The organism is Halomonas sp. CnH100-B, from assembly GCF_024124605.1.
Lineage (GTDB): Bacteria > Pseudomonadota > Gammaproteobacteria > Pseudomonadales > Halomonadaceae > Vreelandella.
Genome location: NZ_JAMXRX010000002.1, coordinates 515,443 through 572,305, shown reverse-complemented (window position 1 = coordinate 572,305; position 56,863 = coordinate 515,443). Strand labels below are relative to the sequence as shown.

General features: G+C 57.9%; 52 protein-coding genes and 5 tRNA genes (2 of these 57 running past the window's edge). 32 read left to right on the top strand and 25 right to left on the bottom strand.

Annotated elements, in window-relative coordinates:
- Nucleotides 1–373, top strand: the end of a protein-coding gene (locus NH398_RS06285; RefSeq protein WP_159341688.1) for a zinc ABC transporter substrate-binding protein. Its footprint begins 545 nt before the window's first position; 373 of the gene's 918 nt are visible here — the last part of the coding sequence; its start codon lies off the left edge, out of view; its stop codon occupies nt 371–373.
- Between the two features lie 3 nt (nt 374–376).
- Here the strand turns inward: NH398_RS06285 and NH398_RS06280 are convergent, their stop codons facing one another.
- A complete protein-coding gene (locus tag NH398_RS06280) occupies nt 377–1,036 on the bottom strand; it encodes a phosphoglycolate phosphatase (RefSeq protein WP_253017394.1) in 660 nt (219 codons plus the stop codon).
- Between the two features lie 144 nt (nt 1,037–1,180).
- Here NH398_RS06280 and NH398_RS06275 point away from each other — a divergent pair, with 144 nt between their 5' ends.
- On the top strand, nt 1,181–2,479 hold the full coding sequence (locus NH398_RS06275) for an NAD(P)/FAD-dependent oxidoreductase (protein ID WP_253017257.1): 1,299 nt from the start codon (nt 1,181–1,183) through the stop codon (nt 2,477–2,479).
- Nucleotides 2,480–2,537: 58 nt separating this feature from the next.
- Here the strand turns inward: NH398_RS06275 and rpe are convergent, their stop codons facing one another.
- Nucleotides 2,538–3,236, bottom strand: a complete 699-nt coding sequence (gene rpe / locus NH398_RS06270; protein ID WP_253017255.1) for a ribulose-phosphate 3-epimerase — start codon at nt 3,234–3,236, stop codon at nt 2,538–2,540.
- Nucleotides 3,237–3,479: 243 nt separating this feature from the next.
- Between rpe and cysP the strand changes: the two genes are divergently transcribed.
- From cysP to NH398_RS06245, 5 genes are all read left to right on the top strand, one after another.
- Nucleotides 3,480–4,517 (top strand): thiosulfate ABC transporter substrate-binding protein CysP, encoded by a 1,038-nt coding sequence (gene cysP / locus NH398_RS06265; RefSeq protein ID WP_290441413.1) that lies wholly within the window; start codon nt 3,480–3,482, stop codon nt 4,515–4,517.
- A gap of 9 nt (nt 4,518–4,526) precedes the next feature.
- Nucleotides 4,527–5,381, top strand: coding sequence for a sulfate ABC transporter permease subunit CysT (gene cysT, locus NH398_RS06260; RefSeq protein WP_159341683.1), 855 nt, complete (start codon nt 4,527–4,529; stop codon nt 5,379–5,381).
- Nucleotides 5,381–6,208, top strand: a complete 828-nt coding sequence (cysW, locus tag NH398_RS06255) for a sulfate ABC transporter permease subunit CysW (protein ID WP_159341682.1) — start codon at nt 5,381–5,383, stop codon at nt 6,206–6,208. The genes cysT and cysW overlap by 1 nt, the downstream gene beginning before the upstream one ends.
- Nucleotides 6,205–7,299, top strand: coding sequence for a TOBE-like domain-containing protein (locus NH398_RS06250; protein ID WP_253017253.1), 1,095 nt, complete (start codon nt 6,205–6,207; stop codon nt 7,297–7,299). Before cysW ends, NH398_RS06250 begins: the two co-directional genes overlap by 4 nt.
- 110 nt (nt 7,300–7,409) lie before the next feature.
- Complete coding sequence (locus NH398_RS06245; protein WP_253017251.1) at nt 7,410–8,003, top strand: YajG family lipoprotein; 594 nt, start codon at nt 7,410–7,412, stop codon at nt 8,001–8,003.
- A gap of 20 nt (nt 8,004–8,023) precedes the next feature.
- Here the strand turns inward: NH398_RS06245 and NH398_RS06240 are convergent, their stop codons facing one another.
- From NH398_RS06240 to NH398_RS06230, 3 genes are all read right to left on the bottom strand, one after another.
- A complete protein-coding gene (locus NH398_RS06240; protein WP_253017249.1) occupies nt 8,024–8,656 on the bottom strand; it encodes a thiopurine S-methyltransferase in 633 nt (210 codons plus the stop codon).
- 31 nt (nt 8,657–8,687) lie between these two features.
- Nucleotides 8,688–9,323, bottom strand: a complete 636-nt coding sequence (locus NH398_RS06235) for a TIGR04211 family SH3 domain-containing protein (protein ID WP_159341678.1) — start codon at nt 9,321–9,323, stop codon at nt 8,688–8,690.
- Nucleotides 9,324–9,407: 84 nt separating this feature from the next.
- Nucleotides 9,408–9,737 (bottom strand): DUF1820 family protein, encoded by a 330-nt coding sequence (locus NH398_RS06230; RefSeq protein ID WP_009100748.1) that lies wholly within the window; start codon nt 9,735–9,737, stop codon nt 9,408–9,410.
- A 208-nt stretch (nt 9,738–9,945) separates the two neighbouring features.
- Between NH398_RS06230 and NH398_RS06225 the strand changes: the two genes are divergently transcribed.
- The 3 genes from NH398_RS06225 to NH398_RS06215 are packed head-to-tail and all read left to right on the top strand — an operon-like array spanning nt 9,946 to nt 14,012.
- A complete protein-coding gene (locus tag NH398_RS06225) occupies nt 9,946–11,169 on the top strand; it encodes a carboxylate--amine ligase (protein ID WP_159341677.1) in 1,224 nt (407 codons plus the stop codon).
- Nucleotides 11,170–11,199: 30 nt separating this feature from the next.
- Nucleotides 11,200–13,224, top strand: a complete 2,025-nt coding sequence (locus NH398_RS06220) for a hypothetical protein (protein WP_253017248.1) — start codon at nt 11,200–11,202, stop codon at nt 13,222–13,224.
- Nucleotides 13,225–13,259: 35 nt separating this feature from the next.
- Nucleotides 13,260–14,012 carry a TlyA family RNA methyltransferase gene (locus tag NH398_RS06215; protein WP_253017247.1) on the top strand — a complete coding sequence of 251 codons (753 nt, stop codon included), beginning with the start codon at nt 13,260–13,262 and terminating at the stop codon, nt 14,010–14,012.
- 3 nt (nt 14,013–14,015) lie between these two features.
- On the opposite strand, the gene mscK is transcribed toward NH398_RS06215, so the two are convergent.
- Nucleotides 14,016–17,351, bottom strand: coding sequence for a mechanosensitive channel MscK (mscK, locus tag NH398_RS06210; RefSeq protein WP_366070167.1), 3,336 nt, complete (start codon nt 17,349–17,351; stop codon nt 14,016–14,018).
- 179 nt (nt 17,352–17,530) lie between these two features.
- Between mscK and NH398_RS06205 the strand changes: the two genes are divergently transcribed.
- The 4 genes from NH398_RS06205 (at nt 17,531) to NH398_RS06190 (ending at nt 19,648) form a co-directional block, all read left to right on the top strand.
- Complete coding sequence (locus NH398_RS06205; RefSeq protein WP_159341673.1) at nt 17,531–18,562, top strand: phospholipase A; 1,032 nt, start codon at nt 17,531–17,533, stop codon at nt 18,560–18,562.
- Between the two features lie 75 nt (nt 18,563–18,637).
- The gene (locus NH398_RS06200; RefSeq protein ID WP_159341672.1) at nt 18,638–18,970 is read left to right on the top strand and encodes a DUF883 family protein; all 333 of its coding nucleotides are present in this window, start codon (nt 18,638–18,640) and stop codon (nt 18,968–18,970) included.
- The gene (locus NH398_RS06195) at nt 18,970–19,362 is read left to right on the top strand and encodes a phage holin family protein (protein WP_253017246.1); all 393 of its coding nucleotides are present in this window, start codon (nt 18,970–18,972) and stop codon (nt 19,360–19,362) included. Before NH398_RS06200 ends, NH398_RS06195 begins: the two co-directional genes overlap by 1 nt.
- The gene (locus NH398_RS06190) at nt 19,349–19,648 is read left to right on the top strand and encodes a YqjK family protein (RefSeq protein WP_253017245.1); all 300 of its coding nucleotides are present in this window, start codon (nt 19,349–19,351) and stop codon (nt 19,646–19,648) included. Before NH398_RS06195 ends, NH398_RS06190 begins: the two co-directional genes overlap by 14 nt.
- A gap of 84 nt (nt 19,649–19,732) precedes the next feature.
- On the opposite strand, the gene NH398_RS06185 is transcribed toward NH398_RS06190, so the two are convergent.
- On the bottom strand, nt 19,733–20,917 hold the full coding sequence (locus NH398_RS06185; RefSeq protein ID WP_253017244.1) for an NAD(P)/FAD-dependent oxidoreductase: 1,185 nt from the start codon (nt 20,915–20,917) through the stop codon (nt 19,733–19,735).
- A 185-nt stretch (nt 20,918–21,102) separates the two neighbouring features.
- Here NH398_RS06185 and NH398_RS06180 point away from each other — a divergent pair, with 185 nt between their 5' ends.
- Together NH398_RS06180 and NH398_RS06175 are read left to right on the top strand one after the other, a co-directional pair.
- The gene (locus tag NH398_RS06180) at nt 21,103–22,167 is read left to right on the top strand and encodes an efflux RND transporter periplasmic adaptor subunit (protein WP_253017243.1); all 1,065 of its coding nucleotides are present in this window, start codon (nt 21,103–21,105) and stop codon (nt 22,165–22,167) included.
- Nucleotides 22,167–25,307, top strand: coding sequence for an efflux RND transporter permease subunit (locus tag NH398_RS06175; RefSeq protein ID WP_253017242.1), 3,141 nt, complete (start codon nt 22,167–22,169; stop codon nt 25,305–25,307). The genes NH398_RS06180 and NH398_RS06175 overlap by 1 nt, the downstream gene beginning before the upstream one ends.
- Nucleotides 25,308–25,378: 71 nt before the next feature.
- On the opposite strand, the gene NH398_RS06170 is transcribed toward NH398_RS06175, so the two are convergent.
- A complete protein-coding gene (locus tag NH398_RS06170) occupies nt 25,379–25,792 on the bottom strand; it encodes a DUF3617 family protein (protein ID WP_253017241.1) in 414 nt (137 codons plus the stop codon).
- Nucleotides 25,793–25,954: 162 nt separating this feature from the next.
- Here NH398_RS06170 and NH398_RS06165 point away from each other — a divergent pair, with 162 nt between their 5' ends.
- A complete protein-coding gene (locus tag NH398_RS06165; RefSeq protein WP_159341666.1) occupies nt 25,955–26,164 on the top strand; it encodes a CPXCG motif-containing cysteine-rich protein in 210 nt (69 codons plus the stop codon).
- Nucleotides 26,165–26,182: 18 nt separating this feature from the next.
- Here the strand turns inward: NH398_RS06165 and NH398_RS06160 are convergent, their stop codons facing one another.
- The 4 genes from NH398_RS06160 to NH398_RS06145 form a co-directional block, all read right to left on the bottom strand.
- Nucleotides 26,183–27,025 carry an ABC transporter permease subunit gene (locus NH398_RS06160; protein ID WP_253017240.1) on the bottom strand — a complete coding sequence of 281 codons (843 nt, stop codon included), beginning with the start codon at nt 27,023–27,025 and terminating at the stop codon, nt 26,183–26,185.
- A complete protein-coding gene (locus NH398_RS06155) occupies nt 27,022–27,933 on the bottom strand; it encodes an ABC transporter permease subunit (RefSeq protein WP_253017239.1) in 912 nt (303 codons plus the stop codon). Before NH398_RS06155 ends, NH398_RS06160 begins: the two co-directional genes overlap by 4 nt.
- Nucleotides 27,934–27,964: 31 nt before the next feature.
- Entirely contained in the window at nt 27,965–29,146 is a 1,182-nt protein-coding gene (gene potA / locus NH398_RS06150) for a polyamine ABC transporter ATP-binding protein (protein ID WP_159341663.1), read from the bottom strand.
- A 95-nt stretch (nt 29,147–29,241) separates the two neighbouring features.
- Nucleotides 29,242–30,345 (bottom strand): polyamine ABC transporter substrate-binding protein, encoded by a 1,104-nt coding sequence (locus NH398_RS06145; protein WP_159341662.1) that lies wholly within the window; start codon nt 30,343–30,345, stop codon nt 29,242–29,244.
- A 353-nt stretch (nt 30,346–30,698) separates the two neighbouring features.
- Between NH398_RS06145 and ahpC the strand changes: the two genes are divergently transcribed.
- Both ahpC and ahpF read left to right on the top strand, forming a co-directional pair.
- Nucleotides 30,699–31,262, top strand: coding sequence for an alkyl hydroperoxide reductase subunit C (gene ahpC, locus NH398_RS06140; protein ID WP_159341661.1), 564 nt, complete (start codon nt 30,699–30,701; stop codon nt 31,260–31,262).
- A 179-nt stretch (nt 31,263–31,441) separates the two neighbouring features.
- Entirely contained in the window at nt 31,442–32,998 is a 1,557-nt protein-coding gene (gene ahpF / locus NH398_RS06135) for an alkyl hydroperoxide reductase subunit F (RefSeq protein ID WP_159341660.1), read from the top strand.
- Between the two features lie 100 nt (nt 32,999–33,098).
- On the opposite strand, the gene moeB is transcribed toward ahpF, so the two are convergent.
- From moeB to hemA, 5 genes are read right to left on the bottom strand one after another with little or no spacing between them, the layout of a single operon-like run.
- On the bottom strand, nt 33,099–33,854 hold the full coding sequence (moeB, locus tag NH398_RS06130; protein ID WP_253017238.1) for a molybdopterin-synthase adenylyltransferase MoeB: 756 nt from the start codon (nt 33,852–33,854) through the stop codon (nt 33,099–33,101).
- 4 nt (nt 33,855–33,858) lie between these two features.
- Entirely contained in the window at nt 33,859–34,359 is a 501-nt protein-coding gene (locus tag NH398_RS06125) for an Lrp/AsnC ligand binding domain-containing protein (RefSeq protein ID WP_044628221.1), read from the bottom strand.
- Nucleotides 34,360–34,389: 30 nt separating this feature from the next.
- Complete coding sequence (gene prmC, locus NH398_RS06120) at nt 34,390–35,238, bottom strand: peptide chain release factor N(5)-glutamine methyltransferase (protein ID WP_253017236.1); 849 nt, start codon at nt 35,236–35,238, stop codon at nt 34,390–34,392.
- Nucleotides 35,238–36,326, bottom strand: a complete 1,089-nt coding sequence (gene prfA / locus NH398_RS06115) for a peptide chain release factor 1 (protein WP_253017234.1) — start codon at nt 36,324–36,326, stop codon at nt 35,238–35,240. Before prfA ends, prmC begins: the two co-directional genes overlap by 1 nt.
- A complete protein-coding gene (hemA, locus tag NH398_RS06110; protein WP_253017232.1) occupies nt 36,323–37,633 on the bottom strand; it encodes a glutamyl-tRNA reductase in 1,311 nt (436 codons plus the stop codon). Before hemA ends, prfA begins: the two co-directional genes overlap by 4 nt.
- A gap of 228 nt (nt 37,634–37,861) precedes the next feature.
- Here hemA and NH398_RS06105 point away from each other — a divergent pair, with 228 nt between their 5' ends.
- From NH398_RS06105 to NH398_RS06065, 9 genes are all read left to right on the top strand, one after another.
- Nucleotides 37,862–39,655: a tetratricopeptide repeat protein gene (locus NH398_RS06105; RefSeq protein WP_253017231.1), complete on the top strand. Its 1,794-nt coding sequence runs from the start codon at nt 37,862–37,864 to the stop codon at nt 39,653–39,655.
- A gap of 75 nt (nt 39,656–39,730) precedes the next feature.
- Nucleotides 39,731–40,375 (top strand): lipoprotein insertase outer membrane protein LolB, encoded by a 645-nt coding sequence (gene lolB / locus NH398_RS06100; RefSeq protein ID WP_253017229.1) that lies wholly within the window; start codon nt 39,731–39,733, stop codon nt 40,373–40,375.
- A gap of 59 nt (nt 40,376–40,434) precedes the next feature.
- A complete protein-coding gene (gene ispE, locus NH398_RS06095; protein WP_253017227.1) occupies nt 40,435–41,295 on the top strand; it encodes a 4-(cytidine 5'-diphospho)-2-C-methyl-D-erythritol kinase in 861 nt (286 codons plus the stop codon).
- Between the two features lie 30 nt (nt 41,296–41,325).
- Nucleotides 41,326–41,400, top strand: a tRNA-Gln gene (locus NH398_RS06090).
- A gap of 59 nt (nt 41,401–41,459) precedes the next feature.
- Nucleotides 41,460–42,401: a ribose-phosphate pyrophosphokinase gene (locus NH398_RS06085; RefSeq protein WP_026001771.1), complete on the top strand. Its 942-nt coding sequence runs from the start codon at nt 41,460–41,462 to the stop codon at nt 42,399–42,401.
- Between the two features lie 96 nt (nt 42,402–42,497).
- Nucleotides 42,498–43,139 (top strand): 50S ribosomal protein L25/general stress protein Ctc, encoded by a 642-nt coding sequence (locus NH398_RS06080; RefSeq protein ID WP_159341652.1) that lies wholly within the window; start codon nt 42,498–42,500, stop codon nt 43,137–43,139.
- Between the two features lie 200 nt (nt 43,140–43,339).
- Entirely contained in the window at nt 43,340–43,921 is a 582-nt protein-coding gene (gene pth, locus NH398_RS06075) for an aminoacyl-tRNA hydrolase (protein ID WP_159341651.1), read from the top strand.
- A 104-nt stretch (nt 43,922–44,025) separates the two neighbouring features.
- Nucleotides 44,026–45,117 (top strand): redox-regulated ATPase YchF, encoded by a 1,092-nt coding sequence (gene ychF / locus NH398_RS06070; protein WP_159341650.1) that lies wholly within the window; start codon nt 44,026–44,028, stop codon nt 45,115–45,117.
- 64 nt (nt 45,118–45,181) lie between these two features.
- Nucleotides 45,182–45,258, top strand: a tRNA-Met gene (locus NH398_RS06065).
- Nucleotides 45,259–45,336: 78 nt separating this feature from the next.
- Here NH398_RS06065 and NH398_RS06060 read toward each other — a convergent pair.
- Nucleotides 45,337–46,641 (bottom strand): M18 family aminopeptidase, encoded by a 1,305-nt coding sequence (locus NH398_RS06060; protein WP_253017225.1) that lies wholly within the window; start codon nt 46,639–46,641, stop codon nt 45,337–45,339.
- Between the two features lie 138 nt (nt 46,642–46,779).
- Here NH398_RS06060 and NH398_RS06055 point away from each other — a divergent pair, with 138 nt between their 5' ends.
- Nucleotides 46,780–48,873: a carboxy terminal-processing peptidase gene (locus NH398_RS06055; protein WP_159341648.1), complete on the top strand. Its 2,094-nt coding sequence runs from the start codon at nt 46,780–46,782 to the stop codon at nt 48,871–48,873.
- 84 nt (nt 48,874–48,957) lie between these two features.
- Here the strand turns inward: NH398_RS06055 and NH398_RS06050 are convergent, their stop codons facing one another.
- From NH398_RS06050 to NH398_RS06020, 7 genes are all read right to left on the bottom strand, one after another.
- Nucleotides 48,958–49,320, bottom strand: a complete 363-nt coding sequence (locus NH398_RS06050) for a metalloregulator ArsR/SmtB family transcription factor (RefSeq protein WP_305947625.1) — start codon at nt 49,318–49,320, stop codon at nt 48,958–48,960.
- Between the two features lie 283 nt (nt 49,321–49,603).
- Entirely contained in the window at nt 49,604–50,635 is a 1,032-nt protein-coding gene (locus NH398_RS06045; RefSeq protein WP_253017223.1) for a hypothetical protein, read from the bottom strand.
- A 21-nt stretch (nt 50,636–50,656) separates the two neighbouring features.
- Complete coding sequence (locus tag NH398_RS06040) at nt 50,657–51,601, bottom strand: DUF4435 domain-containing protein (protein WP_253017221.1); 945 nt, start codon at nt 51,599–51,601, stop codon at nt 50,657–50,659.
- The gene (locus NH398_RS06035) at nt 51,601–52,995 is read right to left on the bottom strand and encodes an AAA family ATPase (protein ID WP_253017219.1); all 1,395 of its coding nucleotides are present in this window, start codon (nt 52,993–52,995) and stop codon (nt 51,601–51,603) included. The genes NH398_RS06040 and NH398_RS06035 overlap by 1 nt, the downstream gene beginning before the upstream one ends.
- A gap of 751 nt (nt 52,996–53,746) precedes the next feature.
- Nucleotides 53,747–53,822, bottom strand: a tRNA-Asn gene (locus NH398_RS06030).
- A gap of 32 nt (nt 53,823–53,854) precedes the next feature.
- Nucleotides 53,855–53,930: transfer RNA gene (locus NH398_RS06025), tRNA-Asn, on the bottom strand.
- Between the two features lie 88 nt (nt 53,931–54,018).
- Nucleotides 54,019–54,094, bottom strand: a tRNA-Asn gene (locus NH398_RS06020).
- Nucleotides 54,095–54,281: 187 nt separating this feature from the next.
- On the opposite strand from NH398_RS06020, the gene miaB reads away from it, so the two are divergent.
- From miaB to ybeY, 3 genes are all read left to right on the top strand, one after another.
- Entirely contained in the window at nt 54,282–55,625 is a 1,344-nt protein-coding gene (gene miaB / locus NH398_RS06015) for a tRNA (N6-isopentenyl adenosine(37)-C2)-methylthiotransferase MiaB (protein ID WP_159341646.1), read from the top strand.
- An 86-nt stretch (nt 55,626–55,711) separates the two neighbouring features.
- Complete coding sequence (locus NH398_RS06010; RefSeq protein WP_159341645.1) at nt 55,712–56,809, top strand: PhoH family protein; 1,098 nt, start codon at nt 55,712–55,714, stop codon at nt 56,807–56,809.
- Nucleotides 56,806–56,863, top strand: the beginning of a protein-coding gene (ybeY, locus tag NH398_RS06005) for an rRNA maturation RNase YbeY (RefSeq protein WP_253017217.1). 404 nt of this gene lie beyond the right edge of the window; only the first 58 of its 462 coding nucleotides appear in the window; it begins with the start codon at nt 56,806–56,808; its stop codon lies off the right edge, out of view. Before NH398_RS06010 ends, ybeY begins: the two co-directional genes overlap by 4 nt.

Below are 56,863 nucleotides of genomic sequence, written 5' to 3'. Positions count from 1 at the left end.
GGAAGGGATTCCTCAAACCAACCGCCTGCTCACCACGAGCGAAGCGGCACTGAGCTATTTCGCCCACGCTTATGGGTTTGAATTCGCTGCCATTTGGGGCATGAATAGCGAAACGATGGGCAGTGCGGATGCCATGGCTGCCATGAGCAAACGGCTCGCCGACAAGCGACCGCCCGCTCTCTTCTATGAGAGCACGACGCCCTATATCCACATGGATGCTCTGGCCCGTGAGACCGGCCTGACACTGGCAGGCCCGCTTTACGTGGATACGTTGAGCGAACCCGACGGCCCCGCTTATAACTACCCTGCCATGCTGCGCTACAACGCAGAGCTGCTGCACGAGGCCCTAGGGGGTGCCAGGGCCGGGGAGTAGCCGCTAGCTTACCAGCTCACGAAGCGAGGCCACGAGCAGGTCCGGGTGGCTCTGCTCGATGGGGTCGCCGTGGTTATAGCCATACGGCAGCGCCACGGTGGTGAAGCCCGCCGCCTTGCCCGCTGCGATATCGTGACGGGAATCCCCCACCATCACGCTCGCCGAAGGGGTAATGTCCAGCGTCTGGGCAACGTGCAGAAGCGGCAGCGGGCTGGGCTTTTTCTCGGCCAGCGAGTCGCCACCCACCGTCGACGTGAACAGCGAAAGCACGCCAAAGTGGCTTAAAATAGGCGCGATGAACCGCTCGGGTTTGTTGGTAATCAAGGCCAGCACAAAACCCGCTTCATGCAGCGCATGAAGCGCTTCAAAGGCACCGGGATAGGGTTGGGTTAACGCATTGGGGGCGGCCCCGTAATGGCGCATGAACGCGTCATAGGCGCTCTGCTGCAGCGCTGCCTCGGGAGGAGCACTAAGCGCCCAGGTCAGCGCTCGCTCCACCAGCACCTGCGCCCCATTGCCCACCCAGTCGCGCACCTGCGCTTCACTCGGTTGAGCCAGGCCAACCTCTTGCAGCGCCCGCTGTACGCCAACGGCCAAATCCGGCACCGAGTCGATTAACGTACCGTCTAAATCAAAGGCAATTAACCGCTTTCCTTGCAACATGGTATGCACGAGCTGGCCTCACTGATGCGTCTAAGCTACTGGTTCACGATAATGTCGATTAATTCAGTCATCTTACCCGCTTAGACCTTCGTCATACACTGCAGAAAGTTCTATGCTGTGGCTATATTTGCCAAGGAGAGAGTAATGGCCATTCCCCGAATTGTGATTGTGGGCGGCGGTGCGGGCGGGCTAGCCCTAGCCACCCGTCTTGGACATACGCTAGGTAAAAAAAAGCGCGCTGAGATTGTCCTGCTTGACCGCAACGCCACCCACGTATGGAAGCCGCTGCTGCACGAACTGGCCACCGGGGTGCTCAACTCCAGCATGGATGAAGTGGATTATCGTGGGCACTCCTCGGCCCACTACTACCGCTACCAGCGCGGTTCCCTCAACGGTCTTGATCGGGAACAGAAGGTCATTCACTTGGCCCCCATCGAAGACGAGGATGGCGTGGAGGTCCTGCCCGCCCGCCAGCTCACCTACGACTACTTGGTGCTGGCGCTGGGCAGCGTTTCCAACGACTTTGGCACCCAAGGGGTTGCAGAGCACTGCCACTTCATCGACTCCCCCCAGCAGGCCAAAGCCTTCCAGCGGGATATGATCAATACCTTCCTGCGCTATACCGACCCCAACCTGCGCCAGCACACCCAGCTCACCATTGGGATTGTCGGCGGCGGTGCGACGGGGGTGGAGCTTTCGGCGGAATTGTTAGACGCCTCGCGCCTGCTCAATGCCTATGGCGTCACGGCGGTGGATCACCAAACGATCAGCGTACACTTGATTGAAGCGGCTCCACGACTGCTGCCCAGTTTATCCGAACGTATCAGCCAGACCGTTCAACAGGAGTTGGAGAGCATGGGGGTCACCGTGCATGTCGGCACGGCGATTCAAGAAGCCCAGGAGTATCAGCTGGTCACAGGCGACGGAGAGGTGATTGAAACCGATCTCAACGTATGGGCCGCAGGCATTAAAGCGCCGCCGTTTCTTACTGAGCTGGGCTTAAGCACCAACAAGCGCAACCAGATCAACGTCAAGCAGACGCTGCAGAGCGTAGACGACCCGCATATTTTTGCGATGGGCGACTGCGCTTGCTGCCCCCAAGGCGATGAGGCCACGGTACCGCCTCGCGCTCAGGCCGCGCATCAGCAGGCCAAGCTATTGGCGAAGAACCTTGAGCGATGCCTGACCAAAAAGCCGTTGCAAGACTTCATCTACCACGACCACGGCTCGCTGGTATCGCTGGCCCGCTACGATGCGGTCGGGAACTTGATGCGCAGCTCGGCATCGCGGGGGCTGTTTTTGGAGGGCTGGTTGGCGCGCCAAGCCTACGCATCGCTCTACCGTATGCATCAACTCTCTATTCACGGTGCGCCAAAAACCGGGCTTGCCTGGCTGGTGGATAAATTGAACCGCTACCTCAAACCACGCATGAAACTTCACTAAGGACATGCAAAGGGCGGGGATCAGCCCGCCCCTCTTATGTCTTAGCGCGCCTTCCGTCTCAGCGAACCTTAGCGAGCGCCGCGCGCATCTGCTGAATCACGCTGTCGTAGCCGTGCGGGTCGCTTGCCTGATGGGCGTTAAAGATCGCTGAACCCGCTACAAAGGTATCGGCACCGGCGGCGGCGATATCCGCGATATTATCGACTTTGACGCCCCCATCGATCTCCAAGCGAATGGGCAAGCCCGAAGCGTCGATACGTGCCCGTGCCTCACGCAGCTTGTCCAGCGTACCGGGAATGAACGACTGGCCGCCAAAGCCGGGGTTGACGCTCATCAGCAACACCATATCGACTTTGTCCATCACATAATCAAGATACGAAAGCGGCGTTGCCGGGTTAAACACCAACCCCGCCTTACAACCACCGTCACGGATCAGCTGCAACGAGCGGTCGATATGCTCGGAGGCTTCTGGGTGGAAGGTGATGTAGCTGGCACCCGCCTCAATGAAATCGCTGATCATGCGATCCACCGGTTTCACCATCAGGTGCACATCGATCGGCGCCGTCACGCCATGATCGCGCAGCGCCTTACATACCATCGGCCCAATGGTCAGATTCGGTACGTAGTGGTTATCCATCACATCGAAATGCACCACATCGGCACCGGCCGCCAGCACGTTGTCGACCTCCTCGCCCAGCCGCGCAAAATTAGCGGAAAGTATCGACGGGGCAATCAAAAAATCCTGTGCAGCGCTCATGAAAGGGTCCTCGAGTAGGCGGAACGGGGAGAAAGAAACGGAGATAATCACGAGCGGGCCATCTTACCAGAGCCAACTCAGAAGCCCTATGCCCAGGGCCTCCCCGAGAAGTCCCCATCGCTTGTCTCGATATGCCCAGACATATTTCCAAATAGAATATAAAACACGATTGTAATTCCCCAATCCTAGGTTTAACCTTATCGGCATCGCGATGACATCGCCCTCAGCCTTAAGGAGTCTGCAATGACATTATCCTCTGCATTCCGTACCGGCCTTCGCCGCAGTCTATTGGCCGCTGCCGTGGGCACCGCCGTTTCTGGCATGACCTTCTCCAGCGCCGCTGTCGCTCAAGAGCGCGAGCTGCTGAACTCCTCTTACGACATCGCCCGCGAGCTATTCGCCGCGATCAACCCTGAGTTTCAGGCGTGGTGGGAAGAAGAGCATGGCGAAGAGATCGCTATCAGCCAGTCCCACGGTGGCTCCTCTGCCCAAGCGCGCGCCATCATGCAGGGCCTGCGTGCGGACGTAGTGACGTTTAACCAGGTTACCGATGTGCAGGTACTCGCCGATGCTGGCTTGGTGGCGAAAGATTGGCAGGATGCGTTTGAGAACAACGCGTCGCCCTACTACTCCACCACCGCGTTCCTAGTGCGTAAAGGCAACCCGAAAGGCATCGAGAGCTGGGACGACCTCGTCAAAGAGGACGTGCAGATGGTCTTCCCTAACCCGAAAACCTCCGGTAACGGTCGCTATACCTATCTTGCCGCCTGGGGCTTCGCCGAGAACGAGTTCGACGGCGATGAAGAGCAGATTCAAGACTTCATGCGCACGTTCCTGGGCAACGTGGCGGTGTTCGACACCGGCGGTCGCGGCGCGACCACCAGCTTTATCGAGCGCGGCATTGGTGACGTGCTGATCAGCTTCGAATCCGAAGTGAACAACATCCGCAGCGAATATGGCAGCGATGACTACGAAGTGGTCGTCCCGCCGGTAAGCATTCTGGCCGAGTTCCCGGTGGCCGTAGTGGGTGAGAACGCCGAGCGCAACGGCAACAGCGATTTAGCCCAAAGCTACTTGGAGTACCTCTACACCGAAGAGGCCCAGCGCCAATTGGCAGGCTTTAACTACCGCGTCCATAACGAGACGGTGGTCGAAGAGTTTGCCGACCAGTTCCCCGACACCGAGCTGTTCGAAGTCGAAAACGTGTTCGGTAGCTGGGAAGAAGCGATGGAGACCCACTTCGAAGGCGGGGCTCTACTCGATCAACTGCAACGTCGTTAACGGTATCCCATGAGCCAGTTAGCATTTTGGCGATCCGGCAGCACGCGCGTGCTGCCGGGTTTTGGTCTGTCGATGGGCATCAGCGTGCTGTTCATCTCGCTAGTATTGCTACTACCAATGACGGGCCTGTTTGGTCAGCTTTCCGAACTGAGCTTGGCCGAGTACCTTGCGATCATTACCGAGGGCCGCGTGGTCGCCAGTTACATGGTCACCATCGGCGCAGCGGCGGTGGCCGCGCTGGTGAATGCGGTGTTTGGCCTGCTACTGGCCTGGGTACTCGTGCGCTATGAGTTTCCTGGCAAGCGCCTGCTTGATGCCTTGATGGACCTCCCCTTCGCCCTGCCCACTGCCGTGGCTGGCATCACCCTGGCCACGCTCTATGCGGGTAATGGCTGGGTAGGCAGTATCATCGAGCCAATGGGGCTTCAGATCGCCTATACCTGGGTAGGGATTGCGCTGGCGATGGCTTTCACCAGTATTCCCTTCGTGGTGCGCACGGTGCAGCCGGTGCTGGAAGATTTGCCTGCCGAGGTGGACGAAGCCGCGATGTCCCTGGGCGCCACCGATGGCGTGGCGTTTCGTCGAGTGATTATGCCGCACCTTTGGCCAGCCCTAGTGACCGGTACCGGGCTTGCCTTCGTACGCTCACTAGGTGAGTTCGGCGCGATTATTTTTATCGCTGGCAACATGCCCTACGAAACCGAAATTACCGCGCTGATGATCTTCGTCAAACTGCAGGAGTATGACTACGCGGGGGCGTCTGCCATTGCCTCGGTGGTGCTGTTTGTCTCTCTGGCACTGCTGCTCGCTATCAATATTTGGCAGGGCCGCTTTGTGCGTCGTCTGCATGGAGGGAAAGGATAATGCGCCGGATTGGTGATGCGCCTTTAGTGCGGCGCTTATTGATTGGCGCGGCCCTACTGCTGTCTGCGCTATTTCTGCTGCTGCCGCTGGTGGCTATTTTTGCTCAGGCGTTCTCCCAAGGTGTGGCGGTGTTTTGGGAGAACGTGAGCAATACCTTCACCCTGCACGCCATTGGTCTCACGCTGGTCATCGCGTTAATGACCATCCCCATCTGCTTGGTGTTTGGCGTCGCGCTGGCGTGGCTGGTGACGCGCTTTAGCTTCCCAGGGCGGCGCATTCTGCAAACGCTGATTGATATTCCGTTTGCCGTTTCTCCCGTCGTGGCGGGCTTGATCTATCTACTGCTGTATGGCCGCAACGGCTGGATTGGCAGTTGGCTCGACACTCACGATATTCAGCTAATGTTCGCGTGGCCGGGCATTCTGATGGTCACCATCTTCGTCACCTGCCCGTTTGTGGCGCGTGAATTAATCCCGCTTATGCAGGCCCAAGGCTCACGGGAAGAAGAGGCCGCCGTAACGCTGGGCGCTTCCGGCTGGACGACGTTTTGGCGGGTCACACTACCCAACATCCGCTGGGCACTGCTCTACGGCATCATCCTCACCAACGCCCGCGCGGTGGGTGAATTTGGCGCGGTCTCGGTTGTCTCAGGGGCCATTCGTGGGCAAACCAATACGCTACCGCTGCATCTAGAGCAGCTCTATCAGGATTACAACGCCGTGGGCGCGTTCGCGAGCGCCGCCCTGCTGGCCCTGATTGCCCTGTTAACGCTTGCGGCCAAGGCAGGCCTGGAATGGCGCGCATCGCGCCGGGAGGCATTCTCATGAGTATCCGCTTACAGAATATTGCCAAGCACTTTGCCAACACCCAGGCGCTCGAACCGATCAACCTGGATATTCACGAAGGTGAATTAGTAGGTCTACTAGGCCCTTCCGGTTCGGGCAAAACCACCCTGCTGCGGATCATTGCCGGTTTGGAGAACGCCGACCGCTCTCCTCAGCCCGGCAAAATCCTGTTTGGCGACCGTGACGTGACCAACGTGCACGTTCGCGACCGCCGCATCGGCTTCGTGTTTCAGCACTACGCGCTGTTTCGCCATATGAGCGTTTACGACAACGTGGCGTTTGGCCTTACGGTGATGCCGAAGAAGCGCCGCCCCTCCAACGGCGAGATTCGGGCACGGGTGTTTAGACTGCTGGAAATGGTCCAGCTTGAGCACTTGGCGAACCGTCTGCCTGCGCAGCTCTCTGGCGGCCAGCAGCAGCGCGTATCGCTGGCTCGCGCGCTCGCCGTGGAACCTGACGTACTGCTGCTCGATGAGCCGTTTGGCGCGTTGGATGCCAAGGTGCGCCAGGATCTGCGCCGCTGGCTGCGCCGTCTGCACGACGAGCTGAATTTTACCAGCGTCTTCGTCACCCACGACCAAGAAGAAGCGCTGGAGCTGTCTGATCGCGTGGTGGTAATGAGCAACGGTCGCATCGAGCAAATCGACACGCCGGATACCCTTTACCGCGCGCCGAAGAACCGCTTCGTGTTCGAGTTCTTGGGGGATGTGAATCACCTAGAGGGGCACGTTCGCGATGGCGTCCTGACCTGCGGTGACGCGCACCTGAACGTCGACTTGCCCGATGGCGACGAAGAGCTGTTGCTGCGCCCCCATGAGGTGCGTCTAGCGGAAGAGCCCAGCGCCGAGAGCCACCTGCCGGTGACGATTACCGCTATCTCCCCGGTCGGGGCCGAAGTGCGCGTAGAGCTCGAGGCCGACTGGCTGGCAAAACCTTGGCAAGCCACCGTGCGCCACGCCGACTTCGAGCGTTTACACATGCGCCGTGGGCAGCGCTTGTTCGCCCATCCACGCCAGTGGCACCGCTTCAAAGAGGACGCTAAAACGCCCGAGCAACAGGCGCGCGTGGCCTAGGCGCTGCTGGCTTCTCGCGTTAACACAGCGCTATACTGGGGCTTTCACCCTCAATGCCTTGTTACGACAGACATTTATCTCGTACAACCACGATGATTGCGGAGAGTTTTATGCGTCGGCGTCACTTTTTACGCGCGTCTGCTGCGCTGTTGGCCACCGTATTGCTGGCGGGCTGTGCCAGCCCTCAATACCTTCAGCTCAACCCTACGCGTAGCGCAAACGTGCCGCAAACCGGCTCTGGCCAGCAGGTCACCGTGGTGGCCGTCGATGCACGGCCGAGTGAAGTGATTGGTACCCGAGCGGGCGGCAGCATGTCGACGGCGCAAATCACCGTCAACAGCCATGAATTGATCCCACAACTGCAGGCCGAAGCAGAACGCGCTGCCAGAGACATGGGCTTTACACCCACGCGGGAAGCCGCCCAGGGCCGCCCTAGCCTGACGCTGGAGCTGGCCAGCTTGCACTATGGGCGTGGGGATAGCGGGCAGCCACTGATCGACGAAGCGCGGATCGAAGGAGTGTTCCGCGCCATTGCGCAAAACCAGGGGACGACCTACACCGGCACGTATACCTCTCGCCGTACGCAGGGCTATGCGATCAAACCCGGTGAGGATGCCAATACGCGCATGCTCAATGACCTACTCAGCGATGGCTTGAACCGAGCGTTCAGTGACCCAGAACTAGGCCAGCTGCTCGCTCGTTGAGTTGCTCGCCAAGCGAGCCCTCATACCCGTGGCCCGCGGCGTTCCAGAGCCCACAGGCTCTCGCTGCGGCCACGGTCATCGGCAGGCAGATGCGCAAGCCGCTCGATGCGGAAATTAGGCGCCATCAGCCGTTCGATCTCCTCATCCGGCACGCTGAAAGGCGGCCCCGCGTCGCCAGCGTCATGGGTGAGGCCCACCAATAGCCCCTTCGCTCCGGGCGGAATCAGCTGCGCCAAATGAAAGGCGTAGCGCTCACGGGTCGCGGGCGGCAGCGCAATCAGCGAGGCACGGTCATAGAACGCGCCCACTTCTGCCGCCTGTTGAATATGCAGATGAAAGAAATCACCGCACCATAGCTCGATGCTGCCCTGACGAGACACCTCGAACCCCGCTTGGCGATAGCGCGAAACGCCGCCGCTGCGCTGGGCCAGAAACTGTTCGATGGCCTCCGGCGCCAGCTCGATTCCTAGCACCGGATGCCCACGATCAGCAAGCCAGCGCATATCCAGGCTCTTACCGCAGAGCGGCACCAGTACTTTGGTCCCCTCTGCCACGCCAAGTGTAGGCCAGTGTTCGACCAGAGCCGAGTGCGCCTCCTCAAGGTGAAAGCCGATCCGCCCCTCTTGCCAACGCTGTCGCCAGGGATTCTCCATGAGCTACCTCTCGATGACTGGGAACTCGCGCTTAGAACCAGCGGTCCCGCTTTTTACGACGGCGCGGCAAATGCGGCACGATCAACCCCACCAGCAGGCCAGCGCCCGCCACACCGCCACCGTACATGAAGTAGCGCATCAGCAAGTCTTCCTCTTGCGTATCCAGACGGGCTTGCAGCGCGCGCACCTGTTGGCGCGACTGTTCGGCTTCATTGTCCAGCTCGAGGTTACGGGCTTCCAAATCGGCGATGCGCTGCTCGCGGATGTCTAGCGTTTCGGTCATCGAGGAGACCCGCTGTTCCCAGCTTTCGTTGATACCGTCCAACTCTTGGGTCAGCTCGTCTACCTGAGCTTGCAGCTCGGGGAGCTGCTGGCGCGCGCTGGGCGTTTGCTGCAGCTCGTTGCTGAGTACCCACACGGTATCGCCACTGTTACTGCGAACGCGTGTGTAGTCACCGCTGGTGTCGAGCACTTCGACCTGCTCGCCTGCATTGAGCGTACCCACAATGCGATAGCCATCTGTCGGCCCGCTACGTACATAGGTGCTCAGCTCATCGCTGACCCAGGCTTGGCTATCGGATTGAGCCAGCGCTGCTTGGCTGCTCACGCTTAACAGCACGCCTATCGCGGCGGCGTAACAATTACTGCGAAATTTTTCTACTTGCATAACGTCATGTCCTGATCAAAAAACGCGCGTGGCCGACGAAGCCGCCGCGCGTGTCGCTCAAAGCGTTGCGCATGTCTTAGGCGCTTACCCTTCCCCGCGGGGCGGTAACGGGAAGGGACGAGGAAACTCTGCGACGCGGGCATCACTTTTCACGGCCTTTAGCGGGCCTTCACGCTCCACCTCGTCAATCCGCACAATGGCGTTCAACGGCAGGTAGCTACGCTTGACCCCCTCGAAGGTACGCTGCAGTTTTTCCGCTCCTGGATCCACCACCACCCGCGACGCATCGTCAAAGACAAACTCCTCGACTTCAATAAAGCCCCAGAGTTCGCTCTGAAATATCTCTCTGACGTATAAATCCCAAATTTCACCCTGCTGGTGAACCACCACACGGTAGATCGGCTTGGCCGCCATCTTGGCCTATTCCTCTTGCCACTTGAACGTATCGTTAAGCCGCAAGCCTACCATATTCGCGTGTTGCCCTTTAGCAGACATCGCCAAAGTCAGCGAATTCCCCCTATTTTCGCTTCAGAAGCTGCTAATTAGCCCAGAATGGTTTGGGTCGTGTATGGTGAAGAGAGTATTTGGCAAGACCATTCATCACCCCAGAGGAGTCAACACCATGCAAAAGGATCCCAATAAGGGCTATATCGCCCTCTTAGGCTGGAGCCTCAATGCGATCGAAGCGGCGGAAAATTTTGACCGTCGATATATCGTGGTGGCACCCGACTGGGCGGAAGAGTACTGCCAAAAGCACGACATCCCCTATGTCCCCTGGAACTTCGAGCGTCTCAACGACCGCTCCATGGAGATCGCCGAGACGCTGAAAGAGAAAGGCGTCGACGTCGCGATCCCCCTGTTCGAAGAGACCGTGGAGTGGGCGGGCGCCATCAACTCGGTACTGCTGGACAACCCGCGTCTTTACGGACAATCGTTGCTCCTACGTGACAAAGCGCTGATGAAACGTCGCGCCCAGCTTGGCGGGATTCGCGTGGGCATTTTCGAAGAAGCCCATGACAAAGAGGACGTGATTCGCTTCCTCAAGCGGGTCAACCAGACGCTGCTGAAACTCGATGGCGACCCCAACGACCCGATTCACCTCAAAGCGTTTGATAAAGCGGGCTGCCTGGGCCACCGGGTCATTCGAACCCCTGACGAAGTCGATACCATCCCGGATGAAGAGTTTCCGGTGTTGATGGAGTCGCACCTGGACGGTTGGGAGTTCGCCGTAGAGGCGTGGATTCATGACGGCAAAATCGCCTTCCTGAACATTTCCGAGTACGTCACGCTAGGCTATTCCGTCTTCGTACCTGCCTCTCCAGAACTAGAAAAATACCGTGAGCAGATCACCGCGCAGATCGAAAAACTGATCAAGGCGTTTGATATTGAGTTTGGCCTGATTCACCCCGAATACTTCGTCACCAGCGACGGCGAGATGTACTTTGGCGAAGTGGCCTACCGTCCGCCGGGCTTCAAGGTGTTCGAGCTGCTGGAGCGGGTTTACGGCTTTAACGCTTACCAGGCGTCTATGCTGGTCTTCGATCCGAAAAGCACTAAAGACGAAGTGGCTGAATTCTTCCCGAAAGAGATCGTCGATGCCGACGGCTTCGCGGGCTGCTTTGGGGTTTACCCGCGCCGCCGGGTCGTCAGCCGTCTGGAAATCCCGGAAGAGACGGAAGATCACCCGTACTTCGAGTCTCACGAACTGACACCACCGGTGGAAGAGACCGTCACGAAACGCACCGCCTTTGGTACGCATTGGGGGTTGATCTACTTTAAAGGCGACGATGCGCATACGATTCGCGATCTGCTCAAACGCCAAGAAGATCTCGACTTCTATGTATAATCCCCGCCAAGGCTGGGATAAGGAGTCACCGTGACGACCAAGCAAGAAGCCACTTCCACCGAAGATGGCAAGCTCGATGGATTACTGAGCAAATTCGATGATGCGGTGCGCCTGCTTTCGCAGGCGCCTGCCTTTTCTAAACCCGCAAAGCTGCCCCGCGTATTGGATACGGCTAGGCGCGTGCTCATGCAGGCGGGCGGCTGTGCTGCTCTAGAGCAGCGCGCGGCGGATTTTGAATCCGCTGGCATCTTTGCCGGGTCGGATTGGGAGACGCCACAATACCTAATCCCCACATTGACGACCTACTCGCTTAAAAGCGCTGATGCCAATGTGGTCGTCATTGAAGCATTGAGCGAGCTGCGGTTACTGGCCGTAGCCAAAGGCGATTACTCCCACCCCCTTATTTCCCAAGAGCAGGCGCACCACTACCTGACTCAAGTCATGGCGATCAATCTATGGCTGCTCTTCAATGCGCCCAGTGAAGCCGAACGGGAAACCCAGGGGCGTTTGGCGAACATCTCTCGCCACCTGTTTCAACACTTGGCCGAGCGCATCGGCTATGAGTACGTCATCGACCAGTTGATCGATGAAATTTGGCGCATCCTCAAACAGCGACCCATTCAGGTCGATGCCATCAAACAGATGATCACTCAGATCGCACTGTGTCAGGCCAACCCCGAGATCGACCTGGGAGCCAGCGGCCACGGGGCCGATAGACTGGTTAGCTCGCTGTACGGTCCGACCCAGGCGTGCCGTGAAGACCCCGGCATCGATATTTACCGCGCACGCCTAGAGCGCATGGATAACGCCACGTTACAAGCCGAATCCACCGGTTTTGCCCGCGCCATGCACGATACTGGCCTGGTCTCCCCTTACCATGCGGTGCTGCTGCGCTATCTGTTGGAAGAGGGCGACCATCTGCTATCCGAAGCGCTGGGGCTCTCCTCCACGGGCCGCGACTGTTTGCTGTGCTACCGCGAGCTGGTGCATGCGCTGATTCGCAGCGGCGTCTATCCAGCGACGGCACAAGCGGTGTATGGATTAGCGCTTCTGCTAGAGCGCGGCATCCTCTACCAGCCGCCGGTGGCCCCTGCCATGTGGCGTCAGCTCAATCTTCAGCTCTCCGAGTGGGCCGAGGCTCGGCTGTCGCTGGCCTATGGCGAGGTTGCCTCCCCCCGTGCCCGACTCATCGAGGGCGTGCTGTGCATGCTGGGCCTGCCGCTGGGCGTGGGCCAGGGCAATAACCCAACCTGCCAATCGGCCCGGGCGCTCTCGATGTGGGCGTATAACGACCCGGACTATCTGCTGCAAATGGTCACCTGGGCCGCGCGGGATGACGAAATCATCATGCACTTCGAAGGCCAGCCGATCTCCTCCAACGAGAGCGTATCGGGCGTGGCCGCCGAACTGCCGATGGACCTCGACCCGGTTTCCTTGATCGTGGTGCCTCACCTGGACCGCATTTACGCGGAAATGGGCCGACGCTGCATTGGCCGGGAAGGCGACCCCCACCGCTGGGTGAACCCCGAATTTCACGGCTGGTGGTCCGGCCGCGGGTTCAGTATTAACGTGGATGTCGCCACGGGAAAACTCAGCGAAGTCGATACGTTCATTCGCCACTTCTATGCCAGCTATCACCCTTACTACAATGGCAACCAGCCGCTGATTCATCCCCAGCCTGCCGGTATCGCCGTCACCGACAGCGCCGCGCGTTTCATCGGCTGGCATGCCATTACGATTTTGCGGGCCTCGCTGGATCCCAACGACGTCATGCGGATCTACTTCTACAACCCCAACAACGACAGCGGCCAGGATTGGGGGGATGGCGTCAAGGTCAGCACGTCCGGCAACGGCGAGCGTTTTGGCGAAGCCTCCCTGCCCTTCGAGCAATTCACCTCACGGCTCTATATTTATCACTACGACCCGCTGGAGCGTGGCGAACTGGCCACCGTCACCGATGAAGAGCTGGAGCGTGTGAAGGGGTTTTTGCACCGTAGTTGGGGAGCGACCCGCCTTCCATCAACTGACTTACAGGCCGACCCAGGGCCCCAGTAACACGGGGCGCCTCAACCACGATAGACACGACCACGATGATACGACTCGATCAACTGCTGGTCAGCCAAGGGCTGGCCAGTTCTCGTACCCGTGCCCAACGGCTGATCAAAAACGGGCGCGTTTTTTTGCGCGATGGTACGCGGCTCACCAAACCCTCGGAAAAGTGGACCTTGGACACGCCGCTACATATCGACGAAGACCCAGAGGAGCGCTACGCCTCCCGTGCGGGGCTCAAGCTAGAGGGCGTGTTACACGCGCTGGACATGCGCCTCGACGAGCGAGGCGTGCTGGACATCGGCCAATCGACGGGCGGCTTCACCGATTGCGCCCTACAGTTTGGCGCTCGGCACGTGATTGGTGTGGAAGTGGGTCACGACCAGCTCGCCAGCCACCTGCGCAGCGACCCGCGCGTGACCTGCTTGGAGGGCCTCAACGCCCGCCACATGAGCAGGGCAGCGGCGCTGTTGAACGCGCTGGCCGAGCGCCCCATTGATCTTGCGGTGATGGATGTGTCGTTCATCTCCCAGACGCTGATTCTGCCGGAGATTGCCGCGCTGCTGCCCCCTGGCGGGCAACTTCTATCGCTGGTCAAACCGCAGTTCGAGCTGGACCCTGGGGCGCTGGACAAGCGCGGTATCGTACGCGACCCTCGCCGCTACGCCGACGTCGAGCAACACATTCGCGCCGCCTGCGCACAGTGCGGCCTTGCCATCAGCCACTGGCAAGAGAGCCCCATCACCGGCGGAGATGGCAACCGAGAATTTCTCCTGCTCGCCAGCAAACGCTAACGGCTAGCTCAATGTGGCAGGCGGGAGAGTCGGTTGAGACTGCACTTTCACCGACTCTCCCTGCTCACGATGCAGCCATACATCGAGCTGTTCGAAGGCGATCTTCACTCCCGCCTCCTTGAACAGCTCATCCACCCGACAATTCACCTCATCGGCGGCGAACAGGCGGTCCAACAAGTCGTTGACGAAAATTCGCAACTCGAAATTCAAGCTGTGCGGCCCATAGCTCAAGCAGAACACCTGAGGCTCCGGGTCATCCAGCACGCGGGCATTTTCATCGGCGGCTTGGCGCAATAGCCGATGCACCAACGGTAAGTCGGAGCCATGGGCCACTCCATAGGTCAGCACCACGCGGGTCACGTTATCAGACAGCGACCAGTTAATGAGCTGATCCGTGACGAAGGTCTTGTTAGGAATGATGATCTCTTTGCGATCGAAGTCGGTCACCGTGGTGGCCCGAATGCGAATCCGGCTGACCGTGCCGTGAAGATTCCCTAACGTAATGGTGTCACCGATACGAATAGGACGCTCGAACAGGATGATCAACCCCGAAATGAAGTTGGCGAAGATCTCCTGCAAACCAAAACCCAACCCCACGCTCAACGCCGCCACGAGCCACTGCAATTTGTCCCAAGAGACCCCCAACGTCGCCAGCGACATGACAATGCCCGTTCCCACGATGGTGTAAGAGAGCAACGAGCTAATGGCATAGGCGCTCCCTTGCTTGAGCGCCAAGCGTGACAGCACCATCACTTCGAGCAGGCCAGGCAGGTTACGGGCCATGATGAAGGTGACGGCGACCACCAGCAGCGCCGTAAAAAAGTCAGAAATAGAGAGCGCGTTGTCGACCAAATCGCCCTCGCCCGCCTCCCAAAGCGACACCTGATCCAAGTAACCCAACACCGAGAGCAGGTCCGACCACACCAAATAGAGCAGCGCACTGAAGCCAATCAGCAGGATCAGCTTGGAAAGACGCAGCGACTGGGCATTGATCTTTTCCATATCCAGCGGCGGCTCCTCGACCACCTCCAGCCCACCTTCGGCCCCCTCTTGCACTTGGGCGCGGCGCCTCGCCAGCGCTCGGCGATACGCCAGCCGACGGGCGGCCACGGCCAAACTGCGTACGACCGTCGCTTCCACCACGACCCAAAGCCCCAGCAAGTAGAGCGTAATGGCAAAGCGCGCCACCAGCCTGAGCGCCGTGTACTCGTAACCCCAAGCGACCAGCCCCATCAGCACCAGCGGCACGGCGGCCATCGCCAACCCCAGGATCAACCTGAAAAGCCGCACACCAAAAATCGGCACATGAGCAAGAATGAGCTGCGCCAGCCACCAAGCCATGGCCACCAGCCCGCTCATGAACAGCCCCATGGCCACTGGCCGCATGGCCAGCGGTGTTTCCATCTGTTCGGACATGGCCGCAATGGCCACGACCGGCACCAGGGCAACCCCCAGGCCGATCAACAGGCGGCGCAGCCGCGCGTTATACGCTGGCGCCCAGGTGAAGTGGCGCTCCGCCACACCATCGGGCACCAGCAAGCGCCGCCCCAGTGCGATCACGAACCAGCTCAAGCCAAGCTGAAGCAGCGCAGGCGACAGCCCTAGTGAAAGGCCACCCTCGACAGTGCGCAGGGCAACGCCCGCTCCCGCAAGCGCCAGCGGCCCCGGCGATGCCAACAGCGCATTGAGCAGGACGGCCTTGGGGGTATGCAGTTGGGTGTCGCTCTTCAAACGGCCAATTTGCGAATGAATCAGCGCCAAACGCTGTTTGATCCGACCACGTAAGGCGATCAATACCACGCTCAGCAGCAGCAACGGCGCGCCCACCAGCAAATCCCACGAGAGTCCCTGCCAGCGGGTCGGTAACACGGCACGCCACTCCCCTTCGTACCACTCCTGTTTGAGATGCTGGGGGAGTTGACGCAGCCAGTTCACGTCCAGCGGGCGGCTGTTGGCCACCCAAAAGAGCTGCTCATCGATCGTGGCGCGCAGATCGCGAGTAGTGGTGAGCAGCTGCTGTTGATTGAGCTGCAGCTCGATGGCTGAGCTCAGCAAACTGCCATAAGCCTGCTCGAGCTGCTCGACCAATTCGCGACGAGACTGATACAACCGGGTGAGAGAGTCTACCAAGCCCGGCGTGACATCGACCCCGGCTTCCTCCAGGCGCTGGGTGGCCAAGCGCTCCCCTTGGCGAAGCTGGTCACGCTGACGAATGAGGTCGAACTGTTTCAAACGCAGGTCGGCGATTTCGTCCTGTAAATCACGCCGCGGCACCACGTCCGGCAGCGACTGGCGCTGCTCGCGGAGAATACGCGACAGCAGCTGGCTGCCACGAATCGCTTCCATCTGCTCGTTGAGACTGCGCTGAAGCTGGCGAACATGCTCCAATTGGCGCTGCGCCTCGATGTTCTCCCGCACGATGCCATTGGCGCGGTCGGTTGCCCGCAGTAACTCTAGGCTCAGCGTTTGGTTAAGCTGCTGAGCGTTCAACACGACCGGATGCCCTTCCGCGATGAGTGGGTCATTCTTGGCCGCATCGGCAATGGCCTGCTCGGACTGAAGGCGTCGCTGGCGGTCGATGACGCCCTGCAGCAGGTTAAGCTGCTGCTCCTGCTGATCAATCTGCAAGGCCAGCAAGTCGCGGCGCTGCTGGGCCAGCTCGCGCAAGCGGCTGTTGGCACTCAGCTCTCGCTGGTTCAGGCTCACCTCTTGCTCAGCCAGTGCTCGCTCCAAGCGCCACTGAATGAGCTGCGCATCCTCACGGGCCGAGAGCTGGCGGTCGGCGAGCAGCGCCGCTCGGGTATCGTGCTCACGGCGTAGCGTTTCGGCGCGCTGCAGCGCATCGGAAATGGCCTGCTGTGCCCGTTCCGGCAGCGTTTGTGCCGCAAGCAGTTGGGAGTTCACTTCCGCCATTTGGCTCTGTAGCTGCTGCAGCTCGACTACGGCGTCCGCCTGCTCGGCCTCTAACGCCTCTAAAGGCATATCGCTGAGGCGATCGACCGATAGCTGCTGGCTCTCCTCTTCGGCATCACTCAGCTCGCGCTCCAAACGCAGCAGCTGGTCAGGCGCTTGGTTGACCCGCTGTTCCAGCGCCTGCTGACGCTCTTCGATGGCCTGCAGCCGCTCGTAGGCTTGCAAGGCAGCGGTCAGTGCCGCCTGATCGCGCTGCTGGTCTTCGGTGAGTTCGGTGTCGAGCGATTCCAGCGCCGCTAGGCGTTCGGTCAGCTCTGTTTGAGGAGGGACGCGCTCAACCGGAGTGCTTTGAGCAGTGGCGGTACCTGCTAACATCGCCACCATACATAGGCAGCCGATGGCCGCCTTTAGGGCATTTCTAACCACGTGACGGATGCCTCATTGACATGTCGACCCGCTAAGTCGGGCAAGGGGCTTATTGTCATAGGTAAGCCATCGTGACGCAATCTTGTCCGTGCCCCTTTGCATCGAGAGTTGACTTACACAGGCGGCCTGTATAGAAACAACGCTGGTATATCTCTACTCTTACTTTGCGAGCCACGTTGATGGTTACCCGAAAACTGCTGTTAACCGGTATGGCGGCCTTCGCGAGCGCGACCGTGCTCAGCCAAAGTGCCCTGGCCGATTCCCGAGAAGACATTGAGGCGCGTATTCAGGCACTCAATACCGAGCTTTACCAACTGCGCCAGCAACTGCAGCAAATCGAAGCGCCTGAAGAGGCGGCACGGGGTGTCGAACCGGAACCACTGCCGGTAGAAGCGGCGCTGGAAGACCTGAGCGAGCGACGTCAGTTGGAACAGGAGTCGTCGCGTAACCCGTTCTCGATCACCACGCACCGTACCAACTACCTGTTTCCCATCAGCTACAATTCGAACCAGAATGTCGAGAACTTTCGCAGCATTTCCGATGAAGTGCAGCCGGATAGCGGCGAAGTCAAGTTTCAGTTTAGTGCCAAGTTCAACTTGGCAGAGAATGTCTTTGGTGACATCGGCGACGTTTATTTCGCCTATACCCAGCGTAGCTGGTGGCAGGCCTACAATACCGACGCCTCCTCCCCTTTCCGGGAAACCAACTACGAGCCTGAAGTGTTCATCGACTTCGACAACGCCTGGAGTGGTCTGGGCTGGGTAAATACGCGCAATCGCGTGTCATTCATCCACCAGTCAAATGGCCGTTCCGACCCGCTCTCGCGGAGTTGGAACCGGGTATACCTGGAAAGCACCTTCCAAAGCGGTGATTGGGCGCTCACCCTTGCGCCTCATTGGCGCGTGCCAGAGTCAGAGAGCGACGATGACAACCCAGACATCGAGCGCTTCGTCGGCTATGGCGACATTCGTCTCGCCAAGCGTCTGCAGAACAATCATGAAGTTGCCGGTCAACTGCGCGGTAACCCCAGCGCTGGCAATTACGGCACGCAGGTCGATTACAGCTGGCCCGCATTCAATGGCGTTCGCGCCCATGTGCAGTACTATTACGGCTACGGGGAGAGCATGATCGACTACAACCATCGCGTGCATCGCTTGAGCCTTGGTTTCAGCCTCAACCCACTATTCAGCGCCACCGGGCTGAACCGTTAACCCGGTAGGGTTGTCTATCCGGTGACGACTGCTATGCTGGAGTCGTCACTCATTTACTCGTCAAAGGAAGACATCATGGCAAAACGTAATACAGACACCTCCGCCCGCGCTGACCAGTTGAAAGAGGATCTGCGTCACCTCAGCGAGACCGTCGAAGAGCTGATGAACGCCACCTCCAAAGACGCCAGCGGTGAAATGCGCGACCTGCGTGAGCGTGCCGAACGACGTTTGAAGGATACCCGAGCCCGCCTGGAAGCACGCGGCGAACGTTTCTACGAAGATACCCGCGAAACGCTCTCCGAGCAGGTCGACTGCTGTGACCGTTATGTTCGTGAAAACCCTTGGACTAGCATCGGCATCGGTGCCGCCGCTGGCCTTGTCGTCGGTATGCTGCTCGGACGTCGCTAATGGCTTTGGGTCCTACCCAACGCGTCTTTTCTGCCGCCAAACGCTTGCTAAAAACACTGGTTGCCAACAGTGAAACCCGCCTGCGTTTGGCGGTTTTGGAGTTAGAGGAAGAGCGCGCACGTCTATTGGTATTGCTGCTGCTGGCAGGCGCCAGCCTTCTGCTACTGCTACTTGGCGTCGCCACGCTAACCGCTTTGGTAGTCGTGCTCTTTTGGGATACGTATCGCCTGACCGCGATCAGCGTCAGCGCTGGCGTGCTCATTGCACTCAGCATTTTGCTGGCCGTCATTGCCCTGCGCCAAGCCAAGCGTCACACGCTGCTCAAAGAAACACTAAAGCAGCTCGCCGCTGATCGCGCCCTGCTGGAGGTGAATGAGGATGAGCCGTCATGACAGCGTCGTTAAACCGCCTACCCGAGCAGAGCGTAAGGCGGCATTACTGGCTGAGCTCGAGCAGCAGCGCATCGACATGCTGATCGACAGCGATACGCTTCTACGCGCGTCGTCGCCGCTGGACAGTCAATGGAAAAGCCTCAAGCTTCCCCTGTATGCCATCGGCGGCATCGCGGCTTTGCGCATTGCGCGCCATCCTGGCGGTGCCATGGCGGCTGGCCGTAAGGTGCTCGCAGGCTACATGCTCTTTAGGAAATTGAAGTTACTGACCAAAGTGGCGACGTGATCTCACATCATATTCGCTGAGCTGAGGCTTTAGAAAAGCCGCTGCGGAGCAACGCAGCGGCTTTTTCGTGCGCATCAATAGCGCCTAGCACGCTTGACCACAGGCGACGCCGCTGGCCCACGCCCACTGAAAGTTATAGCCGCCCAGTTGCCCCGTCACATCCAACACTTCGCCAATGAAGCGCAGCTGTGGTAGGTCTTTGACTTCGAAGGTTTTCGATGAGATTGCGTCGGTACTCACGCCCCCCATGGTGACCTCCGCCGTGCGCCACCCTTCCGTGCCTGCCGGTTTTAGCTGCCACTGGTTGAGCCGCTGGGCCCAAACATCGAGCGCATCGTTGCTATACTGCGCCAACGGGCTGGCCAAGTGAGCATCGGGGTACCACTCTTGCAGCGCCTGGGCAAAACGCTTAGGGAAACGCTCGCCTAGCCACGTCGACAGCAGCCTTTTTGGAGTTTCATGACGCGCATGACGCAAAGCGTCAGCCGCGTTTTCGCCCGGCAAGAGGTCGATGGAGATCGTGTTACCCGGCTCCCATACGCTGGAAATCTGCAGCATGGACGGCCCAGAGAGCCCCCGGTGAGTGAACAGCATCGGTTCGACGAAGCGCGCCTCCTTGCAGCTTACCGCCGTAGGCAGGCTGACCCCGGAAAGCGCTGCGGCACGCTCTTTCCAGCTATCGCTCAGGGTAAACGGAACCAGGCCGGGGCGAGTGGGCAGCACCTCCAGGCCGAACTGGCGCGCAATTTCGTAGCCAAAGCCCGTCGCGCCCATAGTGGGAATGGAGAGCCCTCCTGTGGCGACCACGACCACGCCTGCATCGATGGTACCCATGGAAGTGGTCAAGCGCATGCCCTCGCCTTGGCGCTCCAGTCGCGAGATGGACGTCTTGAGCGCCACTTCCACTCCCGCCCAGTCACACTCGGTCAATAGAACCCGGACGATTTCTTTGGCAGAGTCGGCGCAAAAGAGTTGCCCAGGCGCTTTCTCCACGTAGTCGACGCCGTGGGTATCGACCAGCGATACAAAATGTTCCGGGCGATAACGTTTCAACGCAGAAATGCAAAAATAAGGATTTTCAGAGTAAAAGTGTCCAGGCGCTGTATCAAGATTGGTAAAGTTACAGCGGCCTCCCCCAGACATTAGGATTTTTTTACCCGCTTTGTTTGCATGGTCGAGCACTAAGACACGTCGCCCGGCATAGCCAGCCTGTGCCGCACACATCAATCCCGCAGCACCCGCGCCGATGACCACGACGTCGTAGACCATAACAGAGGCTCCCAAGATGAAAAGTCGGGCATTTTAGCAGGTAAGACACCCTAAATTACTGTACTTTTTAAAAACCAATGTACAAGAAAAGCATAAGAAAAAACCTAGTCGCAACAACACCGCTGGGCGTTATGGCTAACGATTGCTCTCAGCTGCGCCTCCTGTTCAATACGATAGAGACACCTATGTTCGCTTTTAAACGCTTTTTTTGCTGCCTCTTGCTCCTGCTCGGATGGGCCGCTGGTGCCTATGCGCAATCGCAGCCACCGGTCATTGGTTACCACGTCAAGACCGAAACATGGTCCGATCCGCTGGAAGCGTTGGGCACCTTGAACGCCGATGAGAGCGTTACCCTATCCGCTACCGTCACGGACACCATCGCTGAAATCAATTTCGACGATGGCGAGCAGGTCGAGCGTGGCCGTTTATTGATTCGCCTCGAAGACAGCGAGGAGCAGGCGCTGTTACGGGCTGCCCAAGCCATTACCGATGAACGGCGTAACGCCTCTGGCCGCGCCTCGCAGCTACAGCAGCGCAACCTCGCGGCCAGAGCCGACGTCGAAGATACTCAATCCCAGCTTCGCCAAGCGCAAGCTGATGCCCAAGCGCTGGAAGCCCGCCTGGAAAACTATCGCATCCACGCGCCGTTCAGCGGCCGGGTGGGCTTTCGCAATGTCAGTGTGGGCGCACTCGTTACGCCTGGCATGGCGCTGGTGACTCTCGACAAGCTCGACGTCATGAAACTCGACTTCACCGTGCCCGAAGTATTTCTAGACCAACTCTCAGCTGGGCTGAGCCTGAGCGCCACCACCGCCGCGTACCCGGATGAAGTGTTTCGCGGCGAGATCTCGAGTATCGGCACCCGTATCGACCCCGTCTCCCGCAGCGTCAACGTGCGCGCCGAGTTGGCCAATCCTGACTTAAAGCTGCGCCCTGGCATGCTGATGGAAGTCATCGTGCAGCAGCGCGTGCGCGATGCGTTAGTGCTGCCCGAAGCCGCCCTTCAACCCAGCGGCAACCGCCATTTTGTCATGGTGATTCAACAGCAAGAGGCCCCGCGCTTAGAGCGTCGTGAAGTCGCTATTGGCGAGCGGCGCAGTGGAGAAGTCGAGGTGTTGGAAGGTATTCGTGAAGGCGACTTGGTCGTGATTCACGGCCTGCAGCTCGCCCGGGAAGGCCAGGAAGTACGCATATTGGGCATTGCCGATGACACGACGGACATTCGCTCGCTGCTGGAGGCTGATCGCTAATGCGTTTATCCGACATTTCCGTCCAGCGGCCCGTTCTGGCCATGGTGATTGCCGCCCTGATCATTGCCTTTGGCTTGCTGGCGCTCAACCGCTTGCCGCTGCAAGAATACCCTACGGTCGACCCGCCCATCGTCAGTATCGATACCCGCTACCCCGGTGCCTCTGCCAGCGTAGTAGAAACACGCATTACCCAAGTGTTAGAAGATCGCATTGCCGGGGTGGAGGGCATCGAACTCATCACCTCGCAAAGTGAAGATGGCCGCTCGCGCATCGAGATCGAATTCGCCATCACCATGGATATCAACGCTGCCGCTAACGATATCCGCGACCGCATTTCAGGCGCACTGCGCAACCTACCCGACGACGCCGACAACCCGGAAGTTACCAAAGCCGACAGCAGCGAAGAGATCGTCGTTTGGCTCAGCCTCTCGGGAGCGGACTACTCAATTGCCGAGCTCACCGACTACGCCAACCGCTTTCTCGTCGATAGCCTCTCGGTGCAGCCGGGCGTTGCCCGCGTTCGGGTGGGCGGCGGGCAGGATTACGCCATGCGCATCTGGCTCGACCGTAACGCCTTGGCGGCTCGCGGCCTCACCGTGGGCGACGTGGAAGATGCACTGCGGGCGGAAAACGTCGAACTTCCCGCAGGTTCGATCGAGTCCGACGACCGCCAGTTCATCGTCCGTCTGCCGCGCAGCTTCTCTACCGCCGATGATTTTCAGCGTTTGGCCCTGGCCCAAAGCAGCAACGGTTATTTGGTACGTCTTTCCGATGTCGCCCGCGTGGAAGTTGGGTCGGTGGAGGATCGCTCGGTGTTCCGAGCCAATGGCGTGCCCATGGTGGGCCTAGGGATGATCATGCAGTCCACCGCCAACGTGATCGAGCTGTCGGAAGCGGTGCAACAGGAGTTGACGCGACTACAAGGTACTCTGCCCGAGGGCATGTCGCTGGCTCTGAATTACGACGCCTCGGTATTCGTCTCCGGTGCCATCGAGCAGGTGGTGATGACCCTCTTTATCGCCATGGGGCTCGTGGTGGTGGTGATCTTTCTGTTCCTGGGCAACCTGCGCACGACCCTCGTCCCCGCCGTCACGGTGCCGATTGCCGTGATTGGCGCTTTCACGGCGCTCGCGGCGATGAACTTCTCCATCAACCTGCTCACCCTACTCGCCCTAGTGCTGGCCATCGGGCTGATCGTGGACGACGCCATTGTGGTGCTCGAAAACATCAACCGACGCATGCATGACTACGGCGAAACGCCGCTGGTGGCCGCCTTTCGCGGCACGCGGCAAATCGCCTTTGCGGTGATCGCCACGACGCTGGTGCTAGTCGCCGTCTTTGTGCCGCTCAGCATGCTGCAAGGCGACATTGGCCGGCTGTTCTCGGAATTCGCCCTCACCATGGCAGCGGCGGTGGTCGTCTCTACCCTGCTCGCGCTCACCCTAACGCCAATGATGGCCTCCAAAATTCTCAAGCCCGGCATGCACGATAGCCGCGTTGGCCAAGGCGTGCAGTGGCTGCTGGACGGCACCAAGCGCCGCTACCAGCGAGCGCTGGAAGTCGTGCTGGCGGCCAAGTGGCTGGTGGTCGCCCTGTTTGCGCTGCTGATTGCAGGCACAGCGTGGCTGGCATCGGAACTGCCCAATGAGTACACCCCGCAGGAAGACCGCGGCAACTTCATCGTGCTGGTCAACGGGCCTGAGGGAGCTACCTTCGACTACATGATGGATTACATGGATGAAATCGAAGCGCGGCTGACGCCGTTTGTTGAGAGCGGCGAGCTGGAGCGCGTGGTCGTGCGTGCCCCGCGCGGCTTCGGCAATATCGAGAACTTCAACAGCGGCTTCATCATCGTCAATATGGCCGACTGGGGCAGCCGCCGCAGCGCCTGGGAGATCATGGCCGACGTGCGCCAGCAGCTCCGCTCGCTGCCGGGCGTTCAAGCCTTTCCAGTGATGCGCCAGGGCTTTGGCCAGCGCACCCAAAAGCCGGTGCAGTTTGTGTTGGGCGGCGGCACTTACGAAGAGCTTGCCCGCTGGCGTGATCGATTGATCAATCACGTGCGGGAAAACAACCCGCGTTTGACGGCCATCGAGAGCAACTACGATGAAACCCAGCCGCAGCTGCGGGTCGATATCGATTACGAGCGTGCCGCCTCGCTAGGTGTGACCGTGACCGAGATTGGCCGCACGCTGGAAGTGCTGCTGGGGGGCCGTAACGTGACCCGTTACGTGGACGACGGCGAAGAGTACGACGTCATCGTGGAAGGCGACCGCAGCCGCCAAAACAGCCCCCGCGCGCTGGATAACATTCAGGTCCGCTCGGCGCGCACGGGCGAACTTATTCCACTGGCCAGTCTGGTCACGCTGTCCGACTTTGCCGGTGCCAGTACGCTCAACCGCTTCGACCGAGTACGCGCCATCACCATCGAAGCGAACCTCGCCGACGGCTACCCGCTGGGCGAAGCGCTGGCCTACCTGCAAGATACCGCCGACACCCTGCTGCCAGAAGAGGTACAAACCAACGTGGCGGGGCCATCCCGGGATTTCCAGCAGGCCAGCGGTGCGACGATGTTCCTCCTGGTGCTGGGTGCGGTGGTGGTGTTCCTGGTACTGGCCGCCCAGTTCGAAAGTCTCATCCACCCGTTTGTGATTATGCTCACGGTGCCGCTGGCCATGAGTGGCGCACTGCTCGCGCTGCTGCTCAGCGGCCAGTCACTGAATATCTACAGCCAAGTGGGCCTGGTGCTGCTGATTGGTTTGGCAGCCAAGAACGGTATCTTGATCGTCGAGTTCGCCAACCAGTTGCGCGATGAGGGCCAAGGATTTCGCTCGGCGTTGATTGAAGCCTCGGTCACTCGCCTGCGGCCCATTTTGATGACCGCCGTGACCACCATGGCGGGGGCTATTCCACTGATAATCTCCAGCGGCCCTGGGGCGGAATCGCGGTTGGTGATTGGCACGGTGATCATGGCCGGGGTTGGGGCGGCAACCGTCTTTACGCTGTTCGTCGTGCCAGTGGCCTACGATCTGCTGGCCCGCCACTCTGGCTCGCCTGGAGCAGTGAAGCGCCAGCTCGAAGAAGAAATCGCTAATGCGCCCACGGCTCAACACACGCCGCTTGATACGCCCGAGCGATAAAGCATAACCACCAGAAACACTAAGGGCGCCAACGCGGCGCCCTTAGTGTTTAATCGTCACAACGGCTGTGCTTATTCGCAGTCGCCGATGCGCTCGCCTTCAATCGCGGTGTTCATGGTCAGCTCACCCATGGGGGACTGCGTCAGAATATCCACGGTGCCTTCGATCTGCTCGCCCATGAAGCGCATTTCGCCGTCGATGGTGGCTTCGCCACCTTCAGCGCGGCATACCATGCTGTAGGAGAGGCCGTCGGCATTCATGTCTTGGTCAAGCAGCTCGCAGCCCTCTTCCTCTTCGATGAACCCAAACTCCGCGCCTTCCAGCTCTTCCTGCGTGATGCACTGACGCTCGGTTTCGGTTTGATCGGGAATCTGCATATCGCCGCTGACGCTGGTCACGCTGACGAACTCCCATTCGCCGGGCGTCACGTTGGGTGTTTCCGCCTGGGCGACCATCGGGAAGGCCGCTAGGGCCGCAACTGCCATGTATCGTTTCATCATCGCTTTCATCTCGCTAGGTGATTCGGGACAACCTGCCACTATCCTACCTGATTCGCGCCTCAGGTGCCTGCTTGCCAACAGCACTGCTACACTAAGAAACCATCATGCTGATGTACCACGAGTGTAACGCTAAAAAGGGCAAATACCATGCAAGACGATGCGTTAGTCAATCACGATTTTCACTGCCCTTATTGTGACACGCCACTCACCTTCGTGATCGACACCTCCCAGGGCAGCCACGACACCTGGGAGGATTGTCACCAGTGCTGTGCGCCCATTCAGCTACAGGTCATCGTCTCTCCCATGACCGGTGAGCTAGACGCCGTCATCACGGGGCGTGACGACGACGTCCTCTAGCGCTTTACCGCCCTGCCCTCAAGCCCCTTCGGCCTGCTGAATGGCTGCCAAACGCTTGGCCTCGCTGCGGCGCATGAAGTACCACGCCAGCAGCGTCGCCAACGACACCGTCAAAATGATCAGCGTCGCCAGCGCATTGATCTTCGGAGACACCCCCATACGCACGGAAGAGAACACCACCATCGGCAGCGTATTCGCACCGGGGCCCGACACGAAGCTGGCGATGACCAAGTCGTCCAGCGATAGGGTGAACGCCAGCAGCCAGCCCGCAGCCAGCGCGGGCGAGATCACTGGCAGCGTCACGAAGAAGAAGGTTTTGACCGGCGGTGAGCCTAAGTCCATGGCCGCCTCTTCGATAGAGCGGTCCACTTCCCTCAGACGAGCGGCCACCACGACCGCCACGTAGGCACTGCAGAACGTGGTGTGGGCAATCCAGATGGTCGCCATGCCACGGTCGGCGGGCCAGCCGATCAGCTGCGCCATTTGCACGAATAGCAGCAGCAGCGAAAGACCGGTGATCACCTCTGGCATGACCAGCGGCGCGGTCACCATACTCGAGAGCGCCGTTTTTCCCCGAAAATGGCCGTAGCGCGTCATGACGAAGGCAGCGACCGTGCCTAGGCACACCGCCATGCTGGCGGCAAAGAAGGCGATCTCCAGGCTGGTCCAAACCGCCGACAGAATCTGCTGGTCACGGAACAGCTCGCCGTACCACTGGGTGGAAAATCCGGCCCATACCGTCACTAAGCGAGATTCGTTGAACGAATAGACCACCAGCACGACCATGGGCAGGTACAAAAACAGCAGTCCCAGCACCAGCATCACGGTGGTAAAACTTGGGCGTCGACGCGATCTCATCATTCTTCAAGCTCCCGTGACTGGTAACGGTGGAACCACACGATAGGGACAAGCAACAGCAGTAGCATGACCATAGCGAGCGCCGAGGCCACGGGCCAATCCCGGTTGAGGAAGAACTCTTCCCACAGCACCTTACCAATCATCAGCGTATCTGGGCCGCCCAGCAGCTCAGGAATGACGAACTCCCCGACTGCCGGTATGAACACCAGCATCGAGCCTGCAATGATGCCCCCCATCGAGAGCGGCAGCGTGACTTTCAAGAAGGTGTTGAATTTACGTGACCCAAGATCCGACGCCGCTTCCAGCAGCGAGTTATCCAAACGCGTCAAGTGGGCATACAGCGGCAGCACCATGAACGGCAGGTAGGCGTAGACGATCCCTACAATCACCGAAAAATGGGTGTTCATCATCTGTAAGGGGGAGTCGATGATCCCCAAACCGATCAGCAGATTATTGATCAAGCCGCTATTGCTGAGAATGCCCATCCAGGCGTAGACCCGAATCAGAAATGAGGTCCACGATGGCAGCATGACCAACAGCAGCAGAATGAGCTGCCAGCGGCCCGGCGCACGCGCCATGGCATACGCCATTGGATAACCAATCAGCAAACACACCGCCGTGGCGATGAAGGCGGTCTTGATCGACCCCCAGTACGCCGCCACATAAAGGGAATCGGACAACAAAAACAGATAGTTGCCCACATTCAAAAAGATGTTCAGCGTTTGGTCGGCATACTCCACCAGCGGCCCATAGGGCGGTATGGCAATCGCTGACTCTGACAGGCTGATTTTCAGCACCAGCGCAAACGGGAGCAGGAAAAACAGCGTGAGCCACACCAGCGGGAACGCAATCACGGCGCGACGGCCTAGCTGCATCCGCTTGATCACGCTTGCAATGCGAGATGGCATCATAATAGGCAATCTCCTCTCAGCCACCCGGGCATTAGCGGTTCAGCACGATAGCGCTATGGTCTTCCCAATAAACGTACACGCTATCCTCCCAGGTGGGACGGTCGCCGCGACGCTCGGTGTTGGCCATGCTCACCTTGATCATCTGCCCTGAGGCGGTGCGCACGTAGTAGAGCGAGTAGCCGCCCAAATAGGCGATATCGTCCACTTTGCCTGCTTCCCAGTTGTACTCACACGTCGGCTGTTCGCGAGTCAGCCAGATTTTCTCGGGGCGCAGCGCTGCCCACACCCGACGGTCCACCGCTTGCGTGGTGATGCCGTGGTCGATGTAGATCGGCCGAGACAGCGCCGGTGATTCGATGCGGCAATGATCGGCGGCGTCTTCGATGATCTCGCCTTCGAACAGGTTCACCGTGCCCACGAATTCGGCCACCATACGGCTAGCGGGACTTTCATAAATATCCACTGGCGAGCCGACTTGCTCGATCCAGCCATCGGCCATGATCGCCACCCGATCCGCCATGGTCATGGCTTCTTCCTGGTCGTGGGTCACCATGATGCAGGTCACGCCTACCTGCTCGATGATCTCGACCACTTCCAACTGCATTTCGGTACGCAGCTTTTTGTCCAGTGCGCCCATGGGCTCATCGAGAAGCAGCAGCTTGGGTCGCTTGGCGAGCGAGCGGGCCAAAGCCACACGCTGACGCTGACCACCCGAGAGCTGGTGAGGCTTACGCTTGGCGAAGCGCTCCATGTGCACCAGTTTGAGCATCTGGGCAACCCGCGCATCGATTTCAGCTTTAGGTAGCTTGTCCTGCTTCAGGCCGAAGGCGATGTTTTGGGCCACGGTCATATGCGGAAACAGGGCATACGACTGAAACATCATGTTGATCGGACGCTTGTGTGGCGGCATCTCGGTGATGTTCTCGCCACTCAACAAAATGCGCCCTTCACTGGGCGTTTCGAACCCGGCCAGCATGCGCAGCAGCGTCGACTTACCCGACCCCGAGCCGCCCAGCAGGGCAAAAATTTCGCCGCGCTTTACCTGTAAATTCACGTCATCCACGGCAAGCGCATCATCGAATCGCTTGCTCAAACGCTTGACCTCTAAAACGATATCCTCGGCAAATCGAGGTGCCTTCCCCTGGGCGCGAGCCGGAGGAGGAACGGCAGACGAAGCAGAGGAGGCGTCGTTCGACAGGGGCGTAGTGACCATTCGCCACTCCCATCAAAAGGCCCGGTTAACCGGGCGATAAAAGACAAACAGCGAGCCGGGCAGCAGCCCGGCTCGCCGTCAGACGATGATTGGCATTAACGTCCAGATTTGACGCGGTTCCAGGTGCGCGTGCGAGCACGCAATAGTTCCTGGGGTTTCTCGACTTGAACGTAGAGATTCTTCATCACGTCGGTCTCGGGGTAAATGGCCGGGTCGTTGATCAGTTCATCGGACAGGTACTCGTTAGCCGCCAGGTTGGGGTTGGCGTAACGCACGTACTCGCTTATCTCAGCGGCGATTTCCGGGTCGAGGATGAAGTTGATGAAGGCGTGAGCGTTCTCGGGGTTCGGCGCATCCGCCGGCACCGCCATCATGTCGAACCAGAGGGCAGCGCCCTCTTTCGGAATGCTGTAACCGATGGTGAAGTCGCGACCCGCTTCTTCGGCACGCGCAGCGGCTTGGAAGATATCGCCAGAGTAACCTGCGGCCACGCAAATATCGCCGTTGGCGAGGTCAGACACGTAACGCGAAGAGTGGAAGTACGTAATGTTGTCACGAACGTTGGCGATCAGCTCACCGGCGGCTTCGATGTCTTCGACGGTCTCGTTCAGCGGATCCAAACCAAGGTAAACCATGGCCGGCGACAGCATTTCATCGCCTGAATCCATCATGGCCAGGCCGCAGCCTGCTTCGCTCAGCTGGGTGGTGATTTCCGGGTCGAACAGCAGTGCCCAGCTATCCAACGGAGCATCGTCACCGAGAATTTCGGTGACACGCTCGACGTTATAGCCGATGCCGTTCGTGCCCCACATGTAAGGAACGGAGTATTCGCTACCTGGGTCGATGGACTCGAGGTTGGCCATCAGCTCAGGGTCGAGGTTGTCCAGGTTGGGCAGCAGCTCGTGGTCCAGCGGCTGAAACACGCCTGCTTTGAGTTGGCGCGTAAAGTAGTAGGTTGACGGCACCACCACGTCATAGCCTGAACGGCCGGACAGCAGCGCTGCGTCGAGAATTTCGTTACTGTCGTACACATCGTACGTTACTTCGATACCGGTACGCTCGGTGAACTTCTCCAGCGTTTCCGGGGCGATATAGTCAGACCAGTTGTATACCCGCACTTCGTCAGCGTGGGCAGCGGCAGCCGCTACGGCGAAAGAGATGGCCGTAACGGCCCCTGAAAGTTTTTGGATGTTCCCCATTGACCTACTCCTAAAATGTAAAGTCCACACCACCACAGCCCACGTTCGGCCACCGGCTGTTCGTTGGCAGGTGTCGTCATGTGCACACCGAATCCAACTGAAAACAGCTTAGGCGATTATCGCAACCGTGCGAATTTTGCGGTGCAGTGCCGTCTATCGCAAGAGTAACTGAAAAATTCTTGTATTCAGGAGCCACCGCCCCCACCTCAAGGGTCGCTGACGGTAGCCACATCGTTCAATAGCCACTACCTATTGGAAAGATTCGCTTTTCCAATTTTAGCTATTAGTCGTAGTCCGCTACCATGAGCAACAACTTTTTCTACTGCCATTCACCTTTTGTGGAGACGTTCTGAATGTCTTTGATCAACACTGAAGTAAAACCGTTTAAAGCCACCGCTTACCTGAACGGCGAGTTTATCGACGTCACTGAAGCGGACCTGAAAGGTCAGTGGTCCATCTTCTTCTTCTACCCGGCCGACTTCACGTTCGTCTGCCCGACTGAGCTTGGCGACTTGGCCGATAACTACGAAGCCTTCAAGAAGCTGGGCGTCGAGATCTACAGCGTGTCTACCGACACTCACTTCACCCACAAAGCATGGCACGACAGCTCTGACACCATCGGCAAGCTCCAGTACCCGATGATCGCTGACCCGACCCTACAGATTTCTCGCAACTTCGAAGTTCTGATCGAAGAAGCAGGTCTGGCCGAGCGCGGCACCTTCGTCGTCGACCCGGATGGCAAAATCCAGATCGTCGAAATCAACGCTGGCAACATCGGTCGTAATGCAGAAGAGCTGCTACGTAAAGTGAAGGCTGCTCAGTACGTTCGTGAAAACCCGAACGAAGTGTGCCCGGCCAAATGGAAAGAAGGCGAAGAGACCCTTGCCCCGTCTCTAGACCTCGTAGGCAAAATCTAAATCGCCTACCGCTGCCTTAAAGGCAGCACGACACCCGGGCATTTGGCCCGGGTGTTTTGTTTAAGCACCCGTATCACCGCATCCCTGTTTTCCCTAGCGCCATCGGCTGCCCGACTAATTCGGCAGCGTGCGTTTTAGGTCGAGAACGACTTACTGCTGACTGCGAGGAAGCCACTGTCATGCTGGACGCCAATTTAAAAAATCAGTTGAAAGCTTACCTGGAAAAAGTGACTCAACCGTTCGAGATCGTTGCGTCCCTCGATGACGGTGCCAAGTCACGTGAATTGCTGGGTTTGCTGGAAGATATCAGCAGCCTCACCGATAAGATTACTCTGCACACCGACGGGCAAGACAGCCGTACCCCGTCGTTTGCTATCAACCGCCCCGGCGAAGAGACCGGCGTGGTATTTGCTGGCATCCCCATGGGCCACGAGTTCACTTCGCTGGTACTGGCGCTGCTGCAAGTGGGTGGCCACCCACCCAAGACTTCTCAAGAACTGCTCGATCAGATCAAAGCCCTCGACGGCGAGATGCTGTTCGAGACCTACTACTCGCTCTCCTGCCAGAACTGCCCGGATGTCGTGCAAGCGCTGAACCTGATGGCGATCTTCAACCCAAAGGTGCGCCACGTCGCCATCGACGGTGCGCTGTTCCAGGATGAAGTCGAATCGCGCGAAATCATGTCCGTGCCCAGCATCTACTTGAACGGCAAGCCGTTCGACCAGGGCCGCATGACCCTCGAACAGATTCTGGCCAAAGTAGATACCGGCGCTGCCGAACGTGAAGCCAAGAAGCTGAGCGAAAAAGCCGCGTTTGACACCCTCGTTATCGGCGGCGGCCCGGCAGGTGCGTCGGCAGCGATCTACTCTGCCCGTAAGGGCATCAATACCGGCGTTGCTGCCGAACGTTTTGGCGGCCAAGTTGCCGACACCATGGGCATCGAGAACTTCATCTCCGTCACCCATACCGAAGGCCCCAAGCTGGTCAGCGCCCTTGAAGAACACGTCAAAGAGTACGACGTCGACGTGATGAACCTCCAGCGCGCCACGTCGTTCAAAGCGGCGGAAGCCGAAGGCGGCCTGCACGAAGTCACTTTCGAGTCCGGTGCCAAGCTGAAAAGCAAGACCCTGGTACTGGCGACCGGTGCCCGCTGGCGTGAAATGAACGTGCCCGGCGAGCAAGAGTACCGCAACAAAGGCGTTGCCTACTGTCCTCACTGCGACGGCCCGCTGTTCAAAGGCAAGCGTGTGGCGGTCATTGGTGGCGGTAACTCTGGCGTCGAAGCCGCGATCGACCTAGCCGGTATCGTCGGTCACGTGACGCTGGTGGAGTTCATGGGTGAAATGCGCGCCGACGCGGTACTGCAGAAGAAGCTGAAGAGCTTGCCGAACGTGGATATCGTGCTGAATGCCCAAACGACTGAAGTCACCGGTGACGGCAGCCGTGTCAACGGCCTGACCTACAAAGACCGCAACACCGATGAAGTGAAGAGCATCGAGCTGGAAGGCATCTTCGTACAAATCGGCTTGGTACCCAATACCGAGTGGCTGAAAGGCTCGCCCATCGAAATGTCACCCCGTGGCGAGATCATCGTCGATGCCCACGGCATGACCTCGGTGCCCGGCGTGTTCGCCGCCGGCGATGTTACCACCGTGCCCTACAAGCAGATCATCATTGCCATGGGCGAAGGTGCCAAAGCATCACTGGGTGCCTTCGACTATCTGATTCGTAATTAAGCGAATGACTGGCTAAGAGGGCGGCCGTGCCGCCCTACTGAGTTCGTTCCCTTTGACGTGAAGACCGTGACGTCGCGCCCGCCTCCCTGCGGGCGTTTTTTTATGCGTGGGCGCTACACACCGAGCAGGCGGGGTCTCTCGGCACCTGAAAATGGCGCCACTGGCCGGTCAAACCATCGAAGGTAGATAAGCCTTGATGCGCCCTCCCCGCGCCGCTTAAAAACTTAAACGCCTCCACCGCCTGAAAGCAGCCAATCAGCCCCACCAGCGGGGCCATGACACCGCTCTCTGCACAGCTCAGCGCTTCGTCTTCGCTATCCCCTGGCGGGTATAAACAGGCGTAGCAGGGGCACGCCTCATCACGCGGGTCGAACACCGCCAGCTGGCCCGAAAAGCGAATCGCCGCGCCGGAAATCAGCGGTACGCCTGCCTGCTGGGAAGCGGCATTAATGGCATAGCGGCTGGAGAAACGGTCGGTGCAGTCCAGCACCACATCAGCTGAGGCCACCAGTGCGGTGAGCGCCTCGCCTTCTGCATGCTGCTCTACCGCCACGACCTGGCACTCAGGGTTAAGCGCTTGCATGCTCTCCTTGGCGGAGCGCGCTTTGTTCACCCCCAGGCTTGCCTGCTGATGGGCAATTTGGCGCTGCAAATTGGTTAGCTCGACATGGTCAGCATCAGCGATAGTGATGGTGCCTACGCCCGCCGCCGCCAGATAGAGCGCCACCGGCGAGCCTAGCCCGCCGGCACCAATAATCAGCGCATGGGCAGCACGCAAGCGCTCCTGCCCTTCAATGTCCACCTCAGGCAGCATGATTTGGCGGCTATAGCGCAGCAGCGCCTGATCGTCCATCATCGCGTTACTTATCCTCAAATTCCTCAAAGTCGGGGATGTGCAGGCTAAAGCTCTCCTTCACCTCCTCCATCACCACGTAGCTTTTCGACTCTTTCACGCCCGGTAATGTCAGCACCACATCGCCTAATAGCTGACGATAAGCGGCCATCTCAGGAATGCGGCACTTCAAGATGTAGTCAAACTGCCCAGAGACCAGATGGCACTCCTGAATCTGTGGCAGCTTCTCCACCGCACGGCGGAACTCGTCAAACACAGCAGGCGACTGGGTTTCCAGGCTAATTTCAACAAACACCAGCAAATTCGCCTTAAGCGCTCTGGGGTCAAGAATGGCTTGGTAGCCACGGATAATGCCCGCACGCTCCAGGCGCTTGACGCGCTCTAAGCAAGGGGTTGTGGATAACCCAACCTCTGACGCGAGGTCTACATAAGAGATGCGCGCGTTTTCTTGCAGGCAGCGCAAAATTTTCAGGTCGATACGGTCCAGCGTTCTATTTTTTGGTTTCATGGCAGGATCCAATACTGATGAATCAGGCAGTTAGTCGAGATGCCCCAGGGTAACCCGTTCATGGCCGCCGATGTCTTGCACGCTTTCAACGTTTTGATAGCCCGCATGAATCAGCGCTTGGCGAACGAGGGGCGCCTGCTGGTAGCCGTGCTCCAGCGCCAGCCAGCCGCCCGACGAAAGAAACCTTTGCGCAGCGGTGATCAGATGCAGCAGGTCGGCCATGCCATCGGCCCCGGCCACCAGCGCTGAACGCGGCTCGAAGCGCACGTCACCTTCGGCTAAATGCGGGTCGTCGGCTGCGATGTAAGGCGGATTACTGACGATGATGTCAAAGGCCGCGCCCTCAGGCGGCGCCGTCAGCGCGGCAAACCAGTCGCTTACCAGAAAAGTTGTGTTGGTGATGCGCAGCGACTGAGCATTGTGAGTGGCTAGTGCCACTGCTTCCGGGCGAACATCGACCCCAACGACCTGCCATGCCGGTCGTTCACTGGCAAAGGCTAGCGCGATGGCCCCGGTGCCCGTGCCCAGGTCTAGCAGCCTGCCGCCGGACATTTTGGCACGCGCCAGCACGGCGTCCACTAGCGTTTCGGTATCGGGGCGGGGAATCAGCGTGGAGGGAGAGGTCGCCAGCGGCAACCCCCAAAACTCGCGCTCTCCGGTCAAATAAGCCACCGGCTGGCCCAGGGCGCGGGCGGCGACCAGTGCATCAAAGCGGGCATGTTCCCAAGTCGGGCATTCACCATCGCCCCAGGTGTATAGCCATGTGCGGCTGCGCCCCGTGGCGAAGGCCATCAGCACCTCGGCATCGATCCGTGGCGATGGCGAACCGGCGCGCTGCAGCCGCTGGGCCGCGCTGTTCAGCAAGGCATCGAACGTCATTACGCGTCCTGCAGGGCCGAAAGCTGTTCCGCTTGGTACTCGTGAATCAGCGGCTCGATCACGTCGTCCAACTGCTCACCGCTCACTACTTCGGTCAGCTTGTAGAGCGTCAGGTTGATACGGTGGTCGGTAATGCGCCCCTGAGGAAAGTTGTAAGTGCGGATACGCTCGCTGCGGTCACCAGAGCCTACCAACGAGCGGCGGGCATCGGCTTGCTCCTGGCGCTGGGAATCCACGGCGTTGCGCTTGAGCTTGGCGGCCAGCAGCGACATCGCTTTAGCGCGGTTCTTGTGCTGGCTTCGCTCTTCCTGGCACTCCACCACCACGCCGGTGGGCAGGTGGGTAATCCGAATCGCGGAGTCGGTGGTGTTGACGTGCTGCCCACCGGCACCGCTGGAGCGGTAGGTATCGACCCGCAAATCGGCCGGATTGATATCGATATCGCCCACTTCGTCCACCTCGGGCATCACCGCGACGGTGCACGCTGACGTGTGGATACGCCCCTGGGATTCGGTCGCCGGTACGCGCTGCACCCGGTGAGCGCCCGATTCGAACTTGAGCCGTGCATAAACGCCATCGCCCTTCACCCGGGAGATCACTTCTTTATAACCGCCCTGCTCGCCGTGGCTAGCGCTAACAATTTCGACGCGCCAGCCGCGCTTTTCCGCATAGCGGGAGTACATACGAAACAGGTCGCCCGCAAAAATCGCCGCTTCATCGCCCCCGGTGCCCGCGCGCACTTCCAAGAAGACGCCGCGACCATCGTCCGGATCTTTCGGAATCAGCAGGCGCTTGAGTTCTGCATCGAGCGTTTCCAACTGCTCGCGGCCATCGAGAATCTCCATCTCGGCCAGCTCGCGCATCTCGGGGTCGCTATCGCGGCTGAGCTGCTCGGCCTCGGCAATGCCCTGTTCCACGTCGAGGTAGCGTTTCCACGCGGCGACCAGCTCTTCGAGTTCAGCGTACTCACGGGAGTAGTCGCGAAAGCGCTGCTGATGGTTGATCACCTCAGGATCGGACAGCAGCATGGCCAGCTCTTCGAACCGGTCGGAAAAGCTGTCTAAACGTTGGCGCAAAGTCTCTTTCATGCGGGCGTATCATCCTTCTGGCGTTTTGCCGAGGGCGCAGGCTGCTCGAAGGCGGGCTTCGGTGGTAGCAGCAGGCGCGGCGCGGCGCTGAGCAAATCGTGGTTTTCCTGGGCGGCCGCTTCGCGAATGGTCAGCGTCGGCTGATGCATGAAGCGGTTAGCGAGCTGGTGCGCCAAACGCTCGACCACTTTGTCAGGGTCTTCGCCTTTGGCCAGGCGCTCCAACGCTTGGTCGCGGGCTTGGTCGCGCAGCGATTCACCGTGACGCCGAAAATCGCGAATCACCTCGCCCCCGTTGCGTACCCGCCGCTCCTGCTGCCAGCTCCCCACGCCGTGTTCGATCAGCGACTCGGCTTGGTCGGCCGCAACCTGGCGATGACGCCGATTTTCTTCGATCACCTCTTCCAGGTCATCGACGGTATAGAGGAACACGTCCGCCAGCTCCCCCACTTCCGGCTCGATATCCCGGGGCACGGCGATGTCTACCATGAAGACTGGGCGATGGCGGCGCTTTTTCAGCGCCCGCTCGACCATACCCTTGCCCAGAATCGGCAGCGGCGAGGCAGTGGAAGAGATGACGATGTCGGCGCGTTCCAGCGCATCGGGAATCTCCGGCAGCGTAATCGCCGTCCCCCCCAGCGAGGAAGAGACCTGCTCGGCACGCTCTCGAGTACGGTTGGCAACGGTGAGCTGGCGCACCCCGGCTTCGTGCAGGTGACGGGCCACCAGCTCGATGGTCTCACCGGCCCCAATCAGTAACGCGTTGGCGCGGCTGAAATCATCGAATATGCGGCTAGCCATGCTCACGGCAGCATAGGCAACGGACACCGGATTTTTACCGATGCCAGTTTCGGTGCGCACCTGTTTGGCCACGGCAAACGTGTGCTGGAACAGGCGCTCCAGCTCACCGCCCAGGCCTTTGGCCTGACGCGCCTGCTGATAGGCCTCTTTCAACTGGCCGAGAATTTGCGGCTCGCCCAACACCATGGAGTCCAGACCAACGGCCACGCGCATCAAGTGCCGAGCGGCGTCGTTGTCGTGGTAGTGGTAAGCGCAGCGGGAGAGTTCTTCCACGCGTAAATTGTGAAAACGACCCAGCCAGTCCAGCACGGTCTGCTCACCGGCGGCATCCGTCACACAGTAGAGTTCCGTGCGATTACACGTCGAAAGCACCGCCGCTTCGCTGATGTGCGGCAGGCTACGCAGCTCGGCCAACGCGCTTTCTAGCTGCGTCGGCGTAAAAGCTACCTGCTCACGCACCGCTACGGTGGCAGTACGATGATTGATTCCCAGGGCAAGAAGCGTCATGGGTTATGCGTCTTCGCTAGTGGATCGGTCGTCACGTCACTGTCGGTCATTGTTTCTTGGCTTGCTGATACAAGTCTAAGAGAGCAGCCTATTGAGTGAATTGCGCTGACTCGGCTCTTTTTCAAGGTGGATCATTCTATCACAGCCGAGCATCTTCTGGCGCACACCACTTTGCCGCAGGCAGCCAAGCCGCTATGCTGAACACTCGGCCACTTGATCGAGATACGCATGCCCCATCGCGCAACACTTCTGGGTATTCCCCTTTCGTTTTCGGGTTTTCCACTGTTTCCCCTGGCCGCCACGCTGCTACTGAGCGGCTGCCAGCTCTCGCCTGCGCTGCTGGGTGACGACGAGCACGCTCGCGTCGAAGACCCCATGGCCTCGGCGCCGCCCGTCACGCGCGGGTTAGATGCCGCTGGGTTGAGCACCCTGCTGGCAGCGGAGCTGGCCGGGCAGCGCGGCGACTATCGCTATGCGGGGCAAGGCTATCTCGACGCCGCGCAGCGCTATCCCTCACCGGGGCTTGCCGAACGCGCTACCTTCGCCGCTCGGTTTGGCAACGACGCTGCTCTAATGGAAGCCTCGGCGCTGCGCTGGCGGGAACTCGACCCCCGCGCAGAAACGCCCAATCGCCTGCTGGCATCGCTGTCGCTGCAGCGGGGCGACTGGCTCGACAGCCTCGAGCAGCGGCTCGCCATTGCTGAAGCAGATGGCAACGGCGAGATTGCTACCTTCGCTGAAATTGCGGTGGCCGAAGAGGCACCGCTGCGGCTACTGGCACAGCAGTTACGCAGCTATCTGGCCCAGCCCGGAATATCTGAACGCGAGTTTCATAGCGACGTACTGCTCGGCACGGCACTGATCGAAGCTGCCTTAGGCGAAACGCAAACGGCCCAGCGCTATTTAGATGAAGTAGAGCAGCAGGAGCCCGAGTCCGCCGCCCTGTGGCTGGCGAAAGCCCGCTTAGCGCTGGAAACCGGCGACCACCGTGGCGCCCAGCAAGCTGCCCAACAGGGCTTGAGCCTAGCCCCTGACGACGTACGCTTCATCCTGATGCTGGCGCAGGCGGAAATTCGCCTCAACAACATCGCTGCCGCCGAAGTGCAAACCAACGCGCTGCTCGATAGCCACGGCGGCAACCAGGATTTGCGTATCGCGCTGGCGCAGCTCTACTTAGAAGAGGGCCACAGCGAGCCTGCCTACCGGTTACTGCAACCGCTGATCGGTCAAGAGAACATCCCCAACGTCGCCTACTTTCTGATGGGCGCGATTGCGCAGTCGCAGGGTGAAGTGGACAACGCCCTTCTCTACTACCGCCAGGTACACGAGGGCGAAGAGTTCCTGCCCGCCCGGGCCGCTGCCGCCAACATGCTGATTGAAGACGACCGCCTGCTGGACGCCCGTGCGTTCTTGCGCATCGAGCGTATGCGCCACGACGCCTATTTCGGCGACTTGGTCCGCTTAGAAGTGCAGCTATTGGACGAACTCTCACTGCAAGAGGACGCCACGGCGCTGTTGGATCGCGAAATCACCCGCACGCCGGATGACACTAGCCTGCTCTACCTACGCGCCATGCGCGCCTGGGAGATGGGTGACTTGGCAGGCATGGAGCGGGACTTACGGCAAATTCTGCGCACCGAGCCCAACAACGCCGATGCGCTGAACGCGCTGGGCTACACCCTCGCTGACCTCAACCTCCCCGGCAGGCTGGAAGAGGCCCGCGACCTCATTGAGCGTGCCTACGAAGCCGACCCGGATAACCCGGCGGTGCTCGACAGCATGGGGTGGGTGTACTTCCGCCTCGGTCAGCCCGACGACGCGCTGGCATGGTTGGAAAGCGCCTACGCTCAGATGCCCGACCAAGAAATTGCCGCCCACTTGGCTGAGGTGCTGCACTCGCTGGGCCGTAGCGACGAAGCGCGGCAACTCATCGAGCGCGTTCTTCAGCGCGCGACGTATCATCCGCAAATAGACGACCTGCTCGAGCGCTATCCTGAACTTACCCCCTCGCGCACGCCCTAAGGCATACGTTTTGTGGGCGCGCGTCACCGCCGCCCGCGTTTCCTCTCTATCGACAGCACGGACATGGAGCCAGTTATGTTGACTTCTTTTTTGCACAGCACGCCGACCTCGCCACGCTACCGCTCTGCACGCCTATGGGTAGCTGCGCTGGCCATGGCCGCACTGGCGGGGTGTGCCAGCCAAGCGCCCGTCGATGAGAGTGGCCGTCAAGCCGGACAGTGGGAGCGCCAGCAGGCCGAGGTGGAAGCGTTCGATAGCTGGACGCTGGTCGGTAAAGCGGGTCTGCGCACGCCCCAGGAGAACACCAGCGCCAACCTGGACTGGAACCAAACGCCCTACTACTTCCGCATGCTGATCAGCGGCCCCTTCGGTGGCGGCCGCAGCGTTCTGGAAGGCCGTGAAGGACGTTTCTCACTGACCACCAGCGAAGGCCGTTTCGAAGCCGAAACCCCCGAAGCCTTGATGGAAGAGCAGCTTGGCTGGTCGTTACCGGTGCGCGCCATGCCCGACTGGGTGCGCGGCCTGCCCGGCGACCACGCCAGCTACCAGCTCGAAACCGACGAGCTGGGTTTCCCCAGCTTCTTGCAGCAGGACGGCTGGGACATCGATTACCGCGACTGGGAGCAAGCCGAAGGCATGTGGCTGCCGCGCCGCTTGGTGATGAACTACGGCGACGTGCGCATTACGCTGGTCGTCAACCAGTGGCAGGCGACGGAATAAGCTCCTCGGGCTGGCCCAGCACCAGCCCTTTTTCATACGTTTAGCAGTAGAGAGACGGCATGTCCGCAATACCCCACACCCTTACCCTACCTGCTCCCGCCAAGCTGAACCGTATGCTGCATATCGTAGGGCGTCGCCCAGACGGTTACCATGAACTGCAGACGCTGTTTCAACTCATCGACCTGTGCGACTACCTGAGCATGACACTACGCCACGATGGCGTCATCGAACTCATGACGCCAATGGCAGGCGTCGCCCACGATGACAACCTGATCGTTCGGGCAGCCACGTTATTGCAGCAGGCCAGCGGCACCCACCTAGGTGCGTCGATCACCATCGAGAAGCATCTGCCCATGGGCGGCGGTCTGGGTGGGGGCAGCTCCAACGCGGCCACCGTGCTCAAAGGACTCAACCAGCTCTGGCAGCTGGGGCTTAGCGATGCCTCCCTGGCAGAGCTGGGGCTAGCCTTGGGTGCCGACGTGCCGGTTTTCGTCCATGGCCGCAGCGCCTGGGCGGAAGGCATCGGCGAAAAGCTGACGCCCGTGACCCTCGACACTCCGTGGTTCGCGGTCATTCACCCCGGCATTAGCGTTTCCACCCCGGCCATCTTCCAAGACTCGGAATTGACACGCGACAGCCTCCCCATTACTATGGCGCGCGCACTGCAGGGGGGAGTGGCCGAGTGGCGTAATGACTGCGAAGCTACCGTCAAAAAACGCTACCCGCATATTGCGGAAGCGCTTGACTGGCTCGCGCAGCATGCACCTAGTCGGCTGACGGGCACAGGCGCCTGTTTGTTTGCAGCATTCGATTCCAAAGAAGCTGCGCAAACGGTGGTTGAACAGGCTAATCAGCGCTGGCAAGCATGGGTCGCGCGCGGACTTAACACCTCTCCCCTACAAGATGCTCTGGGCTGCTGAAAGCGCCCGGTCATCGCATTAGGTTATTGCTGGGGTATCGCCAAGTGGTAAGGCACCGGTTTTTGGTATCGGCATTCCCAGGTTCGAATCCTGGTACCCCAGCCAATTCTAATGTTGATCTGCGTTTTCTCCCCTGATCCCCAACACTGCAAAGGTGGCTGCGCGTGTCAAAATTGATGGTTTTCACCGGGAATGCCAATCCCGAACTCGCTCAAAAGATTGCCGAGAGCTTAGACAGCCGTATGGGTAACGCAACGGTTGGTCAATTTAGCGACGGCGAAATCGCGGTCGAGATCAATGAGAACGTGCGTGGTAAGGATGTGTTCATCCTGCAATCCACCTGTGCCCCGACGAACGACAACCTGATGGAACTGATCCTGATGGTCGACGCTCTGCGTCGCGCCTCAGCGACCCGTATTACGGCAGTGGTTCCCTATTTTGGTTATGCCCGCCAGGACCGTCGTGTACGCTCCGCCCGTGTTCCCATCTCTGCCAAAGTCGTGGCGGACATGATGGTGAAAGCAGGCGTTGACCGCGTCATGACCATGGACCTGCACGCTGACCAAATCCAAGGTTTCTTCGACGTACCGGTTGATAACGTGTACGGCTCACCGATCCTGCTGGACGACATCGAGCGTCAAAACTACGACGATCTCGTGGTTGTTTCCCCCGATGTTGGTGGTGTTGTGCGTGCCCGCGCCATCGCCAAGCAGCTCAACGCCGATCTGGCCATCATCGACAAGCGTCGCCCCCAGGCGAACCAAGCCCAGGTGATGCACATCATCGGTGAAATCGAAGGCCGCACCTGCGTGGTCGTCGATGACATGATCGACACCGCCGGCACGCTGTGTAAAGCCGGTGAAGCTCTGAAAGACCACGGCGCTGCGCGCGTTGTTGCGTACGCCACGCATCCGATTTTGTCCGGCCCCGCGGTCGACAACATCACCAACTCTGTACTGGACGAGGTTGTCGTGACCGACACCATTCCGCTCGCCGACCACGCGCGTCGCAGCGGAAAAATTCGTCAGTTGAGCGTTGCTGGCCTGATTGCGGAAGCCATTCGCCGCGTCAGCAACGAGGAATCCGTCAGCGCGATGTTTCACTAACGCCTGACGTTATGAGCCCCCACTTGGGGCCCTGGAAACGTCGTCGTCTGGTCGCGGGCGGCGGCGTTTCCTTACTTAAACCAAGAGGCAAATTCCATGTCTGATTTTATCCTGCAAGCCAGCGTTCGTAACGACCTGGGGAAAGGTGCGAGCCGCCGCCTGCGTCGTGCGAACCAACAAGTACCGGCCGTTGTATACGGCGGTGAGAAAGGCGCTCAGTCGATCTCCGTAGAAAAAACTGCGTTCTACAAGGCGATCGAAGACGAGTCCTTCTTCTCCTCTGTCATCAAGCTGGTGATCGACGGTAAAGAAGAGCAAGTGGTTGTTCGTGACCTGCAGCGTCACCCGTTCAAGCCGCTGCTGACCCACGCTGACTTCCTGCGTGTTGACGCCACTCACGAAATCACCATGAACGTGCCGCTGCACGTGGTGAACGAAGAGAAGTGTGTCGGCATCAAAGACCAGGGCGGCGAACTGCACGTGCTGGCGAACGAAATCGCCATCAGCTGCTTGCCGAAAGACCTCCCGGACTTCCTGGAAGTGGACATCAGCAAGGTCGAGCTGGGCACTACCCTGCACCTGTCTGACCTGACCCTGCCGGCCGGCGTCACGTCTGTTGACCTGGCCCACGGTGAAGAGCACGACAACGCCATTCTGAGCATCACCAAAGTGAAAGTACGTGGCGATGACGAAGAAGAAGGCGAAGGTGAAGGCGACGCAGAAGGCAGCGCCGAGTAAGCCTTGCTAAAGGTGCTGCCAGCCCACGCTGACCAGCGCTACCTGGGCCATGCTCGCATGGCCCAAGGATGTTAAAATCAAGCGCTTCGGCGCTTGATTTTTTTTTTTGCGGCATGGGGCTCGATAGCCTCAGGCAGCCGCCTGCGGAGGCAGCTCCGTCACACGTCGTCATATCTTCCAGAACCTTTGGAGGTGGGAAAATGAGCCAGGTAACGGCCATTATAGGACTGGGCAACCCAGGCGCTGAATACGACGCCACCCGACACAACGCGGGCTTTTGGCTAGTCGACGCCATTGCACGCAGCGCCCACACCGAACTGCGTCCTGAGAAAAAGTTTTTAGGGCTCTACGCCAAAGCCCGTGTGGGTGACCATGAGCTGCACTTGCTCAACCCCACCACGTTCATGAACCGTAGCGGTGCGGCGGTCGCAGCGCTTACCCAATTCTTCAAACTATCCCCGGAGAATCTGCTGGTCGCGCACGACGAGCTCGACCTTCCCCCGGGGCAGTCACGCTACAAAACCGGCGGCGGGCACGGCGGCCACAACGGGCTGCGCGATATTATCAGCGCCCTGGGCAACCAGAAGCAGTTTCACCGCGTGCGCATTGGCATTGGCCATCCCGGCGAGGCGAAGCAGGTGGTCAATTACGTGCTGGGCCGCCCCGGCAAGGCCGAGCAAGAAGCCATCGAGCGCTCGCTGGACGAGTGCCTGGCCACGCTGCCGCTCGCGCTTTCCGGCGACTGGGCTAAAGCTATGAACCGCCTACATAGCGTAAAATAGCAGCACGCTGTCGGACTCTATTACCACGCGTTACGAACGCACTCTTTTCACACCGGGCAGACGCACGAACGGTTGCGCCGCCCTAGCGGTCAGGAAGTTATTTTATGGGCTTTAACTGCGGTATCGTCGGCCTACCCAACGTAGGCAAATCCACGCTCTTCAATGCGTTGACCAAGTCTGGCATTGATGCGGAGAACTTTCCGTTCTGCACCATCGAACCCAACGTCGGTATCGTACCGATGCCCGACCCGCGACTGGACAAGCTGGCGGCCATCGTAAAGCCCGAAAAAGTGCTGCCCACCACCATGGAGTTCGTGGACATCGCGGGCCTCGTAGCGGGCGCCTCCAAGGGGGAAGGCCTGGGTAACAAGTTCCTGGCCAATATTCGTGAAACCCAAGCGATTGCCCACGTGGTGCGCTGTTTCGATAACGACAACGTCATCCACGTCGCCAACCAGGTCGACCCCCGCGCCGATATCGAGACCATCAACCTGGAACTTGCCCTGGCCGACTTGGACACCGTCGAGAAAGCCAGCCAGCGCCTGGTGCGCGTGGTGAAAGGTGGCGACAAAGACGCCATTGCCACCAAAGCCGTGCTGGACAAGATCCAACCACATCTGGCCGAAGGCCAGCCGCTGCGCAGCTTTGGGCTAGACGAGGACGAGAAGCGCCAGGTGAAAAGCTTCGGCTTCTTGACTCTCAAGCCCACCATGTACATTGCCAACGTCAATGAAGATGGTTTCGAGAACAACCCCTACCTGGACATCGTCAAAGAGATCGCCGCCGAAGAAGGCGCGGTCGTCGTGCCGGTGTGCAACCAGCTAGAAGCCGAAATTGCCGAGCTCGAAGACGAAGAGCGCAGCATGTTCCTGGCCGAAATGGGCATGGAAGAGCCAGGACTCGACCGCGTGATTCGTGCGGGCTACGCCTTGCTGGGCCTGCAAACCTACTTCACCGCCGGTGTGAAAGAAGTCCGCGCCTGGACCGTGAAACAGGGCGCCAGCGCGCCGGAAGCCGCCGGTGTGATTCACACCGATTTCCAGAAGGGCTTCATTCGCGCCGAAGTCATCGCCTATGACGATTACGTCGCGCTGGGCGGTGAGCAAGGCGCCAAAGACAACGGCAAATGGCGCTTGGAAGGCAAAGAGTACATCGTCAAAGATGGCGACGTGATCCACTTCCGCTTCAACGTATAAGCGAGAAAAGAAATAAATGCTTGACGGGCGTCGCCTCCCTGAGTAATATTCGCCCCCGTTGAACGGCTACGTAGCTCAGCTGGTTAGAGCACATCACTCATAATGATGGGGTCCCCTGTTCAAATCAGGGCGTAGCCACCAACACCGAATTACGCTAGCAATAGCAAGGCCCGCTGACTAAGTCAGCGGGCCTTTTTCGTTTCTAACCAGGCGGTTGAATCAGGAGAGCGTTGGGCGATTCAGGAACACCGTCAGCGCCCGCGTCAGGTAATCCACATCTCGCGTGCCGGACGTTTCACGAATCGAGTGCATCGCCCACTGGGGCAATCCTACGTCGATGGTCGGCACGCCCACTTCCGTAGCGGTAATCGGCCCAATCGTGCTGCCGCAGCCCATATCTGCCCGGGTGACGAATGACTGCACCGGCACATCCGCTTCGCGGCACATATCTCGGAACAGCGCGCCGGTGACGCTATTGGTGGCGTAGCGCTGGCTCGCGTTCACCTTGATCACCGGACCACCGTTGATGGCCGGGCCGTGGCGTTCATCGTGCTTGTCGCGGAAGTTCGGGTGCAGCGCGTGGGCATTATCGCAGGAGATCATCAGCGACGACTGGATCAGCTGAATCAGCGACTCCTCACTGCCGCCACCGACCTGGGCGTTCAAGCGCTTTAGCACATCGCCCAGGAACGGCCCCTGTGCGCCGCAGGCGCTGGCACTGCCCACCTCTTCATGGTCGTTCGCCACCAGCAGCGCTCCTTGGCTGCCATCGCACTCCAGCAGCGCCTCTAGGGCAACGAAGCACGACAGCAGGTTATCCAGCCGTGCGCTGGCCAGCAGCTCTTTGCGCAGCCCAACCAGTGACGGCGGCTGAACGTCGTAAAAGCCCAGCTCGAAATCCACCACCTCGACCGCACGCAGGCCGTGCTGCTCTTCCAGCCACTGCCCCAATAGCTCGTGCAATTTGGCGGTATCGCTCTGCATCAGCACCGGTGCCATTTGCGTTTGCGGATTGATCGAGCGCCCCCCGTTCACGTCGCGGTCCATGTGGATCGCGAGGCTCGGAATCATCGCGATGGGGCGGTCTACGTTCAGCAGCACGCTTTCCAAACGGCCATCGGCATGGCGCACGTGTACACGCCCCGCCAAACCCAAATCGCGGTCGAACCAGGGGGCTAGCAGCACGCCGCCATATACCTGCACGCCCAACTGCAGCCAGCCGGCCGAGTACTGGGTCGCGTTGGGCTTCAGGCGCAGCCCTGGGCTATCGGTGTGAGCGCCCATCATACGCAGGCTAGTCAGTTTGCCAGCGGGTAACTGAAACGCGATCACCGACGAATCGTTACGCGTCACGTAGTAGCGCTTTCCTGGCGCGAGCTGCCAGTTCGCGGTCTCTTCCAGGCGCGTGAAGCCCGCCTGCTCCAAACGCTCAGTCATGCTCTGGGTGGCATGCCATGGCGTAGGCGACTGCTGCAAAAAATCGCACAGCCGCGTTAAACGTTCCGCGTTGAAAGCCTCGGACATGGAATTCCTCATAACAGTAATGATTGAGTCTCACAGGGGAAATGACCTGCTACAATGCTCCCTCGGCCTACGCAACTCATAGGCTAACTGCGGGTCTAGGGAAGAATGAGTGTACACAAATCCGGGAGAGCTTGACTGATGAGCTTGTTTGCAACGCTTTCGCGCTCGGTCGCCCTTGCCGTGATGCTGGTGATCACCAGCCCGGCAGCGCTGGCGCAACTCGCGCCGACCGACGAACAACGCCAAGCGGCAGTGGAAATTGCGGATTCACTCCGCTACGGCCACTATGCTGATATTACTTTCAACGAGCAGTGGTCGCAGGAAGCTTTCCAACGCTATCTGGATATTCTGGATGGTCAGCGCGCCTACCTACTGAACCGAGACATCGAACCCTATCGCCACCTTGAGAACGACATGGCCGACGTGCTGTTCGATGGCGACCTGGACGACGCTTTCGCCCTCTACAACCGCCTGAGCGAGCGTCACACCGCCCGCTTGGAGTGGCTGCTCGCCGAATTGGACGAAGGATTATCGCTGGAGTTCAACAGCGACGAGCGCCTGGAAGTGGATCGTGAAGACGCTCCCTGGGCCACCCGCGACAGCGAGCTGGACGAGCTATGGCGCAAACGGTTGAAAAACGACGCCCTGACCCTCGCTCTTACCGACCAGGACGCGGAGCAGATCGAAGACAACCTGCGCCAGCGCTACGAAGGTCAGCTCTCGCGATTACGCCAAGCGGAATCGGAAGATGTGTTTGGCCTGCTGATGGCCGCTATCTCCGGCACCATCGACCCACACACCGGCTACCTCTCCCCTCGTCAAGGCGAATCCTTCGATATTCAGATGAGCCTCTCGCTGGAAGGCATTGGCGCGCTGCTGCAAGCGGACGGTGAATACGTCAAAGTCTCCAGCCTCGTGCCCGGCGGCCCCGCTGAGCGCGCAGGCGTGCTGGAACCGGCCGACCGCATCATCGCCGTCGGCCAGGAAGAGGGCGAGATGGTCAACGTCGTCGGCATGCGCCTGGATAACGTCGTCGATCTGATTCGCGGCCCCAAAGGCTCCGTGGTACGCCTGGACGTAGTGCCTGCCCAAGCCGTGGACATGACCCGCTCGCAAATCGTCGAGATCACCCGCGACACGGTCAGCCTGGAAGATCAGGCGGCTGACAGCGAAGTGATCGAAGTGATGCGCGACGGCGAGCCACATCGCATCGGCGTCATCAACGTGCCCACCTTCTACGTCGATTTCGACGCCTGGCAAGCCGGTGAAGAAGAGTATCGCAGCACCACCCGCGACGTGGCCCGCGAAATCGAGAACCTCAAACAAGCGGGTGTGGAAGGTATCGTGCTCGATCTGCGCAATAACGGCGGCGGCGCACTGCAAGAGGCCAACTCGCTGATCGGCCTGTTCATCGATCGTGGCCCCACCGTGCAGGTACGCGACGCCCAGGGCCGCATTCAGCTCTACGGCGACACCGAAGCAGGCACCGTGTACGACGGCCCACTCACCGTGCTGGTAAACCGCCTCTCGGCCTCTGCCTCGGAAATCTTCGCCGGTGCCATTCAAGACTATGGCCGCGGCATCGTGGTGGGCGCCTCGACCTTTGGTAAGGGTACCGTTCAAACCCTGAACGAGCTGAGCCACGGCGAGATCAAACTGACCCGCGCCAAGTTCTACCGCATTTCAGGTGACAGCACCCAGAATCGCGGTGTCGAACCGGACATCACCTTCCCTAGCCTGATCGACCCCGAGCGCATTGGCGAAAGCAGCCTGGATAACGCCCTGGCGTGGGACAACGTGCAAAACGTACAGTACCGCCGTTACGGCGAGCCGGAACGCGTGTTGCCCGCGCTGATTGCTCGCCATGAAGAGCGCGCCAAAGAGAACCCCAACTTCCGCTACCTGGAGCGTCAGTCCACGCTGGCTCGCCAGCTGCGTGAACAGCACACCAGTGTCAGCCTGAACCGGGAACAGCGCCAACGCGAGCTAGAAGCCCAAGAAGCCGAACAGCTCTCACTGGAAAACCAGCGCCGCCGCGCCCTGGGGCTGCCTGAACTGGAAGAGTGGATGGACGCGCGTAGCGACGGCACCGCCGCCACGGAAGATGCCGAAGCTGAGAACGACAGCGACGACGAAGAGATGCCTGTGGACCGCGCCCACGTGCTCGAAGCCGCTGAAGTGCTGCTTGACTACGTTCACCTGCAAGAGAGCCAGCGCATGGCCAAGCGTTAACCCACGCTTACTCTGCGCTAGCAACAACAACGCCAGCCCGAGGGCTGGCGTTTTTTGTGGATGCTTGCTGGAACCGAAACGCTGCTAGCAGAGGGCAGCGCGCCGCGCCGGACGATCCCCCATACGCGCCAAGCGCTGCGTCAGCGCCTCAAGCTGCACCGCACTCCCCTGCGCACCTGATTCAATAATCGACTGCGCCCAGGCAGGCAATTGCGGCGTTAAACGGTAGTAGACCCACTGCCCCTCCCGCTGATCCATCAGCAGGCCGCACTGGCGCAGCTGCGCCAAATGGCGCGACACCTTGGGCTGAGACTCCTCCAGCGCATAGGTCATCTCACACACGCACAGCGACTGCTCCTGGGCAATCAACAGCACCAGCATTAGCCGCGTTTCATCGCTCAAACACTTAAAGACCTGCAGCGCCTGCAGGCTAGCCGCTTTCCCCACGACACCTTCCTACGCTATAAATTGAAGCAGCTAGTTTACGCCAAGCTGGGGGGTAAGGCTAAGGGGTTGGGTTGGGTTGGGTTGGGTTGGGTTGGGTTGGGTTGGGTTGGGTTGGGTTGGGTTGGGTTGGGGCACAAAGTATTTTACTATGGAGAAAAATATGTGAGGTGTATAGCAGTATCGGATGCTGAGCAGGATGAACACCAACACCATAAGCAATTGATATCTATTAAATCAACTAACAAATTAAAAGCTAGGTATACCAACAATTATTTTCAAAGTTTTATGGCATGCTCCAAGTCTTAAGGCTGACAGTAGAGCCTAGCGCCTCAACTTTATCTGTAATAATCGGCAGATCAGGAAGGCCATACTGTTTATTGACTGAACTCAGCACTTTGTAGATCATAGAATTACTATCTAATAAAGGATGTATACACACAGCATCGATAAACTCGCTAAGTTCTCGACCACCAGGACAAACACTAAGATATAAGCCATCTAACTCCGGATGCGGATCAAAAAGTTTTTCTTTAAAATTTTTCCGGGGATGAACAATAATTCTCATCTCACTCTCATACTCATATATCGCTGGTTTTATACTAAAAGTACCGATTCGAACGTCTTTTCCAACGCCTAGTTTCTTAATCAAACGACTGCGCAACTCTTTATTGGGGTTCTTCAAGCCTTCAATATACTCAACATCGACTATTTGAGCATCCATACCATTTTGATCTAACCAGCTAGAATTTTCCTTCAATAGCTCTTCTAACCTACTTGTACGGACTCGAACAGCCACAGACTCCTCGCTACCTCCGTAGACATTCCACATAGCAAGAGACATAAAATCAGCTCTATTCCAGCAGCTAATATAGGTACACTCTCTTCCAACGGCCACCTCTTCAACCCACTCATTGACCCTGTCATTATGACCATTATAATTACTTAACCATGAGTTTAAAGTTGTTTTTATATACTCGTACCTCTTATGAGGATAAACCGTAACCAGACCTTTCAAAACATCACCCAAAACTGAACCTCTATCTTTATTATCTAAAACGTCATAGAGATTCATTCCTTCAGACAATATCTTATTCTGATCACTCCCTGTTTTTTCGAGCAACTCACTCAATCTATCAGCATAAAGCTTAAGCCCTGCCCAATGATTTTTGTCCCCCCATAGTACGGCGTGGGCTATCCATTTTCCTTCTGTAGCATCATTAAACAAAGATGCTTTAGGTACAAAAATGCTTTTAGAGCTGACTAAATCAATATACTTAGCAAGAGACATATATCTCCACACGTAATCCCCAGACATTCCCTCCTCCTTCATAAAAAATTATGCTTCCGTTTCTAAAAACTTAATTAACTCTTCAGGATAAGCTACACGTCCATCTGCTTCAATCAGACGTATCCAAGCCTCACAAAATGCTGCGGACATACCTTTTTCATTAATTTTTGAAAAATCATCAGCATGCTTATTACTATTAGAGTATCTATCTGCTGAAGCTTGTAACTTCAGATATGCTGCAAAAATTCTTTGGAAGAATATCACACCTGTATGACCTCTTATAACTTTTATACAATCCTCCAACTCACTTCCACTCACAAGCTCATAATTGTATAAATATCTATTTACAAACTCTATTGCAGCTCCGTTATTGTTTTTTTCAAGCCATTCTTGATGACCAAAAATTGGCAATGAATTTTCAATTTTAAAATCAAACCAATGAATAGTGCCTATAGGATAAGTGCTTTTCTGGATATCCTTTGCGGCCAAAGAAATAGCCGCAAGAATTCTAAAGCATTCATCCAAACTAGAAATAAATGCTTGCATTGCGTCTCTCTTGAACTCAGATAAGCATAAATAAAGATAAGCATCTTTAATTATACGTGGGTAGAAAAAATAATTCTCAAATGAGTGCCCTGCTGTTAGCAACATATTATTACAGAAAAGGCTTTCCTTTTTCAGGTCGCGAATAACCTGCTCTAGCTCAAATCCATCAAACTCTCTATCTAGTAGAAAAAACAAATTATTATGGGACTGAGTATTTCTAGTAGCACGATGTACTTTTAAAATCTTTTCTTTATTATTCTTACCAGTTAAGCGGCAATCTCCTCTAATGCCCTCGGCAGTGTCGACCTTAATATTTTTGTTAGGAAGTTTGACATGTAGTAGATTCTTAAAATGCTTCATGTCATCCGCACCTTCAACTAAGACTCTAACCTTAGAGCTCATTCTTGTTTTTATAATATATTCAGCAATACTATAATTGAGAGCCATCAAACAAAACTCCCATCATCTTCATCAAGATAATTATCGGCCGACTTTTCAAGACCTTCTTTAAAAATAGGAACTACCTCTTTCATGTAATCCCCATAGTCTCCAGCAATGGAGGGAGAATGTGTACATACAATTATTTGACGGTCTCCTAACTGATCCATCATCTTACCTAGCAACTCTTCTTGCCAGTCAATATGTAATGAAATTTCAGGCTCATCAATTAGAACTGAAGTGCTACCGCTCATTTTATTAACAGCATAAAGCATAGTCAGCAACTGTCTTTCCCCTGATGACATAACTTTAATACTACTCCAGGTATCGTCAGGAAACTTAAGCCCAACTTTAGTATTTCTTTTACCAGAACCTAGCTCATAAGAAAGCTCTTTGCCTTCCAAAAAACTATTTACAACTTTGAAATATGTTTCAATCTCTTCAAAAGCCTTTTTCTGAAACAATCTTCTTTCTTTTAGAGCATCTCTATACACTGCCAAAGCTCCAGAGGTAGAACCAACTAACGATCCAGCTTGTGAGCTTCTTTCAAAAAGAGAGCGAAGGTTTTTATAAGCTTCAGAATTTTCTTCCAATGCACCTAATCTGGTACTTTCTGTTGTTTCAGTAAGTTCTAAAATCTCACTTAATAATGTTTCTGAATCGTAGTTTTTGGGGGGGCCTTCAAGCAAAGCAGCAAACACTTTTACAAAAGAATCACTAAAAATTGAGCTTTCAAATCTACCGATGCTAATTTGAGCTTCTTTTATTTCATCTTTTAAACTCTGCTCAATATCTATTGGTGAGGGAAAATTTATCACGGGCAGGAAAGGTCCAAAAAGGTCCCGAGAAAATGAGGTTATTTGCCTAGCGGGCACTCTACTATTTCTAACAGCTCTCCTATATACCAGCTCAGAAGCTTCTCTTTGAGAAGACCAAACTTCCAACATTGTTCTAAATGCCGGAAAATAAGAAATATCCACAGCTCTAAGATCATTTAAAGAAATAAAATCTCTTACTTCTTTAAATAACGGTTGCTGCGAATATTTGCTGAAGTGCTTTTCTGATTCTATTTCTCTGATAGCTTCTAACGCACTGCTTTTTAGAAAAGAAATGCAACTCCCATAATGAGTCCACACTTGTATTTCAGCATCACTCTCATTTTTTTCTTGAACAATCCGAATACTACTCCGATCAGAATAAGTCACTTTAATACTATCAAATTCTAAAAATGCAAACCTTAAAAAATCACAATTTGCAACATTGGCAATAATATGTAGAAGAGTGGACTTACCTGTACCATTTTTTCCATGTAGCACACTTAAATTTTCATTAAAACTTATATCTAGATCATACCTTCTGTGTATATTGCGCAGCTCAACATTCTTAACATATATAGTAGCCATTTATAACAACCTCTAAGATGACACATTACCTAAATATAATATTTAGCTATATTGGCCCAAAATTTTAACTACTCATAACATACCAGTCTGAAGTAAGTTAGAATCACATTGACACGAATGCCTCTACACAGCATCGAATTGATACAATTTCTCAGTTACAAATAACATGAATACTTAGGCTTTACCAGGATTTCATTGGACTAAGCTTTTCCTCTATCAGCAAGGACTGAACTCTCTTTTTTCGACTCACTAGCTATCCACCACTAAAAAGACACACAAATTCCCATGATTTCGCATGACTCCCATGCCTTCAAAACCCGCCTAAAGCCCAGCAAAAACGGGCTTTGGCCCGTTTTTGCTGGGTGCATGAAGAACTACCCCACAAGCGAACACCGCAGGCGGGTGGGGGGCAACGCGCCGTGGGGTGGCAGACTAGGGGCCAAGCAACAGAGCCATACGGCCGCTACGCGAAGCTACATAATGCCTTGAAACGAAAAAGCCCCGCTCAATGGCGAGGCTTAGGCAGAGTAAAGATTAGCGCTTAGGCTTTAGCAATCCAGCCCAAATCAGTCCTAAAAGATATAAATTTCAGATAGTTAGAATAAGGTTCATACTCAGCAAGATGTGTTGCAACCAACGCAAAGGCATAAAACAAGCGCCGTTAGACAAACACCCACACACAAAAAATCACCCAAAATGCCAGTTGGCAGCGGGCGGGCACTCATTTAGATAGGAAAGATGGTAAGCTAGATGGCTCCCCGAGCAGGACTCGAACCTGCGACCCAATGATTAACAGTCATTTGCTCTACCAACTGAGCTATCGGGGAACAACAAAAAAATCTTTAGCAGAACAGCAGCTTGGCTCCTCGAGCAGGACTCGAACCTGCGACCCAATGATTAACAGTCATTTGCTCTACCAACTGAGCTATCGAGGAACATCGTTTGCTGTTGCGTTTGAACCAGAGCCTATCACTTATCAGTATTCACTTAAAATGTTCTAAGCAATTGTGCTGACAAGTGTTTTGGCTCCTCGAGCAGGACTCGAACCTGCGACCCAATGATTAACAGTCATTTGCTCTACCAACTGAGCTATCGAGGAACTGCTCAAACACGGTGCGTAGTATACTGATTGAATCGCGCGGGTCAAGTATCGATTATGGGGGAATGCTAGCCCCTGGTTTGCTGTGTCCGTATAATGCAGCCATTCGACGGCAGCGCTGCCGCTGTCTCACCGTTATTTCATTCATCCCTCGTCCCCTTTGACGACCCATAGATGACAGGTACCGATGGCGAAGAAGCTCTTCATCAAAACGCACGGCTGCCAAATGAACGAGTACGACTCCTCGCGTATGGCGGACCTACTCGGCGAATCTCACCAGCTGGAGCTCACCGATAACGAGAAGGAGGCGGATGTCATCCTTCTCAACACCTGCTCCATTCGTGAAAAGGCGCAGGATAAGGTGTACCACCAGCTAGGCCGCTGGAAAAAGCTGAAAGACGCCAATCCCGATCTGGTAATTGGTGTGGGTGGCTGCGTGGCCAGCCAAGAGGGTGAGGCGCTGCGCAAACGCGCCCCTTACGTGGACATGATTTTTGGCCCGCAAACGCTGCACCGCGTGCCGAAAATGCTCGACGCCCGCAACAACAACCAAATTGCGGCGGTGGACGTCACCTTTCCGGAAATCGAGAAGTTTGACCACTTGCCCCAGCCCAAGTCCGATGGCGCGACGGCCTTCGTCTCGGTCATGGAAGGCTGCTCTAAGTATTGTACGTTCTGCGTGGTGCCCTACACCCGTGGCGAAGAGGTCTCGCGCCCCTTCGAGGCGGTGATGGATGAAGTCATCCACCTGGCCGACCAGGGCGTGCGGGAGATCAACCTGCTGGGCCAGAACGTGAACGCCTACCGTGGCGAGAACGACGACGGCGACGAGATCGACCTGGCCGAGCTGATTGCCTGCGTAGCCGCCGTCGATGGCATTGACCGTATTCGCTTCACCACCTCGCATCCGGTGGAGTTCACCGACAGCCTGGTGGACGCCTTTGCCGAGATACCGGAGCTGGTCAGCCACCTGCACCTGCCGGTGCAATCAGGTTCTGACCGCATCCTTAGCGCCATGAAGCGCGGGCACACGGCAGAAGAGTACATCGAGAAGATGGAGCGTATCCGCGCGAACCGTCCAGATATCAGCTTCTCTTCCGACTTCATCATCGGCTTCCCCGGTGAAACGGAAGAAGATTTCGAAGCGACGATGGATCTGATTCATCGCATCGGCTTCGACCACTCGTTCAGCTTCGTTTACTCGGCGCGCCCCGGCACCCCGGCGTCTGGCTTGGCCGACGACACGCCGGAAAGCGTGAAGAAGCAGCGCCTCGCCATCCTGCAGGAGCGCATTCTGCAGCAGGCGGCGCAAATCAGTCGCCGTATGGTGGGTACCACGCAGCGCATTCTAGTGACCGGGTTTTCACCGAAAGACCCCGGTCAGCTCTCTGGGCGCACCGAAAACAACCGCGTAGTGAACTTCCGCGCGGCCAACCCGACCGAGCTGATCGGCTATTTCGTCGATGTCGAGATCACCGAAGCGCTGCCCAACTCGCTGCGTGGCGAGCTTGCCTCCGGCGAACGTTATTGATCGCTCGCGTATCCTAGGTAATTGCCCCGGCCCCGCCGGGGCAGTAAGCTGAGTCTCACATACATCAACTGACGGGTTTCTTACTCTTGAGCCAGCCATCACCTCAGGCCAATCGCATTATCACCCTAAGCCTTGAACCCAATGACCCGCAGCGTCTCGCAAGTCTCTGCGGCCAACAGGACGAGCATCTAAAGCTGATTGAGAGCCGCCTGGACGTGACGTTGCGCAACCGTGGCAACGTTTTTCAGCTGGCCGGTGCCGCGAACCGTATCAAAGCGGCCGCCAACGTGCTGGAACACCTCTACCGTGAAACCGCCGCCGATGAACTTTCGGCGGATACCGTGCACCTGTTCCTGCAAGAATCCGGCCTGGAAGCGCTGGAGGAGGAAGAGGATGGCGAAGGCGGTAGCGATGAAGTGATCATGCGCACACCGCGCACCATGATCAAACCCCGCGGCTTGAACCAGCAGCGCTACGTGCAGAGCATCCGCGAACACGACATCAACTTCGGCATCGGGCCAGCGGGTACCGGTAAAACGTACCTTGCCGTGGCGGCTGCCGTGGAAGCGCTCAACCAGCAAGAGGTGCGCCGCATTCTGCTGGTACGCCCAGCTGTGGAAGCCGGTGAGAAACTGGGCTTCCTGCCGGGCGACTTGGCGCAAAAAATCGACCCGTACCTGCGCCCGCTGTATGACGCGCTGTACGAAATGATCGGCTTCGAGCAGGTGGCGAAACTGATCGAGCGTCAGGTGATCGAGATTGCCCCGCTGGCCTACATGCGTGGCCGTACGCTGAACAACTCGTACATCATTCTGGATGAAAGCCAGAACACCACGCCGGAGCAGATGAAAATGTTCCTGACACGGATCGGCTTTGGTTCCACCGCCGTGATCACCGGCGATATTACCCAGGTCGACTTGCCGCGCGGGCAGCGCTCAGGGCTGTCGCAGGTGCTGGACGTCCTCAAAGACACCCCCGGCATCGGCGTGACCCACTTTGCCGCTAAGGACGTGGTGCGTCATCCGCTGGTGCAGCGCATCATCGAAGCCTACGACGAGTTCGAGTCTCAGCAGGAAGTGGCCGAGCGCGCCCGGCGTGAAGCTCGCCAGCAGGAGCGCGAAGCGCGTATGCAGGCCATGGAACGCAACAGCTATAGCGACCGCTCGGGAGAGAACGACCGATGAGCGATATCGTGATCGACCGGCAGGCGGCCATCGACGAGCCGCGGCTGCCGTCGC

Excerpts from the sequence above, each read along its gene's own strand:
- moeB (WP_253017238.1), bottom strand. The coding sequence starts at position 33,854 with ATGATGGACGATCAGGCGCTGCTGCGCTATAGCCGCCAAATCATGCTG.
- miaB (WP_159341646.1), top strand. The coding sequence starts at position 54,282 with ATGGCGAAGAAGCTCTTCATCAAAACGCACGGCTGCCAAATGAACGAG.
- cysP (WP_290441413.1), top strand. The coding sequence starts at position 3,480 with ATGACATTATCCTCTGCATTCCGTACCGGCCTTCGCCGCAGTCTATTG.
- potA (WP_159341663.1), bottom strand. The coding sequence starts at position 29,146 with ATGGTCACTACGCCCCTGTCGAACGACGCCTCCTCTGCTTCGTCTGCC.
- NH398_RS06165 (WP_159341666.1), top strand. The coding sequence starts at position 25,955 with ATGCAAGACGATGCGTTAGTCAATCACGATTTTCACTGCCCTTATTGT.
- NH398_RS06080 (WP_159341652.1), top strand. The coding sequence starts at position 42,498 with ATGTCTGATTTTATCCTGCAAGCCAGCGTTCGTAACGACCTGGGGAAA.
- NH398_RS06060 (WP_253017225.1), bottom strand. The coding sequence starts at position 46,641 with ATGTCCGAGGCTTTCAACGCGGAACGTTTAACGCGGCTGTGCGATTTT.
- lolB (WP_253017229.1), top strand. The coding sequence starts at position 39,731 with ATGTTGACTTCTTTTTTGCACAGCACGCCGACCTCGCCACGCTACCGC.
- NH398_RS06125 (WP_044628221.1), bottom strand. The coding sequence starts at position 34,359 with ATGAAACCAAAAAATAGAACGCTGGACCGTATCGACCTGAAAATTTTG.
- NH398_RS06235 (WP_159341678.1), bottom strand. The coding sequence starts at position 9,323 with ATGCAAGTAGAAAAATTTCGCAGTAATTGTTACGCCGCCGCGATAGGC.
- NH398_RS06175 (WP_253017242.1), top strand. The coding sequence starts at position 22,167 with ATGCGTTTATCCGACATTTCCGTCCAGCGGCCCGTTCTGGCCATGGTG.
- NH398_RS06250 (WP_253017253.1), top strand. The coding sequence starts at position 6,205 with ATGAGTATCCGCTTACAGAATATTGCCAAGCACTTTGCCAACACCCAG.
- prmC (WP_253017236.1), bottom strand. The coding sequence starts at position 35,238 with ATGACGTTCGATGCCTTGCTGAACAGCGCGGCCCAGCGGCTGCAGCGC.
- NH398_RS06145 (WP_159341662.1), bottom strand. The coding sequence starts at position 30,345 with ATGGGGAACATCCAAAAACTTTCAGGGGCCGTTACGGCCATCTCTTTC.
- NH398_RS06155 (WP_253017239.1), bottom strand. The coding sequence starts at position 27,933 with ATGATGCCATCTCGCATTGCAAGCGTGATCAAGCGGATGCAGCTAGGC.
- NH398_RS06275 (WP_253017257.1), top strand. The coding sequence starts at position 1,181 with ATGGCCATTCCCCGAATTGTGATTGTGGGCGGCGGTGCGGGCGGGCTA.
- NH398_RS06180 (WP_253017243.1), top strand. The coding sequence starts at position 21,103 with ATGTTCGCTTTTAAACGCTTTTTTTGCTGCCTCTTGCTCCTGCTCGGA.
- NH398_RS06045 (WP_253017223.1), bottom strand. The coding sequence starts at position 50,635 with ATGTCTGGGGATTACGTGTGGAGATATATGTCTCTTGCTAAGTATATT.
- NH398_RS06105 (WP_253017231.1), top strand. The coding sequence starts at position 37,862 with ATGCCCCATCGCGCAACACTTCTGGGTATTCCCCTTTCGTTTTCGGGT.
- cysT (WP_159341683.1), top strand. The coding sequence starts at position 4,527 with ATGAGCCAGTTAGCATTTTGGCGATCCGGCAGCACGCGCGTGCTGCCG.
- hemA (WP_253017232.1), bottom strand. The coding sequence starts at position 37,633 with ATGACGCTTCTTGCCCTGGGAATCAATCATCGTACTGCCACCGTAGCG.
- NH398_RS06185 (WP_253017244.1), bottom strand. The coding sequence starts at position 20,917 with ATGGTCTACGACGTCGTGGTCATCGGCGCGGGTGCTGCGGGATTGATG.
- ychF (WP_159341650.1), top strand. The coding sequence starts at position 44,026 with ATGGGCTTTAACTGCGGTATCGTCGGCCTACCCAACGTAGGCAAATCC.
- NH398_RS06225 (WP_159341677.1), top strand. The coding sequence starts at position 9,946 with ATGCAAAAGGATCCCAATAAGGGCTATATCGCCCTCTTAGGCTGGAGC.
- cysW (WP_159341682.1), top strand. The coding sequence starts at position 5,381 with ATGCGCCGGATTGGTGATGCGCCTTTAGTGCGGCGCTTATTGATTGGC.
- NH398_RS06055 (WP_159341648.1), top strand. The coding sequence starts at position 46,780 with ATGAGCTTGTTTGCAACGCTTTCGCGCTCGGTCGCCCTTGCCGTGATG.
- NH398_RS06200 (WP_159341672.1), top strand. The coding sequence starts at position 18,638 with ATGGCAAAACGTAATACAGACACCTCCGCCCGCGCTGACCAGTTGAAA.
- NH398_RS06195 (WP_253017246.1), top strand. The coding sequence starts at position 18,970 with ATGGCTTTGGGTCCTACCCAACGCGTCTTTTCTGCCGCCAAACGCTTG.
- rpe (WP_253017255.1), bottom strand. The coding sequence starts at position 3,236 with ATGAGCGCTGCACAGGATTTTTTGATTGCCCCGTCGATACTTTCCGCT.
- NH398_RS06280 (WP_253017394.1), bottom strand. The coding sequence starts at position 1,036 with ATGTTGCAAGGAAAGCGGTTAATTGCCTTTGATTTAGACGGTACGTTA.
- NH398_RS06240 (WP_253017249.1), bottom strand. The coding sequence starts at position 8,656 with ATGGAGAATCCCTGGCGACAGCGTTGGCAAGAGGGGCGGATCGGCTTT.
- NH398_RS06230 (WP_009100748.1), bottom strand. The coding sequence starts at position 9,737 with ATGGCGGCCAAGCCGATCTACCGTGTGGTGGTTCACCAGCAGGGTGAA.
- prfA (WP_253017234.1), bottom strand. The coding sequence starts at position 36,326 with ATGAAAGAGACTTTGCGCCAACGTTTAGACAGCTTTTCCGACCGGTTC.
- ispE (WP_253017227.1), top strand. The coding sequence starts at position 40,435 with ATGTCCGCAATACCCCACACCCTTACCCTACCTGCTCCCGCCAAGCTG.
- ahpF (WP_159341660.1), top strand. The coding sequence starts at position 31,442 with ATGCTGGACGCCAATTTAAAAAATCAGTTGAAAGCTTACCTGGAAAAA.
- NH398_RS06205 (WP_159341673.1), top strand. The coding sequence starts at position 17,531 with ATGGTTACCCGAAAACTGCTGTTAACCGGTATGGCGGCCTTCGCGAGC.
- ahpC (WP_159341661.1), top strand. The coding sequence starts at position 30,699 with ATGTCTTTGATCAACACTGAAGTAAAACCGTTTAAAGCCACCGCTTAC.
- NH398_RS06160 (WP_253017240.1), bottom strand. The coding sequence starts at position 27,025 with ATGATGAGATCGCGTCGACGCCCAAGTTTTACCACCGTGATGCTGGTG.
- NH398_RS06170 (WP_253017241.1), bottom strand. The coding sequence starts at position 25,792 with ATGGCAGTTGCGGCCCTAGCGGCCTTCCCGATGGTCGCCCAGGCGGAA.
- NH398_RS06215 (WP_253017247.1), top strand. The coding sequence starts at position 13,260 with ATGATACGACTCGATCAACTGCTGGTCAGCCAAGGGCTGGCCAGTTCT.
- NH398_RS06035 (WP_253017219.1), bottom strand. The coding sequence starts at position 52,995 with ATGGCTACTATATATGTTAAGAATGTTGAGCTGCGCAATATACACAGA.
- NH398_RS06245 (WP_253017251.1), top strand. The coding sequence starts at position 7,410 with ATGCGTCGGCGTCACTTTTTACGCGCGTCTGCTGCGCTGTTGGCCACC.
- NH398_RS06040 (WP_253017221.1), bottom strand. The coding sequence starts at position 51,601 with ATGGCTCTCAATTATAGTATTGCTGAATATATTATAAAAACAAGAATG.
- pth (WP_159341651.1), top strand. The coding sequence starts at position 43,340 with ATGAGCCAGGTAACGGCCATTATAGGACTGGGCAACCCAGGCGCTGAA.
- NH398_RS06190 (WP_253017245.1), top strand. The coding sequence starts at position 19,349 with ATGAGCCGTCATGACAGCGTCGTTAAACCGCCTACCCGAGCAGAGCGT.